The sequence below is a fragment of the Streptomyces sp. NPDC006435 genome, assembly GCF_040612315.1.
In the GTDB taxonomy this organism is placed as follows: Bacteria; Actinomycetota; Actinomycetes; order Streptomycetales; family Streptomycetaceae; genus Streptomyces.
In genome coordinates, this window is the sequence record NZ_JBEXPY010000039.1 from 1 (window position 1) to 56,760 (window position 56,760).

The 56,760-nt window shown below is 72.7% G+C and carries 50 protein-coding genes and 1 pseudogene (1 of these 51 only partly in view); 20 read left to right on the plus strand and 31 right to left on the minus strand.

Going from position 1 to position 56,760, the window contains the following annotated elements; translation table 11 throughout:
* Nucleotides 1-374: 374 nt before the first annotated feature.
* The gene (locus tag ABZZ04_RS29930) at nt 375-1,382 is read right to left on the minus strand and encodes a helix-turn-helix domain-containing protein (protein ID WP_356935348.1); all 1,008 of its coding nucleotides are present in this window, start codon (nt 1,380-1,382) and stop codon (nt 375-377) included.
* 74 nt (nt 1,383-1,456) lie between these two features.
* On the opposite strand from ABZZ04_RS29930, the gene ABZZ04_RS29935 reads away from it, so the two are divergent.
* On the plus strand, nt 1,457-2,053 hold the full coding sequence (locus ABZZ04_RS29935) for a cysteine hydrolase family protein (protein WP_356935349.1): 597 nt from the start codon (nt 1,457-1,459) through the stop codon (nt 2,051-2,053).
* A gap of 4 nt (nt 2,054-2,057) precedes the next feature.
* Here ABZZ04_RS29935 and proC read toward each other — a convergent pair whose 3' ends face one another.
* The 5 genes from proC to ABZZ04_RS29960 all read right to left on the minus strand — a co-directional run bounded on the left by proC (nt 2,058) and on the right by ABZZ04_RS29960 (nt 5,590).
* Nucleotides 2,058-2,867, minus strand: a complete 810-nt coding sequence (gene proC, locus ABZZ04_RS29940; RefSeq protein WP_356935350.1) for a pyrroline-5-carboxylate reductase — start codon at nt 2,865-2,867, stop codon at nt 2,058-2,060.
* 131 nt (nt 2,868-2,998) lie between these two features.
* Nucleotides 2,999-3,736: an ABC transporter permease gene (locus tag ABZZ04_RS29945; RefSeq protein WP_356935351.1), complete on the minus strand. Its 738-nt coding sequence runs from the start codon at nt 3,734-3,736 to the stop codon at nt 2,999-3,001.
* The gene (locus tag ABZZ04_RS29950; RefSeq protein WP_356935352.1) at nt 3,733-4,500 is read right to left on the minus strand and encodes an ABC transporter ATP-binding protein; all 768 of its coding nucleotides are present in this window, start codon (nt 4,498-4,500) and stop codon (nt 3,733-3,735) included. Before ABZZ04_RS29950 ends, ABZZ04_RS29945 begins: the two co-directional genes overlap by 4 nt.
* A gap of 112 nt (nt 4,501-4,612) precedes the next feature.
* Nucleotides 4,613-5,164 (minus strand): hypothetical protein, encoded by a 552-nt coding sequence (locus ABZZ04_RS29955; protein ID WP_356935353.1) that lies wholly within the window; start codon nt 5,162-5,164, stop codon nt 4,613-4,615.
* 90 nt (nt 5,165-5,254) lie between these two features.
* The gene (locus ABZZ04_RS29960; RefSeq protein ID WP_356935354.1) at nt 5,255-5,590 is read right to left on the minus strand and encodes an SH3 domain-containing protein; all 336 of its coding nucleotides are present in this window, start codon (nt 5,588-5,590) and stop codon (nt 5,255-5,257) included.
* A gap of 122 nt (nt 5,591-5,712) precedes the next feature.
* Here ABZZ04_RS29960 and ABZZ04_RS29965 point away from each other — a divergent pair, with 122 nt between their 5' ends.
* The gene (locus tag ABZZ04_RS29965; RefSeq protein ID WP_356935355.1) at nt 5,713-8,139 is read left to right on the plus strand and encodes a serine/threonine-protein kinase; all 2,427 of its coding nucleotides are present in this window, start codon (nt 5,713-5,715) and stop codon (nt 8,137-8,139) included.
* A 143-nt stretch (nt 8,140-8,282) separates the two neighbouring features.
* Here the strand turns inward: ABZZ04_RS29965 and ilvD are convergent, their stop codons facing one another.
* From ilvD to ABZZ04_RS29985, 4 genes are all read right to left on the minus strand, one after another.
* The gene (gene ilvD / locus ABZZ04_RS29970) at nt 8,283-10,133 is read right to left on the minus strand and encodes a dihydroxy-acid dehydratase (protein WP_356935356.1); all 1,851 of its coding nucleotides are present in this window, start codon (nt 10,131-10,133) and stop codon (nt 8,283-8,285) included.
* A gap of 188 nt (nt 10,134-10,321) precedes the next feature.
* On the minus strand, nt 10,322-10,930 hold the full coding sequence (locus ABZZ04_RS29975) for a TetR family transcriptional regulator (RefSeq protein WP_356935357.1): 609 nt from the start codon (nt 10,928-10,930) through the stop codon (nt 10,322-10,324).
* The gene (locus ABZZ04_RS29980; protein ID WP_356935358.1) at nt 10,927-11,754 is read right to left on the minus strand and encodes a sugar phosphate isomerase/epimerase; all 828 of its coding nucleotides are present in this window, start codon (nt 11,752-11,754) and stop codon (nt 10,927-10,929) included. The genes ABZZ04_RS29975 and ABZZ04_RS29980 overlap by 4 nt, the downstream gene beginning before the upstream one ends.
* A gap of 253 nt (nt 11,755-12,007) precedes the next feature.
* On the minus strand, nt 12,008-12,955 hold the full coding sequence (locus ABZZ04_RS29985; RefSeq protein WP_356935359.1) for a Ppx/GppA phosphatase family protein: 948 nt from the start codon (nt 12,953-12,955) through the stop codon (nt 12,008-12,010).
* A gap of 40 nt (nt 12,956-12,995) precedes the next feature.
* Here ABZZ04_RS29985 and ABZZ04_RS29990 point away from each other — a divergent pair, with 40 nt between their 5' ends.
* On the plus strand, nt 12,996-13,844 hold the full coding sequence (locus tag ABZZ04_RS29990) for a hypothetical protein (RefSeq protein ID WP_356935360.1): 849 nt from the start codon (nt 12,996-12,998) through the stop codon (nt 13,842-13,844).
* Between the two features lie 123 nt (nt 13,845-13,967).
* Here the strand turns inward: ABZZ04_RS29990 and ABZZ04_RS29995 are convergent, their stop codons facing one another.
* Nucleotides 13,968-15,860, minus strand: a complete 1,893-nt coding sequence (locus ABZZ04_RS29995) for a hypothetical protein (RefSeq protein ID WP_356935361.1) — start codon at nt 15,858-15,860, stop codon at nt 13,968-13,970.
* A 281-nt stretch (nt 15,861-16,141) separates the two neighbouring features.
* Here ABZZ04_RS29995 and radA point away from each other — a divergent pair, with 281 nt between their 5' ends.
* Nucleotides 16,142-17,554, plus strand: coding sequence for a DNA repair protein RadA (gene radA, locus ABZZ04_RS30000; protein ID WP_356935362.1), 1,413 nt, complete (start codon nt 16,142-16,144; stop codon nt 17,552-17,554).
* Between the two features lie 80 nt (nt 17,555-17,634).
* Nucleotides 17,635-18,759 (plus strand): DNA integrity scanning diadenylate cyclase DisA, encoded by a 1,125-nt coding sequence (gene disA, locus ABZZ04_RS30005; RefSeq protein WP_148840724.1) that lies wholly within the window; start codon nt 17,635-17,637, stop codon nt 18,757-18,759.
* Between the two features lie 231 nt (nt 18,760-18,990).
* Here the strand turns inward: disA and ABZZ04_RS30010 are convergent, their stop codons facing one another.
* Nucleotides 18,991-19,812, minus strand: a complete 822-nt coding sequence (locus tag ABZZ04_RS30010) for a hypothetical protein (protein ID WP_356935363.1) — start codon at nt 19,810-19,812, stop codon at nt 18,991-18,993.
* Nucleotides 19,813-20,119: 307 nt separating this feature from the next.
* Here ABZZ04_RS30010 and ABZZ04_RS30015 point away from each other — a divergent pair, with 307 nt between their 5' ends.
* The 6 genes and pseudogenes from ABZZ04_RS30015 to cseC all read left to right on the plus strand — a co-directional run.
* Nucleotides 20,120-20,779, plus strand: a complete 660-nt coding sequence (locus ABZZ04_RS30015) for a phosphatase PAP2 family protein (RefSeq protein ID WP_356935364.1) — start codon at nt 20,120-20,122, stop codon at nt 20,777-20,779.
* A gap of 247 nt (nt 20,780-21,026) precedes the next feature.
* Entirely contained in the window at nt 21,027-21,929 is a 903-nt protein-coding gene (locus ABZZ04_RS30020; protein WP_356935365.1) for an A/G-specific adenine glycosylase, read from the plus strand.
* Nucleotides 21,930-22,150: 221 nt separating this feature from the next.
* The gene (locus tag ABZZ04_RS30025) at nt 22,151-22,798 is read left to right on the plus strand and encodes a SigE family RNA polymerase sigma factor (RefSeq protein ID WP_356935366.1); all 648 of its coding nucleotides are present in this window, start codon (nt 22,151-22,153) and stop codon (nt 22,796-22,798) included.
* An 89-nt stretch (nt 22,799-22,887) separates the two neighbouring features.
* Nucleotides 22,888-23,520, plus strand: a complete 633-nt coding sequence (locus ABZZ04_RS30030; RefSeq protein WP_356935404.1) for a hypothetical protein — start codon at nt 22,888-22,890, stop codon at nt 23,518-23,520.
* A gap of 10 nt (nt 23,521-23,530) precedes the next feature.
* Nucleotides 23,531-24,235 (plus strand): two-component system response regulator CseB, encoded by a 705-nt coding sequence (gene cseB, locus ABZZ04_RS30035; protein WP_356935367.1) that lies wholly within the window; start codon nt 23,531-23,533, stop codon nt 24,233-24,235.
* A pseudogene (cseC, locus tag ABZZ04_RS30040) lies at nt 24,232-25,563 on the plus strand (two-component system sensor histidine kinase CseC); the annotation flags it as partial. The gene cseB and the pseudogene cseC, both read left to right, overlap by 4 nt.
* 238 nt (nt 25,564-25,801) lie before the next feature.
* Here the strand turns inward: cseC and ABZZ04_RS30045 are convergent.
* Nucleotides 25,802-27,406 carry an MDR family MFS transporter gene (locus ABZZ04_RS30045; protein WP_356935368.1) on the minus strand — a complete coding sequence of 535 codons (1,605 nt, stop codon included), beginning with the start codon at nt 27,404-27,406 and terminating at the stop codon, nt 25,802-25,804.
* A gap of 129 nt (nt 27,407-27,535) precedes the next feature.
* Here ABZZ04_RS30045 and ABZZ04_RS30050 point away from each other — a divergent pair, with 129 nt between their 5' ends.
* The gene (locus ABZZ04_RS30050) at nt 27,536-28,126 is read left to right on the plus strand and encodes a TetR/AcrR family transcriptional regulator (RefSeq protein ID WP_356935369.1); all 591 of its coding nucleotides are present in this window, start codon (nt 27,536-27,538) and stop codon (nt 28,124-28,126) included.
* A 191-nt stretch (nt 28,127-28,317) separates the two neighbouring features.
* Here ABZZ04_RS30050 and ABZZ04_RS30055 read toward each other — a convergent pair whose 3' ends face one another.
* Nucleotides 28,318-29,034, minus strand: a complete 717-nt coding sequence (locus ABZZ04_RS30055) for a M23 family metallopeptidase (protein ID WP_356935370.1) — start codon at nt 29,032-29,034, stop codon at nt 28,318-28,320.
* Between the two features lie 458 nt (nt 29,035-29,492).
* On the opposite strand from ABZZ04_RS30055, the gene ABZZ04_RS30060 reads away from it, so the two are divergent.
* Both ABZZ04_RS30060 and ABZZ04_RS30065 read left to right on the plus strand, forming a co-directional pair.
* Complete coding sequence (locus ABZZ04_RS30060) at nt 29,493-29,855, plus strand: trypco2 family protein (RefSeq protein ID WP_356935371.1); 363 nt, start codon at nt 29,493-29,495, stop codon at nt 29,853-29,855.
* Nucleotides 29,852-33,076: an NACHT domain-containing protein gene (locus tag ABZZ04_RS30065; protein ID WP_356935372.1), complete on the plus strand. Its 3,225-nt coding sequence runs from the start codon at nt 29,852-29,854 to the stop codon at nt 33,074-33,076. The genes ABZZ04_RS30060 and ABZZ04_RS30065 overlap by 4 nt, the downstream gene beginning before the upstream one ends.
* A gap of 107 nt (nt 33,077-33,183) precedes the next feature.
* Here ABZZ04_RS30065 and ABZZ04_RS30070 read toward each other — a convergent pair whose 3' ends face one another.
* Nucleotides 33,184-35,712, minus strand: a complete 2,529-nt coding sequence (locus ABZZ04_RS30070; RefSeq protein ID WP_283852288.1) for an ATP-dependent Clp protease ATP-binding subunit — start codon at nt 35,710-35,712, stop codon at nt 33,184-33,186.
* A 428-nt stretch (nt 35,713-36,140) separates the two neighbouring features.
* Here ABZZ04_RS30070 and ABZZ04_RS30075 point away from each other — a divergent pair, with 428 nt between their 5' ends.
* Nucleotides 36,141-36,749, plus strand: a complete 609-nt coding sequence (locus ABZZ04_RS30075; protein WP_356935373.1) for an SCO3374 family protein — start codon at nt 36,141-36,143, stop codon at nt 36,747-36,749.
* Here the strand turns inward: ABZZ04_RS30075 and ABZZ04_RS30080 are convergent.
* The 10 genes from ABZZ04_RS30080 to ABZZ04_RS30125 all read right to left on the minus strand — a co-directional run bounded on the left by ABZZ04_RS30080 (nt 36,728) and on the right by ABZZ04_RS30125 (nt 45,108).
* Nucleotides 36,728-37,063 carry an Lsr2 family protein gene (locus tag ABZZ04_RS30080; RefSeq protein WP_093894032.1) on the minus strand — a complete coding sequence of 112 codons (336 nt, stop codon included), beginning with the start codon at nt 37,061-37,063 and terminating at the stop codon, nt 36,728-36,730. The two genes, ABZZ04_RS30075 and ABZZ04_RS30080, sit on opposite strands and share 22 nt — an antisense overlap.
* 157 nt (nt 37,064-37,220) lie before the next feature.
* A complete protein-coding gene (locus ABZZ04_RS30085) occupies nt 37,221-37,778 on the minus strand; it encodes an amino-acid N-acetyltransferase (protein ID WP_356935374.1) in 558 nt (185 codons plus the stop codon).
* Between the two features lie 9 nt (nt 37,779-37,787).
* Nucleotides 37,788-38,378: a BlaI/MecI/CopY family transcriptional regulator gene (locus ABZZ04_RS30090; RefSeq protein WP_356935375.1), complete on the minus strand. Its 591-nt coding sequence runs from the start codon at nt 38,376-38,378 to the stop codon at nt 37,788-37,790.
* Nucleotides 38,379-38,496: 118 nt separating this feature from the next.
* Nucleotides 38,497-38,670, minus strand: a complete 174-nt coding sequence (locus tag ABZZ04_RS30095; protein ID WP_356935376.1) for a hypothetical protein — start codon at nt 38,668-38,670, stop codon at nt 38,497-38,499.
* Between the two features lie 61 nt (nt 38,671-38,731).
* Entirely contained in the window at nt 38,732-39,316 is a 585-nt protein-coding gene (locus ABZZ04_RS30100) for a hypothetical protein (RefSeq protein WP_356935405.1), read from the minus strand.
* 138 nt (nt 39,317-39,454) lie between these two features.
* Nucleotides 39,455-40,252, minus strand: coding sequence for a type III pantothenate kinase (locus ABZZ04_RS30105; protein WP_283852294.1), 798 nt, complete (start codon nt 40,250-40,252; stop codon nt 39,455-39,457).
* Nucleotides 40,252-41,304: a carboxylating nicotinate-nucleotide diphosphorylase gene (gene nadC / locus ABZZ04_RS30110; RefSeq protein WP_356935377.1), complete on the minus strand. Its 1,053-nt coding sequence runs from the start codon at nt 41,302-41,304 to the stop codon at nt 40,252-40,254. The genes ABZZ04_RS30105 and nadC overlap by 1 nt, the downstream gene beginning before the upstream one ends.
* 2 nt (nt 41,305-41,306) lie before the next feature.
* On the minus strand, nt 41,307-43,049 hold the full coding sequence (locus tag ABZZ04_RS30115; RefSeq protein WP_356935378.1) for an L-aspartate oxidase: 1,743 nt from the start codon (nt 43,047-43,049) through the stop codon (nt 41,307-41,309).
* Nucleotides 43,046-44,167, minus strand: coding sequence for a pantoate--beta-alanine ligase (gene panC / locus ABZZ04_RS30120; protein WP_356935379.1), 1,122 nt, complete (start codon nt 44,165-44,167; stop codon nt 43,046-43,048). The genes ABZZ04_RS30115 and panC overlap by 4 nt, the downstream gene beginning before the upstream one ends.
* A complete protein-coding gene (locus ABZZ04_RS30125) occupies nt 44,164-45,108 on the minus strand; it encodes a DUF2520 domain-containing protein (protein ID WP_356935380.1) in 945 nt (314 codons plus the stop codon). Before ABZZ04_RS30125 ends, panC begins: the two co-directional genes overlap by 4 nt.
* A 193-nt stretch (nt 45,109-45,301) precedes the next feature.
* On the opposite strand from ABZZ04_RS30125, the gene ABZZ04_RS30130 reads away from it, so the two are divergent.
* Nucleotides 45,302-46,576 carry a beta-eliminating lyase-related protein gene (locus ABZZ04_RS30130; RefSeq protein WP_356935381.1) on the plus strand — a complete coding sequence of 425 codons (1,275 nt, stop codon included), beginning with the start codon at nt 45,302-45,304 and terminating at the stop codon, nt 46,574-46,576.
* Between the two features lie 362 nt (nt 46,577-46,938).
* Nucleotides 46,939-48,051, plus strand: a complete 1,113-nt coding sequence (locus ABZZ04_RS30135) for a DUF5937 family protein (protein WP_356935406.1) — start codon at nt 46,939-46,941, stop codon at nt 48,049-48,051.
* A 66-nt stretch (nt 48,052-48,117) separates the two neighbouring features.
* Here ABZZ04_RS30135 and ABZZ04_RS30140 read toward each other — a convergent pair whose 3' ends face one another.
* Nucleotides 48,118-48,792 (minus strand): response regulator transcription factor, encoded by a 675-nt coding sequence (locus ABZZ04_RS30140; protein ID WP_356935382.1) that lies wholly within the window; start codon nt 48,790-48,792, stop codon nt 48,118-48,120.
* Between the two features lie 119 nt (nt 48,793-48,911).
* A complete protein-coding gene (locus ABZZ04_RS30145) occupies nt 48,912-50,114 on the minus strand; it encodes a sensor histidine kinase (RefSeq protein ID WP_356935383.1) in 1,203 nt (400 codons plus the stop codon).
* Between the two features lie 96 nt (nt 50,115-50,210).
* Between ABZZ04_RS30145 and ABZZ04_RS30150 the strand changes: the two genes are divergently transcribed.
* Both ABZZ04_RS30150 and ABZZ04_RS30155 read left to right on the plus strand, forming a co-directional pair.
* Nucleotides 50,211-51,194, plus strand: a complete 984-nt coding sequence (locus tag ABZZ04_RS30150; RefSeq protein WP_356935384.1) for an SAM-dependent methyltransferase — start codon at nt 50,211-50,213, stop codon at nt 51,192-51,194.
* Nucleotides 51,195-51,246: 52 nt separating this feature from the next.
* Entirely contained in the window at nt 51,247-52,389 is a 1,143-nt protein-coding gene (locus ABZZ04_RS30155) for an NADH-quinone oxidoreductase subunit D (protein ID WP_356935385.1), read from the plus strand.
* Between the two features lie 41 nt (nt 52,390-52,430).
* On the opposite strand, the gene ABZZ04_RS30160 is transcribed toward ABZZ04_RS30155, so the two are convergent.
* The 4 genes from ABZZ04_RS30160 to ABZZ04_RS30175 form a co-directional block, all read right to left on the minus strand.
* Nucleotides 52,431-53,522: a hypothetical protein gene (locus ABZZ04_RS30160; protein WP_356935386.1), complete on the minus strand. Its 1,092-nt coding sequence runs from the start codon at nt 53,520-53,522 to the stop codon at nt 52,431-52,433.
* Nucleotides 53,523-53,650: 128 nt separating this feature from the next.
* Nucleotides 53,651-54,637 (minus strand): ABC transporter substrate-binding protein, encoded by a 987-nt coding sequence (locus ABZZ04_RS30165; protein ID WP_356935387.1) that lies wholly within the window; start codon nt 54,635-54,637, stop codon nt 53,651-53,653.
* 174 nt (nt 54,638-54,811) lie between these two features.
* Complete coding sequence (locus ABZZ04_RS30170; protein WP_356935388.1) at nt 54,812-55,486, minus strand: ABC transporter permease; 675 nt, start codon at nt 55,484-55,486, stop codon at nt 54,812-54,814.
* A 4-nt stretch (nt 55,487-55,490) separates the two neighbouring features.
* On the minus strand, nt 55,491-56,201 hold the full coding sequence (locus tag ABZZ04_RS30175) for an ABC transporter permease (RefSeq protein WP_356935389.1): 711 nt from the start codon (nt 56,199-56,201) through the stop codon (nt 55,491-55,493).
* Nucleotides 56,202-56,330: 129 nt separating this feature from the next.
* Between ABZZ04_RS30175 and ABZZ04_RS30180 the strand changes: the two genes are divergently transcribed.
* Nucleotides 56,331-56,760, plus strand: the beginning of a protein-coding gene (locus tag ABZZ04_RS30180) for a betaine/proline/choline family ABC transporter ATP-binding protein (protein ID WP_356935390.1). It continues 749 nt past the right edge of the window; only the first 430 of its 1,179 coding nucleotides appear in the window; it begins with the start codon at nt 56,331-56,333; its stop codon lies beyond the right edge, outside the window.

Sequence of the window (56,760 nt, forward strand, 5' to 3'; positions counted from 1 at the left end):
CTATCAGATCCTTCCGGACCCGATTCCCAGTCAGCGGGATTCGCCTTCCAGGTCCTCCGCTTCCGCGTTTTCCCTTTCCGGCCCTTCCGACTCTATCAGATCCTTTCGGGCCTGATTCCCAGTCAGCGGGATTTGTCTTCCCGGCCGTTGGGCCGTTCCGACTGGTGAGACTTTAGCGGAATCCAGGGCCCCGACACCAATCGGGGCTGCGTTCCTTCGAACGCGGTTTCCTCATTCCACAAATGCACACGGAAAACCGGGCGACAGATGTCGCCGACTCGATGTGAATACTGCGGAATGGTCGTCCGGGGCCGACCGGAGTCGGTTCTCACGTCGGACAACTCGGAGCACACTACGGATCGGGGCAAGCAGTGTCAACCCCGGGATCGCGTCGTGTCCTGGTGGAAGGCCAGGCGGTAGGCACGGGGGCTGGTGGAGAGGTGGGTCGCGAAGTGCTGGCGCATGGTGACCTCGCTGCCGAAGCCGGTGCGCCGGGCGACCTCGGGGAGGGGGAGGTCGGTGCGTTCCAGGAGCTTCTGGGCCGCTGCGACGCGTTGGGTGATCAGCCAGCGCAGAGGGGTCGTCCCGGTGCCGGCCTGGAAGTGGCGGGCGAAGGAACGGGGGGACATCCCGGCGCGGGCGGCGAGGCCGGCGACCGTGTGGGGCTCGGACAGGTGGGCCAGGGCGAAGGCCCGTACCGAGGCGAGGGCGTCGGCGTCCCGGTCGGCCCGGGGTGTGGGGTGCTCGATGAACTGGGCCTGGGTGCCGGTGCGGAACGGGGCGGTGACCATGGCGCGCGCGACGGCCGCGGCGGCCTCCGCGCCGTGGACGGTACGGACGAGGTGGAGGCAGAGGTCGATGCCGGCGGCGACGCCCGCGGAGGTCCAGATGCCGGTGTCCTCGACGAAGAGGGCGTCCGGTTCGACGCGTACGTGGGGGTGCCGGGCGCTCAGGCGGTCGGCGAGGTACCAGTGGGTGACCGCGCGGCGGCCGTCGAGGAGGCCGGCCCGGGCGAGGACGAAGGCCCCTGCGCAGAGCGCGGCGAGCGGGGTGCCGGCGGCATGGGCGCGGCGCAGGGCGTCGAGTACGGGCTCGGGGACGTCGGCGTCCGGGTCCTCGACACCGGGGACGACGACGAGGTCCGCGCGGTCCAGCCAGTCGAGGCCGCGGTCGGCGGTGAGGGAGAGGAAGCCGCCCAGGGGGACGGGCACGGCGGGGTCGGCGGCGACACGGCGGAGTTCGAAGGGCGGTACGCCGCGGGGGGCGCGGTCACGGCCCCAGACCTCCTGGACGACGGAGACGTCGAAGGCCCGGACGCCGGGGAAGGCGAGGAGGGCGATGCGCTGAGGCGCTGGCCCCGGTGTCGGTGTCGGTGTCGGCACCTTGGCAGTAAACCATCGATCGCCGTCTTTTCTGCCTCTGGGACCCCGGCCCGCGGGTCAGCAGGATCGAGGACATGGAGAACACGGAGATCAACAACAACGCGGCCCTGATCGTCATCGATGTGCAGAAGGGCTTCGAGCACGAGTTCTGGGGACGGCGGAACAACCCCGACGCGGAGCGGAACATCGCGGCGCTGATCGATGCCTGGCAGGAGACGGGGCGTCCGGTGGTGTTCGTACGGCACGACTCGTTGCACCCCGGGTCGCCGCTGGAGCCGGGCACCGGGGGGAACGAGTTCAAGGACTTCGTCGAGGAGCGGCGCGGGAAGGGTTCCGGGCCGGAGGTGCTGGTCCGGAAGACCGTGAACTCGGCGTTCTACGGGGAGCCGGATCTGGACGCCTGGCTGAAGGGTGCGGGCGTCTCGCAGTTCGTGGTCGTGGGCATCCAGACGAACATGTGCAACGAGACCACCGCGCGGATGGGCGGGAACCTCGGGTACGACGTGCTGTTCCCGCTGGATGCGATGCACACCTTCGACCTGGCCGGGCCCTTCGGCTGGACGCAGACCGCGGAGGAGCTGACCCGGGCGACGGCGGTGTCGCTGCACGGCGGGCGGTTCGCCCGGGTCGTGACCACGGAGGACGTGCTGAGGGGCGCGTCCGCCCGGTAGGGGCTCAGCCGTTGCCGGAGGCGAGTTCGCGGCTGCGGTCGCGGGCGGCTTCGAGGGCGGCGATGAGCGCGGCGCGCACGCCGTGGTTCTCCAGCTCGCGGATGGCGCTGATGGTGGTGCCGGCCGGGCTGGTGACGGCCTCGCGGAGCTTGACCGGGTGCTCGCCGCTGTCGCGGAGCATGACGGCGGCGCCGATGGCGGCCTGGACGATCAGCTCGTGGGCCTGGGCGCGGGGCAGGCCGAGCAGGATGCCCGCGTCGGTCATCGCCTCGACGAGGAAGTAGAAGTAGGCGGGGCCGGAGCCGGAGAGGGCGGTCGCCGCGTCCTGCTGGGACTCGGGGACACGGAGGGTCTTGCCGACGCCGCCGAAGATCGCCTCGGCGGCGTCGAGGTGGCCGGTGGTGGCGTGGCTGCCCGCGGAGATGACGGACATGCCCTCGTCGACGAGGACGGGGGTGTTCGGCATGACGCGCACGACCGGGGTCCCCTCGGCGAGGCGGTCCTCGATGAAGGCGGTCGTGATGCCCGCGGCGGCGCTGATGACCAGGCGGTCGGCGGTGACATGCGGGGCGAGTTCGTCGAGCAGCCGGCCCATGTCCTGGGGCTTGACCGCGAGGATGAGGATGTCGGCGCGGGCGGCGGCATCGGCGTTGGTGACGGACTCGACGCCGTAGCGGTTGTGGAGTTCCTCGGCGCGCTCGGAGCGGCGGGTGGTGACCAGCAGGTTCCCCGGGCGCCAGCCTGCCCGGATCATGCCGCTGAGCAGGGCCTCGCCGATCTTTCCGGTGCCGAGGACTGCAACTGTCTGGGTCATGTGGTTCACCCTCCGGGCGGTGCTCGCGGATCTCGGTGCGTCGTGCCGACGGCGCGTCGTGGTGACGGTGTGTCGTGGTGACGGTGTGTCGTGGCGTCGTGCCGACGCCGTCATCCTCGCACCGGGGCGGCTCAGGCCGTGCGGCGGCGGAGGGTGGCGGCGCCGAGGGCGAGGACCAGGACGGCGCAGCCCGCGACGACCACGACGTCGCGGACGAAGTCGCCGGTGACGTCGGGATGGTGGAGGACCTCGTTCATGCCGTCGACCGCGTACGACATGGGCAGGACGTTCGAGAGTGCTTCGAGGGCGGGGGCCATCCGGTCGCGGGGGACGAAGAGTCCGCAGAGCAGGAGCTGCGGGAAGATCACGGCGGGCATGAACTGGACGGCCTGGAACTCGGACGCGGCGAAGGCCGAGACGAACAGGCCCAGGGCCGTGCCGAGCAGCGCGTCGAGCAGGGCGACGAGGAGCAGCAGCCACGGGGAGCCGATGACGTCCAGGCCGAGCGCCCACACCGAGACCGCGGTGGCCAGCAGGGACTGGAGGATCGCGACGGCGCCGAACGCGAGGGCGTAGCCGGCGATCAGGTCGCCCTTGCCGAGCGGCATCGCAAGGAGGCGTTCGAGGGTGCCGGAGGTGCGTTCGCGCAGGGTGGCGATCGAGGTCACCAGGAACATCGTGATCAGCGGGAAGATGCCGAGGAGCGAGGCGCCGATGGCGTCGAAGGTGCTGGGGCTGCCGTCGAACACGTACCGGAGCAGCGTGATCATCAGGACCGGGATCAGGAGCAGCAGGGCGACGGTGCGGGGGTCGTGGGCCAGTTGGCGCAGGACCCGGGCGGCGGTGGCGAGGACGCGGGCCGGGCTCATTCGGCGGTCTCCTGACGGGTGGCGGCGCGGTCGACCAGGTGGAGGAAGGCCGCTTCGACGGTGTCGGCGCGGGCGGCGGTGCGCAGTGCCCCGGGGGTGCCGTCGGCGAGGATCGCGCCCTCGCGCATGAGGAGCAGCCGGTGGCAGCGTTCGGCCTCGTCCATGACGTGGGAGGAGACGAGGAGGGTGGTGCCGTGCTCGTCGGCGAGGCGGTGGAAGAGGTTCCACAGGTCGCGGCGGAGCACGGGGTCCAGGCCCACGGTCGGTTCGTCGAGGACCAGGAGTTCCGGGGCGCCGAGCAGGGCCACGGCCAGGGAGACCCGGGCGAGCTGGCCGCCGGAGAGGGCTCCGGCGAGGGCGTCGGCGCGGTCGGCCAGGTCGACCTCGGCGAGGACGCGCGCGACGTCGGCGCGGCGGGCGTCCCGGTGCCGGCGCCCCGGTCGGAGGATCGCCGCGAAGTAGTCGAGGTTCTGCCGGACGGTCAGGTCGGTGTAGACCGACGGGTCCTGGGTGACGTAGCCGACGCGCGGGCGGAGGGTGGGATGGCCCGCGGGGCTGCCCAGCACGAGGAGGGTGCCGGCGACCTTGGCCTGGGTGCCCACGACGGCACGCATCAGGGTGGACTTGCCGCAGCCGGAGGGGCCGAGGAGGCCGGTGATCCTGCCGGGCCGGACGGTGAAGTCGAGGCCGCGGAGGACGGTGCGGTTGCCTCGTACGACGGTGAGGCCGCGGGCCTCGACGGCGACGCCCGAAGAATTCATCATGCGATGAATATTTCTCCGGGCTCATCCGCCCGTCAAGGAAGCCGACAGGACGGAGCGCGGGGCGGGACGGGGCGAGCGCGAGCGGAGTACGGGGGCGGGGCGGGAGTGCGGGTTACTTGCGCTTGGGGCGCTTGCCCTTGGTGTTCTTGCGGGCCGCCGGGTTCCCGGTGCGGGCCGAGCGGCGCTTCTCGTAACGGGCCAGGGCCGTCTCGTACTCCGTGCGGTGCAGTCGCTCGCCCGGCGCCTCCCGGAACGTACGGAGGAAGTACGCGACCAGCGAGCCGACGAAGCCGATCGTCTTGAGGCCGCGCAGATTGGCCTCGCGCACCGGGTCGGCGGGGCGGCGGCCGAACCCCTCCCACGTCTTGCGGAAGGCGATGGCGCTGCAGATGGCGAACATCAGGACCACCAGCATGCCGACGAAACCGCCCACGTCGGCGATCTCCAGCCCCTGGTAGGCGAAGCGGAGCACGAATCCGGCGGCGACCGCGGCGGCCAGGGAGCCGATCGAGACCCCGACGCGGCGCAGCCCGTAGCCCCCGCTGTGGTCGACCCAGGTCGTACCGAAGAAGCGCAGGGGCTCGGGCTGCGGGCCGGGGGCGGTACCGGGCGCGGTGCTGCCGGGCGTGGTACCGGAACCGGGGGCTTCGCTGTTCTCGCTCACGGGGTCGATTATCCCCGTGCCGTCGCCGCCCCGGCCGCGATCCCCGTCACGCCCGCGCCCTCCCCCGCGCCCCGTGCCCGCCGGGCGTCGTCAGTCGCAGCGCGGGGCGATGTAGCCGTCGCTGCCGGTGTGGACGTAGGCGTCCGCCACGAACTGGCCGTTGGCGATGTTGTCCCAGAGGTTCGAGGTGCCGTACGGGCCGGTGACCCGCTCCCCCGGCTTCTGGCAGTAGACCGGGACCCGCATCCCGTACGGGAGGGTCCTGACGATCCCGTACTTGGTGCCCGGTCCCCGGCGGACGTTGACGCGGTAGCCGGGTGCGATCGGGTACCTGGTGACGTCGTCGGAGCCGGCCGTCGCCAGGTCCTCGGTGTCGTCGGCGGCGGTTTCGGCGACGTGCTCTTCCATGCGTTCTTCCGTGGCCATGCGGCCCTCCCCCGTTGAGAGACGGTGTACGACGCGCAGGCTACATAGCTCCACCCGGATCGCACGCACCATCGACTAGGCTCCGTGCGTCGCGCTTGCGGACGAACACACGGGGGTGGGCGATGCCGCCGCTGCGAGGTACCGGGGCCAATCCGGAAGCGGAGCATCCGGAGTACGCCGGGCAGTACTGCCTTGAGGCGCGTCTCGGCGCGGGCGGCATGGGCGTGGTGCATCTGGCGCGCTCCGCCTCCGGCCTTCAGCTCGCCGTCAAGGTGGTGCACCAGCAGTACGCGTCGGATCCCGAGTTCAGGGCGCGTTTCCGGCAGGAGGTCGGGGCCGCCCGGCGGGTCAGCGGCGCCTTCACCGCGCCGGTGGTCGACGCCGATCCGGACGCGGTGCTGCCCTGGATGGCCACCCTGTACGTACCCGGCCCCACCCTCGCCGACCAGGTGAAGCGGAACGGACCGATGGCCCCCGCGGAACTGCGCAGGCTGACGGCCGGACTCGCCGAGGCGCTGCGCGACATCCACCGGGCCGGGGTGATCCACCGCGACCTCAAGCCGAGCAACGTACTGCTCTCCGACTCCGGCCCCAAGGTCATCGACTTCGGGATCTCCCGGCCCTACGACAGCGATCTGCGCACCGAGACGGGCAAGTTGATCGGCTCGCCGCCGTACATGGCGCCCGAGCAGTTCCAGCGACCGCGCGAGGTCGGGCCCGCCGCCGACGTGTTCGCCCTGGGGGGCGTGCTCGTCCACGCGGCGACCGGCCGGGGGCCCTTCGACTCGGACAGCCCGTACATCGTGGCCTACCAGGTGGTGCACGACGAGGCCGATCTGGCGGGCGTGCCGGAGGACCTGGCCCCGCTGATCGGGCAGTGCCTGGCGAAGGACCCCGCCGGGCGGCCCACCCCGGACGAGATCATGAAGGCGCTGCGGCCCCCGTCGTACGAGGCCGCCGCGTTCATACCGTCGCAGCGGCGACCGGCTGCGGCCTTCGAGCCGACGGCGGCGGTGTCGGCGCTGGTGCCGGGGAGCGACGCGGACGCCGGCCCGGACACCGACACGCATGTGGGCGCGGGCGCGCCGGGCGGCGGGAAGGCGGACGGGGGCGACCGGACCGGCGGGGCGGTCGGCAGGACGACGGGCAGGGGGGCCGGCAAGGGGCCCGGGCGGCGGTGGCTGGCGGCCACCGCGGCTCTGCTGGTCGTGGGTGCCGGTGGGGTGTGGGCGGCCGGTGCGGTGGGTGGTTCCGGAGGTTCGGGCGGTACCGGTGAGTCGGGTGGGGCCGGCGGGGCCAAGGGTGTGGCGGACTCGTTCGCGCCGTGGCGGACGTCGCTGCGTACCGCCGGAAGCTCCACGCCGGTCTGCTCCCCGGCAGGAGGGGCCGACGGGACCGACGGGGCGGAGGCGTCGGACGGTGCCGGTTCGGGCGGTGCCGGCGGGCAGGACTCCTCGGGCGGCTCCGAGGCATCGGACGGCGGATCCGGAGGGACGGACGACGACGGCCCCGTCGCGCTGTACTGCGCGGCGGGCGGTGTCGGTGTCGCCCGGCTGGACCCCTCGGACGGCCGGGTGCTGTGGTCCCGTACCGCCTCGGCGACCGACGGCGATTCCGGTCCCGGGGCCGACTCCGGCACCGGGGCCGACGACGCCTCGGCGGTCGGTGTCGTGTCGGTATCCGGCGGCCTGGTGCACACGGCGGTGCCGGGCGGGAAGCTCCGGGCGTACGACCCCGCCCGGGGCGAGCAGGTCTGGGACGCGGATCTCTCCGCGTACCTGGGCACGCCGTTCGCCGCGGGCGACTCGCTGCTGCTCGTCGCCGAGGACGGCACGACCGAGGCGCTCGACGCGGCGACCGGGGTGTCCCTGTGGCGGCATCCGCTCACCGGCCACCAGCGCCCGGACTACGCGCTGTACGACGGGGCGACGGGGCTGGCCTACGCGTTCGAGCACTCGGCCTACGGTTCCACCACGCTGATCACGGCCGTGGACGCGAAGACGGGGCGCTCGACGTGGCAGCGGCGGCTGGACGGGATGCTGACCCCGGTGGGATCAGCGGCCGGAACGCTCGTCCTGACCGCCATGAACGGGGACGCCCAGACGGTCGGGCTGGTCCGCTACGACCCCGGGCGGCGGCACGTCGAACGGGTGGCGCTGCCGTTCCGGATGAACGAGCCGGAGGTCGTGGTGGGCGGCGACACCGCTTATCTGCTGGCGCACGGCGGGACCCTGGTCGCCGTCGACACCCGCCCCGGGGACGAGGAGAAGGCGGTGCGCTGGCAGCTGGAGACCGCTGCCGGACGGACCTCGGCCCCCGTGCTCGCCGCCGGGAACCGGCTGTACTTCTCCGCGGCGGACGGGCGGCTGCTCGCCGTGGACACCGAGCGCGGCACGTTGCTGGGCCAGACGGGTCCGCGGCTGCGGGGCGGGAGGCTCACGTACTCCTCGGCGCTGCCCGCGCCCGTGGCCGCCGAGCGGACCGTCTTCGGGACGGCGCCCGACGGGTCGGTGTTCGCCGTGGACGGGAAGGACCCCGCCGGCTGGTGAACGCGGGGCGGGGCCGCCGGGGCGGTGGCCCCGGGACCCGGGACCGTTCGTGGGAGAGGCCCGGTCCCCGGGTGGAAGCGGGGGCCGGGCCTTCCCGGTCGGCGGGCCGACGGGCCCTCGGGCTCGGGGCCGTCGTCGGATCGTCAGCCGAGCCTGGTCACGTCCCGCACCGCGCCCCGGTCCGCGCTCGTGGCCATCGCGGCGTACGCGCGCAGCGCCACCGAGACCTTGCGCTCGCGGTTCTTCGGCGCGTACACGCCGTTCAGCGCCTCGCGGCGACCGGCCAGCTCGGCCTCGGGGACCAGCAGCTCGATCGAGCGGTTCGGGATGTCGATCCTGATCCGGTCGCCGTCCTCGACCAGCGCGATCGTGCCGCCCGACGCGGCCTCCGGCGACGCGTGGCCGATGGACAGGCCCGACGTGCCGCCGGAGAAGCGGCCGTCGGTCACCAGGGCGCAGCTCTTGCCGAGGCCGCGGCCCTTGAGGAAGGAGGTGGGGTAGAGCATCTCCTGCATGCCGGGGCCGCCGCGCGGGCCCTCGTAACGGATGACGACGACGTCGCCCTCCTTGATCTCCTTGCGGAGGATCTTGTCGACGGCCTCGTCCTGCGACTCGCAGACGACCGCCGGGCCCTCGAAGGTCCAGATCGACTCGTCGACGCCCGCCGTCTTCACGACGCAGCCGTCCACCGCGAGGTTCCCCTTGAGGACCGCCAGGCCGCCGTCCTCGGAGTACGCGTGCGCCAGGTCGCGGATGCAGCCGCCGGCGGCGTCGAGGTCGAGGGAGTCCCAGCGCTCGGACTGCGAGAAGGCGGTGGCGGAACGGACGCATCCGGGGGCCGCGTGCCACAGCTCGACGGCCTCGGGGGACGGGGAGCCGCCGCGGACGTCCCAGTTCTTCAGCCACTCGGCGAGGGAGCCGGAGTGGACCGAGTGCACGTTCTCGTCGAGCAGTCCGCCGCGGTGCAGCTCGCCGAGGATGGCGGGGATGCCGCCGGCCCGGTGCACGTCCTCCATGTAGTACGTGCCGCCGGGGGCCACGTTGGGCGCGACCTTCGCCAGGCAGGGGACTCGGCGCGAGACCGCGTCGATGTCGGCGAGGTCGTAGTCCAGCTCGGCCTCCTGCGCGGCGGCCAGCAGGTGCAGGATCGTGTTGGTGGAGCCGCCCATCGCGATGTCGAGCGCCATCGCGTTGTCGAACGCGGCCCGGGTGCCGATGGAGCGGGGCAGGACCGTCGCGTCGTCCTGCTCGTAGTAGCGCCTGGTGATCTCGACGACCGTGCGGCCGGCCTCCTCGTACAGCGCCCGGCGGGCGGTGTGCGTGGCGAGGACCGAGCCGTTGCCCGGCAGGGACAGGCCCAGGGCCTCGGTCAGGCAGTTCATCGAGTTGGCGGTGAACATGCCGGAACAGCTGCCGCAGGTGGGACAGGCGTTCTCCTCGATGCGGAGGATGTCCTCGTCCGAGATGCTCTCGTCCACGGCGTCGCTGATCGCGTTGACCAGGTCGAGCTTGCGGACCGTGCCGTCGACGAGGGTGGCCTTGCCGGCCTCCATCGGGCCGCCGGAGACGAAGACCGTCGGGATGTCGAGGCGCATCGCGGCCATCAGCATGCCGGGGGTGATCTTGTCGCAGTTGGAGATGCAGATCAGCGCGTCCGCGCAGTGCGCCTCGACCATGTACTCGACGGAGTCGGCGATCAGGTCGCGGGAGGGGAGGCTGTAGAGCATCCCGCCGTGGCCCATCGCGATGCCGTCGTCGACGGCGATGGTGTTGAACTCGCGCGGCACGGCGCCCGCGGCCGTGATGGCCTCGGAGACGATCCGGCCGACCGGCGCCAGGTGGGTGTGGCCGGGGACGAACTCGGTGAAGGAGTTGGCGACCGCGATGATCGGCTTGCCGATGTCCTCGCTCGCTACGCCCGAGGCCCGCATAAGGGCGCGGGCGCCCGCCATGTTGCGGCCGTGGGTGACAGTGCGGGACCTCAGCTGGGGCATCGTCTCTCGCTCCTTCGACATCAAAGACTGCCTCCGAGCGTACGCCCCCGGCTCCAAGATCTGGACACGTCGTCCGCCATGCGGGACGGGTTGCTCGATGGGTGGGCGGGACGGAAACGCTACGGGACCGGGGGCGGGACGGGCGACCGGGCGGGTCACGAAGTGCCGTGCCCGCCGTGCCGCGGGGCTCAGGTCTCCGTCAGATAGCGCTGGAGCGTCGGCGCGACCAGCTCGACGATCCTCTCGGGCGGCGCCGACGCCAGCGGCTCGGTCCGGAGCACGTAACGCAGCATCACGATCCCGATCATGTGCGAGGCCGCCAGCTCCGCGCGGAACGTGGCGTCCGGTACGTCCAGTGCCTCCGCCACGCGTTCCAGGAGCCGGCGCAGCACGAAGCCCCGCAGCACCTTCGCCGCCGCCTCGTGCGTCAGCGCGGACCGCATGATCGCCAGCAGCGGGGCCCTGGACGCCGGGTTCTCCCACACGGAGAGGAAGTAGCGGGCCAGCCGTTCCCCCAGGCCGTCCGTGCCCTCGCCCAGGACGGCCGGGATCACCAGGGCCGGTTCGAAGGAGAGCTCGACGGCGGCGGCGAAGACCTCGTCCTTCGTGCCGAAGTAGTGGTGGACCAGGGCGGAATCCACGCCCGCCGCCCTGGCCACGCCTCGGATCGACGTCCTGTCGTAGCCGCGCTCCGCGAATTCGGCGCGGGCCGCGTCGAGGATGCGGGTGCGCGCGTCGGGGCCGCCGGGAGCGGTGGTGCGGGAGGGGCGGCCGCGGCGCTTGGGGCCGTCGGTCACGGGCGCGGCGCCCGGTCCGGGGACGACGCCAGGTGGAGCCGGGTGAAGGCGAGGGCCTCCGCCAGGTCGGCCTCGCGTTCGGCGGTGGACATGGCGCGGCGGGTGTTGACCTCGATGACGACGTGGCCGTCGAAGCCGGTGCGGGCCAGGTGCTCCAGGAGTTCGGCGCAGGGCTGGTCGCCGCGGCCGGGCACGAGGTGCTCGTCCTTGTTGGAGCCCTTGCCGTCGGCGAGGTGGATGTGGGCGAGGCGGTCGCCCATCCGTTCGACCATGGCCATGCCGTCGGTGCGGGCCGTCGCGGTGTGCGAGAGGTCCACGGTGAAGTGGCGGTAGTCGTTGTTGGTGACGTCCCAGTCGGGGGCGTACGCGAGCATCTCGCGGTCCCGGTAGCGCCACGGGTACATGTTCTCGACGGCGAACCGCACGTCGGTCTCGTCGGCCATGCGCCAGATCCCGTTGACGAAGTCGCGCGCGTAGTTGCGCTGCCAACGGAACGGCGGGTGGACGACCACGGTCGTCGCCCCCAGCTTCTCCGCGGCGTTCCGGGCCCGCTGGAGCTTCACCCACGGATCGGTGGACCAGACGCGCTGGGTGATCAGCAGACAGGGCGCGTGGACGGCGAGGATCGGTACCCGGTGGTGGTCCGAGAGCCTGCGCAGCGCCTCGATGTCCTGGCTGACCGGATCGGTCCACACCATGACCTCGACGCCGTCGTAACCGAGACGCGCGGCGATCTCGAAGGCCGTCGCCGTCGACTCCGGGTAGACGGAGGCCGTCGACAGGGCGACCTTCGCATCCGGGATGCGCACCACTGGTTCTGCCACTGGAACAGCGTACGGGCAGCCGTACGCCGGACCGAGGGCTCCGGGCGGAAAGTGAGAAGGGCCATGTGACGGATTCCGGCCGCCGCACGGCCCCCGGAACCGCCTCCCGCACGGGCCCGGCCGGACCCCCGTACAGTCCCCGGACCAGGCTTCCGTACGGGCTCCGACCGGCCCTCCGTACGGGCTCGGCGCTTCCCGCACGACCCCTGCGCCCCCGGCCGGCGCGCCCCCGCCCAGCTCAGCGCATCCCCGCTCAGCTCAGCGCGGCCCGTTCCGCCGGCAGGTGGTCCAGGCGGCGCAGGATGACGCCCTCGCGCAGCGCCCAGGGACAGATCTCCAGCTCCTCGACCCCGAACAGGTCCATGGCCCCCTCGGCGACCAGCGCCCCGGCGAGCAGCTGTCCGGCCCGGCCCTCGGAGACGCCGGGCAGGGTGCTCCGCTGCTCGACGGTCATCGTCGCCAGCTTCGGCACCCAGTCCTCCAGCGCCTTGCGGGTGAGGCCGCGCTGCACGTACAGGCCCTCGGTGGAGCGCGCGGCGCCCGCGATCCTGGCGAGCTGCTTGAAGGTCTTGGACGTGGCCACGACATGGTCCGGGCGGCCGAGGCGGGTGAACTCCCCGACGCTGCGGGCGATGCCGGCCCGCACGTGGCGGCGCAGCGCCTTCACCTCCGCCGGGTCCGGCGGGTCGCCCGGCAGCCATCCGGCGGTGAGCCGGCCGGCCCCGAGCGGCAGCGACACCGCGGCGGTCGGCTCCTCGTCCATGCCGTAGGCGATCTCCAGCGAACCGCCCCCGATGTCCAGCACCAGCAGCCGCCCCGACGACCAGCCGTACCAGCGGCGGGCGGCGAGGAAGGTGAGCCGGGCCTCCTCCGCGCCGCTGAGGACGGTGAGTTCGACGCCCGTCTCGTCGCGCACCCGGGCCAGCACCTGGTCGACGTTGCTCGCCTCGCGCACCGCGGACGTGGCGAACGGCAGGACGTCCTCGCACCCCTTGTCCTCGGCGGCCTGGAGCGCGTCGGTGATCGTCGCGACCAGCCGGTCCACGCCCTCGGGACCGATCGCCCCGTCCCCGTCGAGGAGTTCGGCCAGGCGCAGTTCCGCCTTGTGCGAGTGCGCGGGCAGGGGGCGCGCACCGGGGTGCGCGTCCACCACCAGCAGGTGCACCGTGTTCGAACCCACGTCGAGGACTCCGAGTCTCATACCCGGAACGCTACCGGCCCCGCGGACTTACCCTTGGCGCGTGCCAAAGACGAAAAAGGCGAAGCCGGGCAAAAACACGAAGAAGCAGAGAACGAAGCAGGAGATGCGGCAGGAAGTGAACGGGCCGGACCGGGTCGAGGACGAGAAGGGGATCGATTTCGCGCGCGCCTGGGTCGAGTTCCCGGACCCCGCGGACGACGAGCAGATCTTCCGTTGCGACCTGACCTGGCTGACCTCCAGGTGGACCTGCATCTTCGGCAGCGGCTGCCAGGGCATCCAGGCGGGGCGCGCGGACGACGGGTGCTGCACGCTGGGCGCGCACTTCTCGGACGAGGGCGACGAGGAGCGGGTGGCGGGGCACGTCGCGCGGCTGACCCCCGAGCTGTGGCAGTTCCACGACGTCGGTACGGAGACGGGCTGGGTCGAGGTCGACGACGACGGGGAACGCCAGACGCGGCGCTGGAAGGGCTCCTGCATCTTCCAGAACCGCCCCGGCTTCGCGGCGGGCGCGGGCTGTTCGCTGCACATCCTGGCGCTGCGGGAGGGGCGGGAGCCCCTGGAGACCAAGCCGGACGTCTGCTGGCAGCTGCCGATCCGGCGCACGTACGACTGGATCGACCGGCCCGACGACACCCGGGTCCTCCAGGTGTCGATCGGCGAGTACGACCGCAGGGGCTGGGGTCCGGGCGGCCACGACCTGCACTGGTGGTGCACGTCGGCGACCTCGGCGCACGGGGCCGGGGAGCCGGTCTACGTGACCTACCGCCCCGAACTCGTCGAGCTGATGGGCAAGAAGGCGTACGCGCGCCTGGTCGAGCTGTGCGAGGAGCGCCTGTCCGCGCTCCTGCCGATGGCCCCGCACCCGGCGGACCCGGTCGATCCGGAATGACGGCCCGCGGGTGACCGTACGGGCGTGAGGACGTGACCGGGCCGGGTCGCCCCGGTCGTCCGGGCGGTCCGGGTCGTCCGGGTCGTCCCGGCGGTTCCGGCGGTCCGGGCGGTCCCGGCGTCCTCAGTCCGGTGGTGCGGAGCCGCCCGGGTCGGTGGGGGTCGGGGTGTGGGACGGGTCCGGGGACGACGGGTCGGTCGGGCCCGGGTCCGTCGGCGAAGGTGCGGTGTCGCTGGGGCCGGGGGTCGGCCCGGTCGACTGCGTGGGCCGCGGCGAGGACGCGGGCGGAACGGACGGGCCGGGGGTCACGGAGGGTTCGGCCGGGCCGGGTTCGCCGGGCGACGGCTCCGCCGCCCCGTGCCCCCGGATCACCACCGCGGCCCCCGACGGGGCGAGTTCGACGCGTGCGCTCCACGGGCCGGGCGGTTCCCGCCGGTGGTCCACGAGGACGCGGATCGTGACGCTCTCGCCCGCGGCGAGCGTGCCCGAGTAACGGCTCAGGCCCAGCCAGGACGCGTTGGCGCGGGCCGACCAGGCGACGGGGGCGCCGCCCGACGCGGTCAGCCGGATCAGGGTCGTGTTGCCGGACGAGCGGGCCTCGACGGTGAGTCCGCCGGCGCCGTCCCGGCCCGCGCTGACCACCTCCGCCGAGACGTCCGGGGCCCGGCCGTCCTCGAAACGGGCGTCGGGCCGGGGCCGGGCGTTGCCCGCGTTCTCGTACCGACCGCCCGAGGCGCCGTCGTGATCGTGCCGGGCGTCGGTCTCGGTGGCGGCGACCGACGAGCCGTCGCGGCCCCCGCCGGTCTGCGGCGCGCCCCGGTAGGCCGTCCACAGCGCGATCATCGGGGCCGCGACGACCGTCGCGACCACCGTCGTCGTGACGACCCCGGCCCGCAGCCGGTCCCGGCGCGCGGCGTGGTCCTTCGGGTCCATGGGGAAGCCCGCCCGGTCGAACCGCGGGCCGCCCGAGCGGTTCCGCCGGGCGTGCGCCAGCGCGACGTACGCGGAGGGCCGGGGCGCCTCGACGACCGGCAGCGTGGCGGCCTGGGCGACCGCGGCGCCCGGCCACGGCCCCCGGGCACCGGCCCGCTCGGCGGCCCCGCGGCAGCGGGGGCAGTCGTCGACGTGCCGGACGAGCTCGCGGCGCAGGGTGGCGGAGAGCAGGACGCGGCGGTCTCCGGTGAGCCGGGCGACGAGTGGGCAGTTGCCGGTCTCGGCGACGGCTAGGGCGGCGCGGGTGCGTTCCACCTCGCAGGCCGCGGCGGCCAGGAGCTCGCGGGCGGCCGCCGGGGCGAGGCCCAGGACGGAGGCGACGGCGCCCGGGGCGAGGCGGTGGCGCACCGCGAGTTCGAGCGCCTCGCGCTGCTCGGGGGTGGTGCCCGCGGCCTCGGGCCAGGCCAGCTGGGCGAGTTCGCGGCGGTGCGCCTCGGCAGCCGCCTCGGACTCGGGGGCGCGCCCGGGACCGCCCTGCGCACCGGCCGGTACGAGGGGGGCGGCGGGGGTCTTCGCGGCGGCGGCCGGGGGCGTACGGCGTCCGGTGCGCGACCCCGGGGCGGCCGTACCGCCCGGTTGCTTGGCCGGGGGACCGCCCGGGGAGCCGCCCGACTGCTTGCCGGGCGGGCCGCCCGCCCGCTTCGTCTCCTGCTGCGCCGGCAGCCTCCCCGGCCGCTTCCCGGCCTTGTGCCGGTGCGGCCTGCTGTCCTGCTTCTGCTCGGCGAGCCTGCGCATGCACATCCACCTGGCCAGGGCGTAGAGCCAGGATTTACGTTCCTCCTCGCCCGACGGACAACGGCCCTCCTGTCGCTCCGCGATCGCGAGCACCCCGCCGAGCGCCTCGACGGCGGCGTCGTGGTCGCAGAGCACGGAGAGGCAGTAGGTGAACAGGCCGTCGAGATGTGGTTCGTAACGAGCGGGCGGGCGGCACGGCGAGGAGTGCGTCGAGAGGTGGGGCGCACCGTGCCTCGCCCGGTGTGCGCCGGTGGTGTGCGTGGGTGGCTCCAGACTGCTGCTCGTCACCTTGCGACCGTAGGCAGCGCAAGGCACACCTTTGGCCACCCTTCGGCAGTTTTAACCCTTACGGGTGAACGTATCCCTCGAAAGGGGACAGGAATGCCTCATTCCGCCGAAGCCGAGCGGCTCCGGGCGCGCACCAGGACGCTCCGGCGCGGGCGGATGTGCGCTCCGGAGCGTCCCGGTGCGCGCCGGGCGACCTCCCCGAGGCCCTCCGGGCGGCTCCGGACCGGCGGCGCCCGGCGGCACCCGGCGGGACTGTCCGACCCCACCTATACGGTTGCGACATGGCTGCCCGTACGAAATCCGCGAAGGACCGGCCGTCCTACCGCTGCACCGAGTGCGGCTGGACGACCGCCAAATGGCTCGGCCGTTGCCCCGAATGCCAGGCGTGGGGGACGGTCGAGGAGTTCGGCGGCGCCCCCGCCGTGCGGACCACCGCGGCGGGCCGGGTCAGTGCCGCCGCGCTCCCCATCGGCCAGGTCGACAGCCGGCAGGCCACCGCCAGGTCGACCGGCGTCGGCGAGCTGGACCGGGTGCTCGGCGGCGGCCTCGTGCCCGGGGCCGTGGTGCTCCTGGCGGGCGAGCCGGGCGTCGGCAAGTCGACGCTGCTGCTGGACGTCGCCGCGAAGGCGGCGAGCGACGACCACCGCACGCTCTACGTCACGGCCGAGGAGTCCGCGAGCCAGGTGCGGCTGCGCGCCGACCGGATCAAGGCGATCAACGACCACCTCTACCTCGCCGCGGAGACGGACCTGTCCGCCGTCCTCGGCCACCTGGACGCGGTCAAGCCCTCGCTCCTCGTCCTCGACTCCGTGCAGACCGTCGCGTCGCCCGAGATCGACGGGGCGCCGGGCGGCATGGCGCAGGTCCGGGAGGTCGCCGGGGCCCTCATCCGGGCCTCCAAGGAGCGCGGCATGTCCACGCTGCTGGTCGGTCACGTCACCAAGGACGGGGCGATCGCGGGCCCCCGGCTGCTGGAGCACCTCGTGGACGTGGTGCTGTCCTTCGAGGGCGACCGCCACGCCCGTCTGCGGCTCGTGCGCGGCGTCAAGAACAGGTACGGCGCGACCGACGAGGTCGGCTGCTTCGAGCTGCACGACGAGGGCATCACCGGCCTCGCCGACCCCTCCGGCCTCTTCCTCACCCGGCGCGACGAGCCCGTGCCCGGCACCTGCCTCACCGTCACCCTGGAGGGCAAGCGCCCGCTGGTCGCCGAAGTGCAGGCGCTGACGGTCGATTCCCAGATCCCCTCACCCCGGCGCACCACCTCGGGCCTGGAGACGTCCCGGGTCTCGATGATGCTCGCCGTGCTGGAGCAGCGCGGCCGGATCAGCGCGCTCGGCAAGCGGGACATCTACAGCGCGACGGTCGGCGGCGTGAAGCTCTCCGAGCCCGCGGCGGACCTCGCGGTCGCGCTGGCACTGGCCAGCGCGGCGAGCGACACCCCCCTGCCCAAGAACCTCGTGGCGATCGGCGAAGTGGGCCTCGCGGGCGAGGTCAGACGGGTCACGGGCGTCCAGCGCAGGCTGGCCGAGGCACACCGGCTGGGCTTCACGCACGCACTGGTCCCGACCGACCCGGGCAAGGTCCCGGCCGGTATGAAGGTCACAGAAGTCGCCAACATGGGTGATGCGCTGAGGGTCCTCCCGCGCCGGTCCCGCGCACAGGCCCCGCAGGAGGAGAACGCGCGCCGGTAGACTTTGCCCTGGTCTCGACCGTCCGTACGAACGGAACGAGGGACGCAAGGGCACCGCGAACCTGTGACCGGAGGAGTGCAGTGGCAGCCAACGACCGGGCAGCAGCACCCGGAAAGTCCGGCCAAGGCACCGGTAACGAGGCGCTGATGCGCGCCTCGCTGAGCGCCGTCGCGCCCGGAATGGCGCTGCGGGACGGCCTGGAGCGCATCCTCCGCGGCAACACCGGCGGACTGATCGTGCTCGGCATGGACAAGACCGTCGAGTCGATGTGCACCGGCGGATTCGTGCTGGACGTGGAGTTCACCGCGACGCGCCTGCGCGAGCTGGCCAAGCTCGACGGAGCCCTGATCCTCGACAAGGACATGACCAAGATCCTGCGGGCCGGCGTGCAGCTGGTCCCGGACGCCTCCATCCCCACCGAGGAGACCGGCACCCGCCACCGCACGGCGGACCGGGTCTCCAAGCAGTGCAACTTCCCGGTCGTCTCGGTCTCGCAGTCGATGCGCCTGATCGCGCTCTACGTGGACGGGGAGCGCCGGGTCCTGGAGGAGTCCGCCGCGATCCTCTCCCGGGCCAACCAGGCGCTCGCCACCCTGGAGCGGTACAAGCTCCGGCTCGACGAGGTCGCGGGCACGCTCTCCGCGCTGGAGATCGAGGACCTGGTGACGGTCCGGGACGTCACGGCCGTCGCCCAACGCCTCGAAATGGTCCGCCGGATCGCGACCGAGATCGCGGAGTACGTGGTCGAGCTGGGCACCGACGGCCGGCTTCTCTCGCTCCAGCTCGACGAGTTGATCGCGGGCGTCGAGCCGGAGCGCGAGCTGGTCGTGCGCGATTACGTGCCGGAGCCGACCGCGAAGCGCTCCCGCACGGTCGCCGAGGCGCTGACCGAGCTCGACGCGCTCTCCCACACCGAGCTGCTCGAACTCCCGGTCGTGGCACGGGCGCTGGGCTACAGCGGCTCGCCCGAGACGCTGGACTCGGCGGTCTCGCCGCGCGGTTTCCGGCTGTTGGCGAAGGTGCCCCGGCTGCCCGGGGCGATCATCGACCGGCTGGTGGAGCACTTCGGCGGCCTGCAGAAGCTGCTCGCCGCCAGCGTGGACGACCTCCAGACCGTGGACGGCGTCGGCGAGGCGCGGGCCCGGAGCGTGCGCGAGGGCCTGTCCCGGCTGGCCGAGTCGTCGATCCTCGAACGGTACGTGTGACGGCGCGCGCGTACCCGTGCGCGCCGTGACCTCGTAGCCCCCGTACCGCGTACCCGTGAGCCCGTGGCTCCTCGTGTACCGCGTACCCGTGCGCGTCGTGAACCCGTAGTCCCCCGCGCCGTCCGGGAGTTCGTCCCGGCCCCGGACCAGGGCCGGCCCGGTCCGGGAAGGCCGTCGCCGGAATCCCGCCCGTCGACCCCGTCGGCCTGTCGGCTCCGGCGGCTTTGGCGGTCAGTCCTTCGCGAGGACGAACGACGCGCGCTGCACCGGCTCGCCCGGCGCCTTCGCCTCGACCAGGTACGTGCCCGGACCCGCCGTCGCCGCGGGCGGCGTCGCGCACTTCGGGGAGCTCTTCCGGCGGTCCCACTCCACGACGTGCACGACGGTCCGGCCCGCCGGCACCTCCAGCAGCAGGGTTCCCGCGTCGCGCGGGCAGTCCTCGGACGACCACACCTGGCTGTCGTCGCCACCGGCCTCGGTGACGGTCAGCACCGCGCTCTTCGGGCCGAGGTCGGCCTTGCAGGCGGTGGCCGAGGTGTTCTTGGCGATCAGCCGGAACTCCGGCTTCTCGCCGGGTCCGTAGTCGAGTTCGGTGCGCAGGCTCAACCGGAGCGCCGCGGGGGTGCAGTCGGGGAGCGGGGAGGACGCGGGAACGCGTCGGCCGACCGCCGCGCCGTCGCCGCCCGCACCGCCGGGCCCGACGTCCGTGCCGTCGCCGGTCCCGGTACCGCCGTTGCCGCCGGAACCCCCGGTCGCGCCGTCACCGGAACCCGCGGACGCACCGCCGTCGCTTCCGGCCGACTCGTCCGACTCGTCGCGCCCGCCAGGCTGTTGGGTGATGGCCGGGCCGGAACCGCCGGGTCCGGGCGTGATCGCATGCGCGGGACCCGAGCCGCCCGGCCGTGAGTCGTCCTTGTCCTCCTTGCCGCTGCCGGAGGTGACGACCCACGCGATCAGCAGGGCGAGGAGCGCGACCAGCGTCGCCGCCACCGCCCTCCGCCGCCAGTAGATGCTGGAGGGAAGCGGCCCGATCGGATTACGCAAAGATCCCACGGCTCAAACTGTACGAGAGATCGGCGCGCTCTCCCGCCCACCCGCCGCCCCGAACCCCAAGTTTTACGGATCATCATCCCGGGATGGCCGGTTCTCGCCCCTGACTTCGACCGGCCGGAGCCTCGAATTCCGCCGATCGGCACCGCTGCCTCCGCCGGCCGGGGCCCCTGCGCCCGTCGGCCGGAGTCTCTACGGCTGTCGGCCGGAGTCTCTACGCCTGTCGGCCGGAGCCCCGGATTCCATCACCCCGGTCCCCGATCGACGGCCCCCGTCGGTCTTCCGTTTCCACTCACTACCCTCTCTGTACATGGACAGTTCAGTTACCGCCCCGCTCTACCGGGACATCACCGACTTCGCGCATGACATGCCGTCATGGGTCCAGCACCTCGCCGAGATATGGACGGAGCTCGGGCTTCTGGTCTTCGGTGTCCTGTTCGTCACCGGGTGGTGGCGGGCCCGCCGTCAGGGGGACGCCGCCCTGGCGCTGGCGGTGCTCGCCCCCGTAGCGACGGCCTTCGGCTACGTCTGCAGCGAGGTGCTCAAGTCGGTGGTGGACGAGGAGCGCCCCTGCCGGACGGTCGCCGGGGCGGCGGCCTCACTGGTGACGTGCCCGCCGACGGGCGACTGGTCGTTCCCCAGCAACCACTCCGCGATCGCCGGTGCCGCGGCCGTCGCCATCGCCGTCGCCCGGCCCCGGCTGGCCTGGCTCACCGCGCCGCTGGCCCTGCTGATGGCCTTCTCCCGGGTCTTCGTCGGGGTGCACTACCCGCACGACGTGGCCGTCGGCCTGCTGCTGGGCGCCGCGGTGTCGGCCGCCACGATCGCCGTGCTGAACCGCCCGGCACGGGCACTCGCCCGGACCGTACGGGACAGCGCCGCACCGGTCGCCGCCTGGGCGTCGGGCCCCGGCACGGGCGGCACGGGCGGCACGGCCGGGCGTTCCCGGCGACGGCACGGACGGGGCTGACACCCCGGAGCGGGCGGACGGGGAGGCGGACGGCCGGAGGGAGGCGTCCGACGCGGAGCAGCCGACGCGGAGCGGCCGGAACGACCGGCGGGAGGGCGGCTGGGCCGGTTGGCCGGAGCCGTTTGGGCCGGTTGCCGGACTTCGGGGCGCGGATGGGTGGCGTTATCACCCCAAGGGCCCCCAGGAGGGGCGACACCACCGTACGCGGAACCGTCTTCCGTTCTTCCGTGCCAGGATCGGCAGTGCGATGACTGCCATGACTGCGACACAGACGCCCCCCACTTCCCTCCATTCCCCCGTGATCGGGTGGTTCGAACAGCACGCCCGCGATCTGCCCTGGCGCCGCCCCGAAGCGGGCGCCTGGGGTGTGATGGTGAGCGAGTTCATGCTGCAGCAGACCCCCGTCAACCGGGTCCTCCCGGTGTACGAGCAGTGGCTGGCCCGCTGGCCCCGCCCCGCCGACCTGGCCGCCGAACCGCCCGGCGAGGCGGTCCGCGCCTGGGGCCGGCTCGGCTACCCGCGCCGGGCGCTGCGGCTGCACGGGGCCGCGCAGGCCATAACGGAACGGCACGGCGGCGACGTACCGAGCGAGCACGGCCAGCTGCTCGCCCTGCCCGGCATCGGCGAGTACACCGCCGCCGCCGTGGCCTCGTTCGCGTACGGGCAGCGGCACGCCGTGCTCGACACGAACGTCCGCCGGGTGTTCGCACGGGCCGCGACCGGCATCCAGTACCCGCCGAACGCGACCACGGCCGCCGAGCGCAAGCTGGCCCGCGCGCTGCTGCCCGACGAGGACGAACGGGCGGCCCGCTGGGCCGCCGCGACGATGGAGCTCGGCGCCCTCGTCTGCACCGCCAGGAACGAGGACTGCACCCGGTGCCCGATCGCCGCGCAGTGCGCCTGGCGGCTGGCCGGGAAGCCCGCCCACCAGGGGCCCCCGCGGCGCGGCCAGACCTACGCCGGCACCGACCGGCAGGTGCGCGGACGGCTGCTCGCCGTGTTGCGCGAGGCCGTGACACCGGTGCCGCAGTCGGCGTTGGACGCGGTGTGGGACGAGCCGGTGCAGCGTGCCCGCGCGCTGGACGGCCTGGTCGCCGACGGCCTGGTGGAACCGCTGGCCGGCGGGCTGTACCGACTGCCGCTGACCTGAGCCCCGCCCCCGTGCGACCCGCGGTCCGCACCCCCTGCGGACCCTGATCCGTACCCCTTCCGGTCCAGCGCTGTTACACAACCGATGGACAGCCGTGCGTCGGCGTATGGCTGCTCCGCACAACCTCGTGACAACAGCTCCGTAGCGTCTTCGACGTCAGCCCGACCGAACGATGGCTGACGGCGGTTCTACGGGGATACACGGGGACGGAGGCGGTTGGAATGGCGCACGGCGAGGTGCTCGAATTCGAGGAGTACGTACGCACCCGGCAGGACGCGCTGCTGCGCAGCGCACGTCGGCTGGTGCCCGACCCCGTGGACGCGCAGGACCTGCTGCAGACCGCGCTGGCCCGCACGTACGGCCGCTGGGACGGCATCGCCGACAAGTCCCTCGCCGACGCCTACCTGCGCCGCGTCATGATCAACACCCGTACCGAGTGGTGGCGGGCCCGCAAGCTGGACGAGGTCCCCACCGAGCAGCTGCCCGACGCCAGCGTCGAGGACGGCACCGAGCAGCGCGCCGACCGCGCCCTGCTGATGGACGTGCTGGGCGTGCTGGCTCCCAAGCAGCGCAGTGTCGTCGTGCTGCGACACTGGGAGCAGATGAGCACGGAGGAGACCGCCGCGGCGCTCGGCATGTCGGCCGGTACGGTGAAGAGCACCCTGCACCGCGCGCTGGCACGGCTGCGCCAGGAGCTGGAGAGCCGTGAGGCGGCGAGCAGGGAGGACCGGCTCCGCGAGGAGCGGGCCACGACGGCCGACCGTGCTCCGGCCGCCGGCGCCCCGGCACGTGCGCGGGAGACCGCGCGGGTACGGGCGCAGGCGGGCAGGCGTATGGACGAACGGGGGCGGGAGCGGTGCGCGGCCTGACAGCCAGCGACGACAGCGGCCACGGCGGCGACCGTGGCGGCGAAAGAGACGACGGTGGCCGCACGGCCACCGTCAGACGGAGCCGGTCGCTGACCGGCCGGGCGGCGAGCGCCACGACCCTGGTCGGGCTCGCCGCCTTCGGGCTGTTCACCGCCGGCTGTTCCACCGGCGGGACCGGCACCCGGGACGAGGGCCCGGCCGGCACCCAGCCGATCGTGCAGGCCACCCCCAGCGCCGGCGGCTCGTCGCCGGCGCGGCCCCCGCGGGTCGACCCCGTGACGCTGCTCAAGGGCGATCCCAAGGTCAGCGAGCGGGTCCGGACGGACCTGAAGCCCTGTACCGGTTCCGAGTACCCGGTGGACACCTCGTACGGCACCCTGACCGGCGGCCCCTCGGCCGATGTCGTGGTGAACGTGATGACCTGCGGGGACTCGGTGGGCGTCGGCACGTACGTGTACCGCTCGCGGGGCAGCGGCTCGTACGAGAACGTCTTCGCCATCGAGCAGCCCGCGGTGTACGGCACCATCGACCGCGGCGACCTCGTGGTGACGACGCAGGTGTACGGGCAGAAGGACTCGGTCTCCTACCCCTCCGGCGAGGAAGTGATCACCTACCGCTGGACGACCAACCGCTTCACCGAACACGACCGGGTGCACAACGACTTCAACCGAGCCGTCGGCAACGGGGACGCAGGCCTCTCCGCCGAACCGGCGGAGAACTGAGAGCTGTTCGATGGCCGAGACCCACGTCCTGTTCGTCGAGGACGACGACGTCATCCGCGAGGCCACCCAGCTGGCGCTGGAGCGCGACGGCTTCGCGGTCACCGCGATGCCCGACGGACTGTCGGGCCTCGACGCGTTCCGGGCGAACCGCCCGGACATCGCCCTGCTCGACGTGATGGTGCCGGGGCTGGACGGGGTCAGCCTCTGCCGCCGCATCCGCGACGAGTCGACCGTCCCCGTGATCATGCTGTCGGCCCGGGCCGACTCGATCGACGTGGTCCTCGGCCTGGAGGCCGGCGCGGACGACTACGTCACCAAGCCCTTCGACGGGGCGGTCCTGGTCGCCCGCATCCGGGCCGTGCTGCGCCGCTTCGGCCACGCCTCGGGCGGGCAGCCGGGCAACGGGGAGCCGGAGTCGCAGACCGTGGGCGGGGTGCTGGTCTTCGGCGACCTGGAGGTCGACACCGAGGGCATGGCGGTGCACCGCGGCGGCGAGCGGGTCTCGTTGACGCCGACCGAGATGCGGCTGCTGCTGGAGTTCTCCGCGGCGCCCGGCACGGTGCTCTCCCGCGACAAGCTCCTGGAGCGGGTCTGGGACTACGGATGGGGCGGTGACACCCGGGTCGTGGACGTCCATGTGCAGCGGCTGCGCACCAAGATCGGCCAGGACCGGATCGAGACGGTCCGCGGCTTCGGCTACAAGCTGAGGCCATGAGGCTGCCGGCGCTGCGGACCGGGGTCCGCTGGAAGATCAGCATCGCGATCGCGGCGGTCGGCGCGCTGACCGCGGTCGCCCTCAGCTTCGTCGTCCACAACGCCGCCCGGGTCTCGATGCTGGAGAACGCCCGCGAGGTGCAGCTGGAGCGGCTGACGCACGCGCAGTTGCTGTACGAGGCGACGAAGCCCCGCAAGGCCGACCCCCGCTTCGGCGCCAAGCTCAACGACCCGACGATGCCGCGCAGCCTGCGCGCGGAGACCAGCCGGAACCGGCGCGCCACCCATGTCGAGGAGCTCGAGAACGGCACCCCCGACGTGTGGGCGGCCGTCCCCGTGGGCAACGGCAACGTGCTCTCGCTGCACACCCCGTTCGCGGACCGCAGCGCCACGATCATGGGCGACCTCGACCGGGCGCTGATCATCGGTTCGGTCTCGGTGGTGTTCGGCGGCTGCGCGCTGGGCGTGCTGATCGGCGGGCAGCTGTCGCGCCGGCTGCGCAAGGCGGCGGCAGCGGCGGGCCGGGTCGCGCAGGGCAACACGGACGTACGGGTCAGGGAGGCCGTCGGCGGGGTCGTCCAGGACGAGACCGATGAGCTGGCCGGTGCAGTGGACGCGCTGACCGACGCGCTGAACGAGCGGATCGAGGCGGAACGCCGGGTCACCGCGGACATCGCGCACGAGCTGCGCACCCCGGTGACGGGTCTGCTGACGGCTGCCGAGCTGCTGCCGCCGGGCCGCCCCACGGAGCTGGTGCGGGACCGGGCGCAGGCGATGCGGACGCTCGTCGAGGACGTGCTGGAGGTGGCCCGGCTGGACAGCGCGTCGGAGCGGGCCGAGCTCCAGGAGATCGCGCTGGGCGAGTTCGTCAGCCGGCGCATCGCGCTGCTGGACCCGGACGTGCGGGTGCGGGTCGTCCACGAGTCCTGGGTCAACACCGACCCGCGCAGGCTGGAGCGCATCCTCGGCAATCTGCTGGGCAACGCCGCCAAGCACGGCGCCACCCCGGTGGAGGTCACGGTCGAGGGCCGGGTGGTGCGGATCCGCGACCACGGCACCGGGTTCCCGGCGGCGCTGCTGCGCGAGGGGCCGAGCCGGTTCCGTACCGGGAGCAGCGACCGGGCCGGGCGCGGGCACGGCCTCGGGCTGACGATCGCCGCCGGTCAGGCGCGGGTCCTCGGGGCCCGGCTGACCTTCCGCAACGCGGCGCCCGAAGGGGCGGCGCAGGGCACGGGCGGGGCGATCGCCGTGCTGTGGCTGCCCGAGCACGCGCCGACGAACACCGGCAGCTTCCCGATGCTCCCGCTGGCCGAGCAGCGCAGGCCCGAGGAGGACGACGGGGCGGACGGGGACGGCGGGCCGAAGAGGACCGGCCGGGCGGGCAGGGCGGGAAAGTCGGTCAAGGCGGGCAGGGCGAGCAGGAGCGGCAAGGAGTCGGCCGGCCGGAAGCCGCGGTCCGGCGACTGATCCGAGGGTCCGAAGCCGGTCACCGAACGACGGGAGGCTCCCGGGGCGTGTGCCCCGGGAGCCTCCTCGTACGACCGTCACCGGTCCCCGCGCGGCGGGATCAGACGGACTCGGCCTGCCTGACTCCGGCGGGCGGGGCGTCCGACGGCGACTTGGCCTCCGGGCCCGCCCCGCGCAGCGGAACCTCCTTGACGAAGACCGAGGCGACCAGCGCGATCACACCGACCGAGGCGGCCACCAGGAACGCGATGTGCGTGCCGGACGAGACCGCGAACTGGTAGGCCTCGCGCATCGCCTCCGGCAGCTTCGCCAGGCTGTCCGCGTCCAGCTGCGCGGACTGCTGGGTGGCCGCGCCGCCACCGCGGGCCACCATCTCGTCCTGCACCCGGCCGGTGAACAGCGCACCCATGATCGCGACGCCGAAGGAGCTGCCGAGCGTGCGGAAGAGGGTGGTCGCGGAGGAGGCGACGCCCATGTCCCGCATCTCCACGCTGTTCTGCGCGACGAGCATCGTGATCTGCATCAGGAAGCCCATGCCCGCGCCGAGCACCGCCATGTAGACGCCGGAGGTGAGCCGCGTGGTCCCGACGTCCATCCGCGAGAGCAGGAACAGGCCGACCACCATCAGGGCGGAGCCCGCGATGGGGAACACCTTGTACTTGCCGGTGCTGGTGGTGATCCGCCCCGCGACCAGCGAGACGACCATCATCGCCAGCAGCATTGGCAGGAGCAGCAGGCCCGAGTTGGTCGCCGACGCGCCCTGGACGGACTGCTGGTACAGCGGCAGGAAGAGCACCGCGCCGAACATCACGAACCCCGAGATGAAGCCGAGGACGGACATCAGGCTGAAGTTGCGGTTGCGGAAGATGTGCAGCGGCATGATCGGTTCGGCCGCCTTCGTCTCGACGAAGAGGAAGCCGACGAGCGAGGCGACGCCGATCGCGATGAGCTCCATGATCACGGCGGAGTTCCAGTCGTACTCCGAACCGCCCCAGGTGGTGACCAGCACGATCGCGGTGATGCCGATGGTCAGCAGCGCCGCGCCGAGGTAGTCGACCTTCACCTCGGTGCGCTCCCGCTTCGGCAGGTGCAGCACGGCGGTGACCATCGCGAGGGCGACCGCGCCCAGCGGCAGGTTGATGTAGAAGCTCCAGCGCCAGCCGAGGTGGTCGGTGATGGTGCCGCCGACCAGCGGTCCGCCGATCATGGCGATGGCCATGACGCCGGCCATCATGCCCTGGTACTTGCCGCGCTCACGGGGCGGTACGAGGTCGCCGATGATCGCCATGACGCCGACCATCAGGCCGCCCGCGCCGAGCCCCTGGACCGCCCGGAAGCCGATCAGCTGGCCCATGTCCTGGGCCATCCCGCTCAGCACCGAGCCGATCAGGAAGATCACGATGGACGTGAGGAAGATGCCCTTGCGTCCGTACAGGTCGCCGAGCTTGCCCCAGATCGGGGTGGAGGCGGCGGTGGCCAGGGTGTACGCGGTGACGACCCAGGACAGGTGCTCCAGACCGCCGAGGTCGCCGACGATGGTCGGCATGGCCGTGCCGACGATCAGGTTGTCCAGCATGGCGAGCAGCATCGTGATCATCAGGGCGAGCATCACCACCCGGACGCTGCGTTGCGGCGCCCCGGGCTCCCCCGTCCGGCGGTCGGCGCCTGCCGCCTCCCCGCCGGCCGCCTTCTTCAGATCGGTCATTCGGTCCCCACTCCCCTGATCCCCTGCACCGGTCCGCAGACTTACTTGCCGCCCGGCTAGTTGACTACACTGGGGAAAGTAGACCCCCAACTAGCCGGGCGTCAAGTAAGTTTTTTGAGGGAGAGCTTCATGGGCAGCACGCCGCAGCCGCGCCGTGGCAACACGCGTCAGCGCATTCAGGACGTTGCCCTGGAACTCTTCGCCGAACAGGGCTACGAGAAGACCTCGCTCCGCGAGATCTCCGAGCGGCTGGATGTGACGAAGGCCGCACTGTATTACCACTTCAAGACCAAGGAAGACATCCTGATCAGCGTCTTCGAGGACCTCAACCGTCCGCTGGAGGAGCTGATCGTCTGGGGCAAGGAGCAGCCCCGCACCCTGGAGACGAAGAAGGAGATCCTCCGGCGCTACAGCGAGGCACTGAAGGACGCCGCCCCGCTCTTCCGGTTCGTGCAGGAGAACCAGGCGTCCGTGCGGGAGCTCAGCATCGGCCGGACGATCAAGGAACGCGTCATGAGCCTGATCGACCTGTTCATGGACCCCGGTACGTCACTGGCCGACCAGACGCGCTGCTTCACCGCGCTCCTGGCGATGCACTCCGGCATGTTCGCTCTCAGGGACGCCGAGGGCAGCGCCGAGGAGAAGCGCGCGGCCGTCCTCGAGGTCGCCTTCGAACTGATCACCCGGGCGCACGGCCCGGAACCGGAGTCCGGGAAGTAGCGCGGGTACGGGCACGGGGCACGGCCCGAGCGGGCCCAGGGGCGAGGCCCGGGCGGGCCCGGAGGTACGGGCCCGGAGGTACGGGCCCGGAGGCACGAGGACACGGTACGGGCCGAGCGGGCCCGGAGGTGCGGGCCCGGAGGCACGAGGACACGGTACGGGCCGAGCGGGCCCGGAGGTGCGGGCCCGGGTCAGACGCGCACGCCCTTCTTGTGCAGGAAGCCGACCGGGTTGACCGCGGAGCCGTAGTCGGCGGTGTGCCGGATCTCGAAGTGCAGGTGCGGGCCGCTGGAATTGCCGGTGTTGCCGGAGAGCGCGATCTTCTCGCCGGTCTTCACGGCCTCGCCGATGCGCACCTCGATCTTCGACAGGTGGGCGTACTGCGAGTACGTACCGTTGGCGTGCTTGATCACGACGGCGTTGCCGTACGCGGGACCGTCGCCGCCGCCGTTCGGGCCGGCCTTCACGACGGTGCCGCCGTGCGCGGCCTCGACCTCGGTGCCGACCGGCACGGCGAAGTCCTGGCCGGAGTGCTTGTGGGCCCAGCGGCTGCCGTCGTTGCCGAAGCTCGCGCTGAGCTCGTAGCGGTCCACCGGGGCCGACCAGCCGTGGGCCTTCTTCAAGGCGGCCTTCTTCGCCGCGGCCGCCTTCTTCGCCGCCTTCTTGGCCGCCGCGGCCTTCTCGGCCGCCACCTTGCCCTGCACGGCCGCCTGCTCGGCGACCGACTCGGCCGCGGTGGCGCCGGTCAGGTCCGCGAGGTTCAGGTCCGGGGCGCCCGTCGTACCGCCCGCGAACGCAGCGCCCGCGCCGAGGACCATCGACGTACCCAGACCGGCCGCCACGACGGCGCCACGGACACGGGACAGGGACGGGCGGCGGGAGTGCTGGAACGAGACACGCTTCGACATGGGCGGGAATCCTCCAAGAACGACTGATCCCGGCACTCCGGCCGGGCTGGCCATCCCTTGGTAACCCCCACCCCCACTTCCACTCAAACACCCCACCTACGAACAAAAGCCGTACATGGGGCACAAGGAATTCGCCCGTACCCACCGGGCGCACGCCCGGCTCGCACCCGTCGAAAGTCCTGCCGCGGAGAGGTTTGGGCCCAGTTCCGAACCGCTCGAAACGGACAGGTTCCAGCGATTCGGCCCCGTCTCTCCCCGAGGCCGAGCACCCCCGCCGCCCCGGGCCCGAATCCCTCCGCACCGGCCCCGGCACCGCCTACTGCCGCCGCTAGTAGGCCCCCGACGGGCTGTGCGCCTTGTCACCGCCGGCGGGCCGGAAGCCTGTCCGTTTCGGGACCTTCGGCCCGCGCCCTGGCTAGGGTGACGGGACCAGCTCGGCTCCAGGGGGGAACAAGACCATGACCAGTGACGCCGCAGGCACCAACGACCTGGACGGCATCGAGCTCGCCGATGCCGTCGAATCGATCCGCAACCAGCTCGTCGACGCCGCGGGCCGCGCCACCGACCGCCCCCTGGCCTTCGAGGTGGGCGACATCCAGATGGAGTTCACCCTCGAACTCCGCAAGGAGATCAAGGGCGGCGGCAAGGTCAAGGCATGGGTGGTCGAGGCGGGCGCCGACGCCTCCCGCGCGACCGGCCGCACGCACCGGGTCGCGTTCACCCTGAAGCCGCGCGACACCGCGACCGGCGGGGCCTGGCGGATCGGCAACGACGAGCAGGGCAGTACGGCGAACTTCGGCGGTGGGGCCGACCGGCCGTGAGCCCCGCACCGCCCGCCGCACCCGCGATCCGCACGATCGTCGTCCTCGGCGCCGGAACCGCCCAGGGCAGCGGCGTCCTGCTCACCGACCGGCTCGTGCTGACCTGCGCCCATGTGGTGAAGGGCGGTGGCCGGGCCATGATCGCCCACCCCCGGCGGGCCGACAGCACGACGGCGACGGTCGCCTGGGTGGACCACGACCTCGACGCCGCCCTCCTGCTCGCCGACGACCCGGTCTTCCCGGTCCTCCCGACCCGGCTGGGCCTCCTGCGCACCGGGCACGCGGTCCCCGGCTGCGAGATCACCGGCTTCCCCCACATCCAGCGGTACGGCCCCGAGGGGCACCTGGAATCCGACCAGTACACGGCCACCGCCCTGCCGACGGCCGGGCAGCCGCGCGGGCTGCTGGTCTGCGAGCTGGACGGCCCGCCCCCAACGAACGACACGCGGGCCCAGGCCCTGCGCGGCCTGTCCGGCGGCCCGGTCTTCGCCGGCGACGTCCTCATCGGCATCGCCCGGCAGGTCCCCCGGCAGCGCGACGGCCGGCGCGTGGAGTGCGTACCGCTCGCCCCGCTGCTCGCCTCGAAACCGTTCCGGCTGGTCCACGAACAGACCGGCACGCCCCTCTCCCGCCCCGAGCCGGTGCACGGCCACTTCCCCGGGGACGCGCGGTACGAGGAGGAGTACGCGGCGGCGCTCGGGGCCGCGTACCGCCGCACGAGGATCTTCGGCCTCGACGAGCTGGGCCGGCGCGAATCCGAATGGGACCTGGACACCGCGTACCTGAGCCTGGAGGCCCAGCAGACCTCCGGACACACGGGTCCGCCGCCCCGCCGGATCGACGCGCTGCTCCCCGACCGCCCCCGGGTCCTGCTGCGCGGCGACGCGGGCGCGGGCAAGACCACTCTGCTGTGGTGGCTGGCCGCGCACGCCTCGGCCTGCACGCTGAGCCCGGAGCTGGCCCCGCTCAACGGCCTGGTCCCCTTCGTCGTACCGCTGCGCACCCTGCGCGCCGAGGGCGGCACGTTCCCCTCCCCCACCCAGCTGCCCGACGCGGCCCGGCTGGTGGTCGACCGGGCCCCCGAGGGCTGGGTGGGCCGGGTCCTGGAGTCCGGCCGGGCCCTGCTGCTGGTCGACGGCCTGGACGAGGTCCCCGCCGAGGACCGCGAGCAGGCGCACCAGTGGCTCTCCCGCCTCCTGGACCGCTACCCGGACATCCGCTGCGTGGCCACCGTGCGCCCGCTGGCCGTCGAGCCGGGCTGGCTGGACTCCCAGGACTTCGAGGAACTGCGGCTGCTGCCGATGGGGGACCGGGACGTCGAGTCCTTCGTCGCCGCCTGGCACCGGGCCGCCCGGCTGGACGACGACGACCACGAGACGCTCGGCATGCTGGAACGGGACCTGGTCCAGCAGTTCGCCCAGAACCCGGCCCTGCGCGACCTGGCCCGCACCCCGCTGCTCTGCGCGGTGATCTGCGCCCTGCACCGGCGCCGCCAGGGCATCCTGCCGGAGACCCGCTGGAGCCTGTACGACTCGGCCCTCGGCATGCTGCTCGGCGACCGCGACAAGCAGCGCAGGATCGACGCCCCCGAGGGCATCACGATGAACGTGGAGGAACAGGCCCAGCTCCTCCAGCGCATCGCGGTCTGGCTGGTGCGGTGCGGCCAGTCCGAGCTGCAACGCCCGGCGGCGCTGCGCCAGTTGGAACGCGCCCTGCCCGGCATGGAACGGCTGCGCAACCAGGGCCCGCCCGACAAGGTCCTGACCCATCTGCTGAACCGCAGCGGGGTCCTCCAGGAACGCGCCGACGGCGTCTACCAGTTCGCCCACCGCACCTTCCAGGACTTCCTCGCCGCGAAGGAGTTCGTCGAGGGCGACCACCTGCACGAACTGCTCGGCCGGACAGGCGACCGGAACTGGTACGACGTCATCCTGCTCGCCGCCGGCCACTGCGACCGCCGGGACCACCCCGTACTGGTCAACGGCCTGCTGGACTTCGCTCCCGGCCCGGCCGACACCGTCACCCGCGACGAGATCGTCGTCCTGGCCGCCCTCTGCGCGCAGCACGCGACCTGGCTCGACGAGACGACCCGGGACAGGGTCCGCACGGCCGTCGCCGGACTCTTCCCGCCGAGGTCCGCCGAGAGCGTGCACCTGCTCGCCCGCCTCGGCCCGGCCGCCCTGACCCACCTGCCCGACCCGGAGGAGGTGGGCGACGGGGAAGAGTCCCGTCCGTTCGTCGACCTGATCAACGAGATCGGCCGGGCGGAAGGCCTGCCGCACGCCCGCCGCTGGGCACTCGCCCACCCGGAACACGACTACGCGTTCACGAGGCGCTGGGACAGATATCCGGTGCGGGCATACGCCCGGCAGGTCCTTGCCCTCTTCGACCTGAAACACGACGACCTGCGGATCGACACCCGGGAAAAGCTGGCGGCACTGCGCGACCTGCCGTCCGTCAGGAGCCTGGAGCTCGCCGGGGACTTCACCGCCGCCGAACTCCACTCCGCTCTGCACGACACCCCGTGGACCGGACTGTCCTTCTGGCGGAACTCCTGTCTGGCCGACCTCTCGTTCCTGACGCAATGCGCCACGCAACTCAAGTCCTTGTCACTGAGCGGCTGTCCCGGCGTACGGGACCTCGGACCGCTCACCGGGCTCCCCGCACTGAGACATGTCGAGCTGGACATGAGCTGTCTCCCCAACACCGCACTGACCGCCACGGCTTCGAAAGAACTGCGTTCCCTGTGGCTCACTCACCTGACCGCCGAACGGTTCTCCCAACTGCCCGCCCATCCCGAGCCGAACTCGCTGAACATCGAGCGGACGACTTCGCTGGAGATCGACTCGCTCGACGGCTGGACGAACCTGAGCCGGCTGCAGCTGAGCGGCCGCACCCCGGCCCGGCCGCTGCTCGCCGCTCTCCGGCGGGCTCCGCAGGTGACCCACCTCACCCTGTCCCTGCCGTCCGCGACGGAGTTCGCCGACGAACAGCCCGTACCTTCCATCGCAGGTCTCACCCTCTTCCTCGAAACCGACGTACTCGGGCTGGACCGGATCCCCCGGGTCTTCCCCGCTCTGAAGCGGCTGACGCTCGCCACGGCCTGGCAGATCGACCACATCGACCACATCGACATTTCTCCGGTCCGGGCAATCCCCGGCTGCAAGGTGAGAGTGCTGGGCTCCGCGACGGTCACGGGAAACGACGCCCCATCCCCCTGACCCCGCACCGCACCGCACCGCACCGCACCAAAAAGGGGCTGCCCCGGACCGTTCGCACGGTCCGGGGCAGCCCCTTCAGTCACTCAGCTCTGCTCGGCGGCGGAGCCTCACACGTCCTTCGACATGTTCGGGCCCGTGCCACCGGCGGCCTGCTCGATCGGCGGGACGTCGGGCAGGGCCGACTTCTCCTCGCCGCGGAAGGTGAACTTCTTCTCCTCACCCTCGCCCTCGGTGCCGACGACCACGATGTGGCCGGGACGCAGCTCGCCGAAGAGGATCTTCTCGGAGAGGACGTCCTCGATCTCGCGCTGGATCGTCCGGCGCAGCGGCCGGGCGCCCATCACGGGGTCGTAGCCCTTCTTGGCGAGGAGCGTCTTGGCCTCCGCGCTGAGCTCGATGCCCATGTCGCGGTCCTTCAGGCGCTCGTCCACCTTGGCGATCATCAGGTCGACGATCTGGATGATGTCTTCCTGGCTGAGCTGGTGGAAGACGACCGTGTCGTCGACACGGTTGAGGAACTCGGGGCGGAAGTGCTGCTTCAGCTCTTCGTTGACCTTGTTCTTCATCCGCTCGTAGCCGGTCTTGACGTCGCCCTGGGCGGCGAAGCCCAGGTTGAAGCCCTTCGAGATGTCCCGCGTCCCGAGGTTGGTCGTCATGATGATGACCGTGTTCTTGAAGTCCACGACCCGACCCTGGGAGTCGGTCAGGCGACCGTCCTCCAGAATCTGGAGCAGGGAATTGAAGATATCGGGGTGGGCCTTCTCGACCTCGTCGAAGAGGACGACGGAGAACGGCTTGCGGCGCACCTTCTCGGTGAGCTGCCCGCCCTCTTCGTAACCCACGTAACCGGGGGGAGAACCGAAGAGCCGGGAAACCGTGTGCTTCTCGCTGAATTCCGACATGTCGAGGGAGATCAGCGCGTCCTCGTCACCGAAGAGGAATTCGGCGAGCGTCTTGGAGAGCTCCGTCTTACCGACACCGGACGGGCCGGCGAAGATGAACGAGCCACCGGGGCGCTTCGGGTCCTTCAGACCGGCCCGCGTACGGCGGATCGCCTGCGAGAGGGCCTTGATGGCGTCCTTCTGCCCGATGACGCGCTTGTGGAGCTCGTCCTCCATGCGCAGCAGACGGGAGGACTCCTCCTCCGTCAGCTTGAAGACCGGGATGCCGGTGGCGGTGGCCAGGACCTCGGCGATCAGCTCGCCGTCGACCTCGGCCACGACGTCCATGTCGCCGGCCTTCCACTCCTTCTCGCGCTTGGCCTTCGCCGCCAGCAGCTGCTTCTCCTTGTCGCGGAGGGAAGCCGCCTTCTCGAAGTCCTGGGAGTCGATGGCCGACTCCTTGTCGCGGCGGACGCCCGCGATCTTCTCGTCGAACTCGCGGAGGTCCGGCGGCGCGGTCATCCGGCGGATGCGCATCCGGGAACCGGCCTCGTCGATCAGGTCGATCGCCTTGTCCGGCAGGAAGCGGTCCGAGATGTACCGGTCGGCCAGCGTCGCGGCCTGGACCAGCGCCTCGTCCGTGATGGAGACGCGGTGGTGGGCCTCGTAGCGGTCGCGCAGACCCTTGAGGATCTCGATGGTGTGCGGCAGCGAGGGCTCCGCGACCTGGATGGGCTGGAAGCGGCGCTCCAGCGCGGCGTCCTTCTCCAGGTGCTTGCGGTACTCGTCGAGCGTGGTGGCGCCGATGGTCTGCAGCTCGCCGCGGGCCAGCATGGGCTTCAGGATCGAGGCCGCGTCGATGGCGCCCTCGGCGGCACCCGCACCGACCAGCGTGTGGAGCTCGTCGATGAACAGGATGATGTCGCCGCGGGTGCGGATCTCCTTGAGGACCTTCTTCAGGCGCTCCTCGAAGTCACCGCGGTAGCGGGAGCCGGCGACCAGCGCGCCGAGGTCGAGGGTGTAGAGGTGCTTGTCCTTGAGGGTCTCGGGCACCTCGCCCTTGACGATGGCCTGCGCCAGGCCCTCGACGACCGCCGTCTTGCCGACGCCGGGCTCGCCGATGAGGACCGGGTTGTTCTTGGTACGGCGGGACAGCACCTGCATGACCCGCTCGATCTCCTTCTCGCGCCCGATGACCGGGTCGAGCTTGGATTCGCGGGCGGCCTGGGTGAGGTTCCGGCCGAACTGGTCGAGCACCAGGGACGTGGAGGGCGTGCCTTCCGCGGGGCCGCCCGCGGTCGCCGCCTCCTTGCTGCCCGAGTACCCGGAGAGCAGCTGGATGACCTGCTGCCGCACCCGGTTCAGGTCGGCGCCCAGCTTCACGAGGACCTGGGCGGCGACGCCCTCGCCCTCGCGGATCAGGCCGAGCAGGATGTGCTCGGTGCCGATGTAGTTGTGGCCGAGCTGGAGGGCCTCACGGAGCGAGAGCTCCAGGACCTTCTTGGCCCGGGGCGTGAAGGGGATGTGGCCGGACGGGGCCTGCTGGCCCTGGCCGATGATCTCCTCCACCTGCTGGCGGACCGCCTCGAGCGAAATCCCGAGGCTCTCCAGGGCCTTAGCGGCGACACCCTCACCCTCGTGGATAAGGCCCAGGAGGATGTGCTCGGTGCCGATGTAGTTGTGGTTGAGCATCCGGGCTTCTTCCTGAGCCAGGACGACAACCCGCCGCGCGCGGTCGGTGAACCTCTCGAACATCGTTAATCGCTCCTCAGAGCGGTCAGGCAGTTAGGGGTCGGTCCCCTCCCTGTCCTTCCGCAGCTTAGTCCCGCAAGCGGGGACCGCTCATTCCAACTGCCGACACCGTCCTTGGCCTCCTGCCCCGAACGCCGACAACTTCTCCAACCCGATGGTGCGAGACGATGTTCCCGCAGGCCAGGCAGATACCCCTTTCGCCAGTACGCCGATGGCGAACGTGAGATGCCCGAACCTGCGTGTCGCCCCTCCCCACTAGGGATGTCTTACCCGCAATTACAGACAGTCCATGCGGCGCGCGCCGGTTCCCTCCGCTACGGGCGAACATCTTCACGCTCCCGAATACGTCCCTACGCCCCCATCCCGGACACATTGCGCACCCGACGGTGGACCCTGCGTAACCCTTGGGGCGTCCGGGCCGTTCTTCCGGCATGGCCATCACCATCCCGTCTCCCCCGCCGTCGGTCAGCGGCGGGCGGGAGATCCATGGCGACCGCGCCCGATGGGCGCAGTGGTACGAACGAGAGCTCGGCTGGGCGACGGCGGGCACCGAGCCGGTGCGTCTGCTGACCGGGCTGCGGTTCGACGTGCTCCAGGTGCCTGCGGCCGTCGGCCACGCGGTGCTGCGGCGGGTCGACCGCACCGGACCCGTGGCGCTGTCGGGTGCGCGGATGAACCTGCTGGTGGCGGCGGGAAGCGCCGAGGAGCTGCCCGGACTGCTCGACTGGCTGGAGTGGGGAGGAGTCGCCCTCTCGCTGGCCGCCTTCGGCGCGGGCGGCCGGATCACCGCCCCCGCGCCGCCGGGACGGGCGGCGGGCCGGCCGGGGGCCGCCGTGTGGCTGCGGCCCCCCGGGCTGCGGCACGGGGAGGGGCCGGGGCTCCCGGCCCTCACCAATCTCGGGAGCAGGGGCGGGAGTGCTCCCGATCTCGTACGGCTGGTGGACTCGGTGGCGACGGAATGCCACCGCGCCCGGTTGATGCGTGCCCGAACGGGGCGGTCGACCGGTGGATCGACCGCTCAGCCGTTGGCCTTCTCGTAAGCTTCGCGGATCTCCGCGGGAACACGGCCCCGGTCATTCACATTGTGGCCGTTCTCGCGGGCCCACTTACGGATCTCCGCGGTGTCCTTGTTGCCACCCGTGACGGCGCGGCCCTTGCCGCGACCGGCCGCCGCACGGCCACCCGTCCGCCGGCCACCCTTGGTGTACGGCTCGAGAAGGCCACGGAGCTTGTCCGCGTTGCTGGTGGTGAGGTCAATCTCGTACGTCTTGCCGTCGAGCGCGAACGTGACCGTCTCGTCCGCCTCGCCGCCGTCGAGGTCATCGACAAGAAGGACCTGAACCTTCTGTGCCACTGGATTCCCTTTCATCGAAAATGCAGTACGCGGAAAGGAAACCGCTTTTCCTCGAAAAACACAAACCCCCGGGAGAGGTTCAGGATCCCGGGAGCACGGGAAACATGCGCGATTCGGACATAGGGTTCCGGCTTCTTGTGGTGCTCGCAGATGGCGCTCACAGATGCAGAAGCATCCGGCTGTTGCCCAAGGTGTTCGGCTTCACTCGTTCGAGACCCAGGAACTCTGCTACACCCTCGTCATAGGAACGCAGCAGCTCACTGTAGACATCTCCGTCGACCGGTGTCTCTCCGATCTCGACGAAGCCGTGCTTCGCGAAGAAGTCCACTTCGAAGGTGAGACAGAAAACCCTGCGCACACCCAGCCAGCGAGCGGTCTGCAACAACTTGTCGAGCACTTGATGTCCGACTCCGGCACCCCTGATGCTGTGATCCACGGCGAGAGTACGCACTTCGGCGAGGTCTTCCCACATCACGTGCAGTGCGCCGCAGCCGATGACACGGGCGTCCTCGTCGCGTTCCGCGATCCAGAACTCCTGGATGTCCTCGTAAAGCGTCACCGTCGCTTTGTCGAGCAGGATGCCTTCGCGTACGTACCCGTCGAGGAGACGACGGACCGATGCCACATCGCTGGTCCTGGCACGGCGGACCGTGATGGCTACGTTTATGGCGGACGGTTCGGTACGGGAATCGGCTGAGGGAAGCTCTGAGGACATACCCCGACGCTATCGCCCGGTCTCCGCGCCCGCCCCATCGGCCGGATCTCCGGCCGTCGTACCGGACGCTTCTCCGGGCGCCTCTCCGGCCGGGTCCCCGCCCCGCTCCCCGTCGTTCCCACCGGCCGGTCCGGCGGCCGTCGCGCCGTCGTGCTCCCCGGTCCGTCCGCCCTCGTCCGCCGGTTCGTCCGCGGGTGCGTCACCGGCCTCGCCGGCCGGTGCTCCGGAGGGTCCGGCGAGATCGGGAAGAATGATCCGCATGGCGTCCTGGAGGGCCTCGCGCTGCTCGGGGGACATCATGCCGAAGAAGGCGACAAGAGCGGCCGCCGGGTTGTCGCTGTGCGACCATGCTTCGTTCATCAGTGCGGCCGAGTAGGCGGCCCGGGTGGAGACCGCCGTATATCTATATGCGCGGCCGTCGACTTCCCTGCGCACCCAGCCCTTCTGATGGAGATTGTCCATTACCGTCATGACGGTGGTGTAGGCGATGGAGCGTTCCTGCTGAAGGTCCTCCAGGACTTCCCGCACGGTGACCGGACGGTTCCATTGCCAGACCCGCGTCATCACGGCGTCTTCGAGATCTCCCAATTGGCGGGGCACAATGTCACTTTAGTGCCATACGCCCGGAATGCCCGGTTATTCATGCGACAAAAGGGCGCACGGCTCAAGACGAGCCGTGCGCCCTTCGCATGCTGCGGGGTGCGGGACGACCGGACACTCAGTCGTCCGCCGAGGACTGCCGGGCCGGCCCGGAGCCCCCGATCACGATGTCCACGATCGCGTCCTCCTTCGCCTTGTTGGGACCGCCCTGGCTCTTGACGATCGTCACGACGAGGCCGATGAAGAAGGCGGCCATCACCACGGGGGGCACGAGCGCGGATACGTAGTCCATGCCGTCCAGGGTAGCGAGGCCGGTACGGGCCGCCCGCGCGCCCCCTCCCGCGTCGCGGCCCTCAGCCCGCGGCGCGCCGGCCCACCGGCGGGACCGGGCGGCGGCGCGGCGGGAAGACCTCCGAGGGCTTCGGCGCGGGACGTTCGGGCGGTACGGCGGGGCCGGGCGGCGCGGCCGGGGTCTTCGGCCGTTCGGGTTCGTCGTCCGCCGCGGCCCGGCCGCCCGGCAGGGCGAGCAGCCGCCCGCGCGAGGCGGGGACCGGCACCGGTGCGGCGCGGCCGACGAGGCGGGTCCGCACCGACCGTTCCGCGAGCGTCCGGCAGCGCTCCAGGAGCGCCTCGGCCACCGGCCGGTGACGCAGGGCGCGCAACGCGGCGAGGTCGTCGGGGACGGGGTCGTACCCGCCGGCCAGGGCGTCCTGGAGCAGTTCCAGGTAGCCGGCGGCGGAGCCGGGGAGGGCGCCCCGGTAGCGGGCGAGGTCGGCGAGGAGGAAGGCGCGCATCCGTCCCGCCTCGCCGACCGCCTCGTCCACGGCGCCGGCCAGTCGCAGGCAGTCCTGGACGTCCTCGTCGGGCAGGGGCATGGGGTGGAGGACGGTGGCGAGGGCGCGTCGGAGCACACGCAGCTCGTCCGCGCCGAACGCCATGCCGCCCCGTGTTCCGTAAGGCGTGGGCATGACGCGACAATACGTGCTAAATGGACAAAATCGGCTTAACGGGTCGTCGGCGGCGCGGCGGCTCCACCCCGCGCCGCGCCGCGTTCCCGCAGGTACGACCCGTTTCCGCTACAGCCGGGAGGCGTTGCGCTCGTACACCAGGCGCAGGCCGATGAGGGTCAGCCAGGGCTCGTGCTCGTCGATCACGGAGGACTCGCCCAACACCATCGGAGCAAGGCCCCCGGTCGCGATGACCGTGACGTCCTCGGGGTCGGCCGCCAGCTCCTTCTTCATCCGGGTGACGACGCCGTCGACCTGGCCGGCGAAGCCGTGGATGATGCCCGACTGCATCGCCTCGACCGTGTTCTTGCCGATCACGCTGCGCGGCCGGGCCAGCTCGATCTTGCGGAGCTGGGCGCCCCGGACGCCGAGCGCCTCGACGGAGATCTCGATGCCGGGAGCGATGACGCCGCCGGTGTACTCGCCCCGGGCGGAGACCGCGTCGAAGGTGGTGGCCGTGCCGAAGTCGACGACGATCGCCGGACCGCCGTACAGGTCGACGGCGGCGACCGCGTTGACGATGCGGTCCGCGCCGACCTCCTTCGGGTTGTCCATCAGGATCGGCACCCCGGTCTTGATGCCGGGCTCGACGAGGACCGCGGGGACGTCGCCGTAGTAACGGCGGGTCACCTCGCGCAACTCGTGCAGCACGGTCGGGACCGTGGAGCAGATCGCGATGCCCTCGATGCCGTCGCCCAGCTCCATGCCCAGCAGCGGGTGCATGCCCATCAGGCCCTGGAGGAGGACGGCGAGCTCGTCGGCGGTGCGGCGGGCGTCGGTGGAGATCCGCCAGTGCTCGACGATCTCCTCGCCGTCGAACAGGCCGAGGACGGTGTGGGTGTTGCCGACGTCGATGGTGAGCAGCATCAGGCGTCGGCCCCGTCGGTGTCGTCGTCCGCGGCGTCGCGGAAGTCCAGGCCGATGTCGAGGATCGGCGAGGAGTGGGTGAGCGCGCCGACGGCCAGGTAGTCGACGCCCGCCTCGGCGTAGGCGCGGGCGTTGTCGAGGGAGAGCCGCCCGGAGGACTCCAGGACCGCGCGCCCGGCGACCAGGGCGACCGCCTCGGCCGTCTGCAGCGGGGTGAAGTTGTCCAGCAGGATCAGGTCGGCGCCCGCGTCGAGGACCTCGCGGACCTGCTGGAGCGTGTCGACCTCGACCTCGATCGGTACGTCGGGGAACTCGTCCCGCACCCGCTTGAACGCCTCGGCCACGCCGCCCGCGGCGACGACGTGGTTGTCCTTGACCAGCGCCGCGTCCGCGAGGGACATGCGGTGGTTGACGCCGCCGCCGCAGCGGACCGCGTACTTCTCCAGGGCGCGCAGGCCCGGGGTGGTCTTGCGGGTGTCGCGGACCTCGGCCCCGGTGCCTTCGAGCGCGTCGGCCCAGGCGCGGGTGGCGGTCGCGATGCCGGAGAGCCGGCAGAGCAGGTTGAGCGCGCTGCGCTCGCCGGTGAGCAGGTCGCGGGTGCGGGTGGTGACCGTCAGCAGCTTCTGGCCGGGGGCGACCCGGTCGCCGTCCTCGACGTGGCGCTCGACCTCGAACTCCTCGGTGCAGACGATGGACAGGACGGCCTCGGCGACGCGCAGCCCGGCCACCACGCCCGCCTCGCGGGCGGTGAAGTCGCCGGTGGCCCTGGCGTCCTCGGAGACCGTGGCGACGGTGGTGACGTCCACCCCGCCGTCCAGGTCCTCCTCGATCGCGACGTGCGCGATGTCCTCGACCTGCACCGGGTCCAGGCCCGCGTCGGCCAGCAGCCCGGCGAGGGCCGGGTCCAGGCCGCACTCCATGGCGTCGGGCCCGTAGGACTCGCCGCAGCCGCAGCCGTCCCCGCAGCCGCCCTCGGAGGCTGCGGGCGCGCCGATCTGGATCAGCGGTACGTCCACGGGGGTGGGGTGCGGGTTCTCTTCGGGCGTGCTCACGGTTACGGCTCCTCGGTGACGTCGGCGGGGTGGGTCTGGGGTGCGGCCGCGCGGTCCGGTTCCCGCGCGGGGTCCACGGGGCCGAATGCCTCGGTCCGTGTCGTGGTGAGGACCGGCCGGCGCCCCGGGGCGATCCGGACGACGACGTGGCGGCGCCAGTTCTCGTCGTCGCGCTCGGGCAGGTCCTCGCGCCAGTGGCAGCCGCGGGTCTCCTCGCGCCGCAGCGCGGCGGCGACCAGGACGCGCGAGACGAGCAGCAGGTTGGTGGCCTCCCACGCCTCGACGCCGGGCACCGCGACCTTGGGCTCGGCCGTCTCCACCGCCGAGGCGGCGCCCTCGTGCAGGGCCTCCAGCTCGGCCGCGGCGGTGGTCAGGCTCGCGGCGGAGCGCAGCACCCCGGCGCCCCGGGTCATGGTCCGCTGGATCGCGGTCCGCGACTCGGGGGCGATCAGCGGGGTGGGGGCGGAGCCGGGCTCCGTGACCGGGGCGCCCGCGCGGGGCCGGTCCGCGACGATGTCCGCCGCGATGCGCTCGGCGAAGACGAGCCCCTCCAGGAGGGAGTTGGACGCCAGCCGGTTCGCGCCGTGCACACCGGTGCAGGCGACCTCGCCGCAGGCGTACAGGCCGGGCACCGTCGTACGGCCCCGCAGGTCGGTGCGGACGCCGCCGGAGGCGTAGTGCGCGGCGGGGGCGACCGGGATCGGTTCGGTGACCGGGTCGATGCCGTGGGCGCGGCAGGCGGCCAGGATCGTGGGGAAGCGGCGCTCCCACATCCCGGCGCCGAAGTGGCGGGCGTCGAGGTACATGTGCTCGGTGCCGTGCAGTTCCATCCGGCGGGTGATGGCCTTGGCGACGATGTCGCGCGGCGCCAGCTCCGCCAGTTCGTGCTGCCCGAGCATGAAGCGCGTGCCGGACGCGTCGACGAGATGGGCGCCCTCGCCCCGTACCGCCTCCGACACCAGGGGCTGCTGGCCCTCGGAGTCGGCGCCGAGGAAGAGGACCGTGGGGTGGAACTGGACGAATTCGAGGTCGGAGACCTCCGCGCCGGCCCGCAGCGCCAGGGCCACGCCGTCGCCGGTGGAGACCGCCGGATTGGTCGTGGCGGAGAAGACCTGGCCCATGCCGCCGGTGGCGAGGACCACCGCGGGGGCCCGGACCGCGCCGACGCCGTCGTGCTGGCCCTCGCCCATGACATGCAGCGTGACGCCCGCGGTACGGCCCTCGGCGTCGGTGAGGAGGTCCAGGACGAGCGCGTTCTCGACGGTGTGCAGGGCGGCCGCGCGGACCGCGTCGACCAGGGCGCGGGAGATCTCGGCGCCCGTCGCGTCGCCGCCCGCGTGGGCGATGCGGCTGCGGTGGTGGCCGCCCTCGCGGGTCAGCGCGATGTCGCCGCCGTCCGTGGTGTCGAAGCGGGCGCCCGTCGCGATCAGCCGGCGCACCGCGTCGGGGCCCTCGGTGACCAGGGTGCGCACCGCGTCCTCGTCGCACAGCCCGGCACCCGCGACCAGGGTGTCGTCCAGGTGCTGCCGGGGGGTGTCGCCCTCGCCGAGGGCCGCCGCGATGCCGCCCTGCGCCCAGCGGGTGGAGCCGTCGTCGAGGCGGGCCTTGGTGACGACGACGGTGGCGAGGCCTGCGGCGGCGCAGCGCAGTGCGGCGGTGAGACCGGCCACGCCGGAGCCGACCACCACGACGTCGGCGTCGATGGACCAGCCGGGGGCGGGGGCGGTCAGCCGTATTCCGGTCACGGGGTGGCTCCGAAGGTCAGCGGGATGTTGTCGATCAGGCGGGTGCGGCCCACCCGTGCGGCGACCGCGAGGATCGCGTCGCCGGTGGTGCGGTCGTCGGGGATCTCGGTGAAGTCGGCCGGGTCCACGAGCGCCAGGTAGTCCAGGGCGAGCGGCGGCTGCGCGGCCGCCGCGTCGTCGAGGATCAGGGACGCCGCGGCGCGCACCGCCGACGGCCCGTCGACCGGGCGGGCCAGGGCCACCGCCTGGGTGTCGGCGGCGGCGCGGGCCTCGCCGAGCGCGGTGAGCGCGGCGGCCCGGCCGGTGGTGGCCGTGGTGATCTGCGCACGGGCGTGCAGCGCCTGCTGGGCGGCGAGCCGGTCGCGGGCCGCGAACAGGGCCCGGGACAGGGCGAGGGCGGTGCGCCGCTCCGCCGCGTCCAGGAAGCGGTTGCGGCTGGAGAGCGCGAGGCCGTCCGGCTCGCGGACCGTCGCCACGCCGACGATCTCCACGGGGAAGTTCAGGTCGCGCACCATGCGGCGGATCAGCGCCAGCTGCTGGGCGTCCTTCTGTCCGTAGAACGCGAGGTCGGGGCGGGTCAGGTGGAGGAGCTTGGCGACGACGGTGAGCATCCCGTCGAAGTGGCCGGGGCGCGAGGCCCCTTCGAGCCGCTCGCCCATGGGGCCCGCGGAGATCCGGACCTGTGGTTCGCCGCCGGGGTAGACCTCGTCGACGGACGGCGCGAAGACCGCGTCGGCCCCGGCGGCGCCCGCCACGGCGAGGTCCGCGTCCAGGGTGCGGGGGTAGCGGTCCAGGTCGGCGGCCTCACCGAACTGGAGCGGGTTGACGAAGACCGTGACGACGACCTGGCCGTCCGGGCCCGCGGCCCGTCGGGCGGCACGGATCAGCGTGGCGTGCCCCTCGTGCAGGGCGCCCATGGTCATGACGACGGCCCGCGGCCCCCGCAGGGGGGCGAAGGCGCCGAGCTCGGCGGCGGTGCGGAGCAGGGCGGGCGCGGGGGCGCCGGGCCCGGTGGTCGCGGGGGTCGCGCCGGTCGTGGTGGTCACGTCGTTCGTGGTGGTCACGTCGTTCGTGGTGGTCACGTCGGCTGCGTCGGTTGCTTCGGTCGCGTCGGTCATCGGGACTCCTGGGGGCCGGTACCGGTGCCCGTGCCGTCGGCCAGGACCCCGAGCAGGGCCTCGGCCGGCTCCGGCTTGAGCATGCCGTGGGCGAGTGCGCGGTCGGCGGTGGCGCGGGCCATCGCCACGTACCCGGCGACGGTCTGCGGCGCGTGCCTGCGCAGCTCGTCGAGGTGCGCGGCGACCGTGCCGGCGTCGCCGCGGGCCACCGGGCCCGTCAGGGCGTCGTCGCCGGAGCGCAGGGCGTTGTCGAGCGCGGCGCCCAGGAGCGGGCCGAGCATCCGGTCGGGGGCCGACACACCCGCCGTGCGCAGCAGCTCCATCGCCTGGGCGACCAGGGTGACCAGGTGGTTCGCGCCGAGGGCGAGCGCCGCGTGGTAGAGCGGACGGGACTCCTCCGCGATCCATTCGGGCTCGCCGCCCATCTCGATGACCAGCGCCTCGGCGGCGAGCCGCAGCTCCTCGGGGGCGGTCACGCCGAAGGAGCAGCCGGCCAGCCGCTGGACGTCGACGGGGCTGCCGGTGAACGTCATCGCCGGGTGCAGGGCCAGCGGCAGGGCACCGGCCCGCAGCGCCGGGTCCAGGACCCGGGTGCCGTACCGCCCCGACGTGTGGACGATCAGCTGGCCCGGCCGTACCGCACCGGTTTCGGCGAGGCCCTCGACCAGGCCGGGCAGGGTGTCGTCGGGGACGGTGAGCAGGACCAGCTCGGCGCGCGCGAGGACCTCGGCGGGCGGCACCAGGGGGACGTCGGGGAGCAGGGCGGCGGCCCTGCGCCGGGAGGCGTCCGAGACGCCCGACACGGCGACCGGCCGGTGCCCGGCGAGCTGCAGGGACGCGGCGAGGGCGGGCCCCACCCGGCCCGCGCCCACGACGCCGACGGTCAGACGGGCTGGGCGGTCCCTCGCGTCGAGGGGTTCCTTGGGAACTGTTGCGTTCACGCGGCGATGGCCTTCCGTTCCAGTCCGCAGGGGGTACCGGACGATTTCTTTGCATGCTACGCCAGCGTTTTCGCCCGGTCCCCGGCCGTCCACAGCCTGTGGGAAACTCCGGGTCGCCCGCCGCCGCGGAGCCGACGGCCGGCGGCCACGAAAACGAGGTGGCTTCCGCCGGGCCCTGCGTGATGATCGTCCCATGACCGAGACGGATGAGCAGGCACGGCAACGGCGGGAGCAGGGTGCGGAACAGGGGCCGGAACGGGGTTCCGGACCGGGACGGGAGCGGAGTCCGGAGCAGGGGCGGGAACAGGGGACGGGGCCGGAGACCGCACAGGACCCGGAGGACGCCCAGTGGCTGCGCAGGCTGACCGCCTGGCGGACGGCCGAGCGGTCCCTGGCCCGGCCGTCCTCGGACCTTCCGCTCGGTGAGCGGCTGGCCGGGCTGGCGGCCGGGGCCGGTACGGTCACCGCGCTCGACCGGTCCACGGACTTCTACGGCAACGGCGTCGTCGCCGACCTGGAGGAACGCATCGCCGGCCTGCTGGGCACGGAGGCCGCCGCGTTCTTCCCGACCGGGACGATGGCGCAGCAGGTCGCGCTGCGCTGCTGGGCGGGGCGGACCGGCAACCCCACGGTGGCGCTGCACCCGCTCGCCCACCCCGAGGTGCACGAACGCGGGGCGCTGGAGTCGCTGAGCGGGCTGCGCACCGTCCACCCGACGCACGAGCCCCGGCTGCCCACGGCGCAGGAGGTCCGCGACTTCGCCGAGCCGTTCGGCACCCTGATGCTGGAACTGCCGTTGCGCGACGCCGGTTTCGTGCTGCCCACCTGGGACGAGCTGGAGACCGTGGTGGCGGCCGCGCGGGAACGCGACGCGGTGGTGCACTTCGACGGCGCGCGGCTGTGGGAGTGCGCCCCCCACTTCGGGCGGGAGCTGCCGGAGATCGCGGCGCTCGCGGACAGCGTGTACGTGTCGTTCTACAAGACCCTCGGCGGGATCTCCGGGGCCGCGCTGGCAGGCACCGCGTCCCTGGTCGAGGAGGCCCGTACCTGGCGCCACCGGTACGGCGGCCAGATCTTCCAGCAGTTCCCGGCTGCGATCGCCGCGCTGATCGGACTGGACCAGGAGCTTCCGCGCCTGCCGTCGTACGTGGCGCAGGCCCGGATGGTGGCCGGGGCGCTGGCCGAGGGCTTCGCGGCGGCCGGCGCCGGATGGTTCCGGGTGCATCCGGAGCCGCCGCACACCCACCAGTTCCAGGTGTGGCTGCCGTACGGGGCGGACGCCCTGACGGAGGCGGCGGTGCGGATGGCGGAGGAGACGGGCGTGGCGCTCTTCCGCTCGTGGCACCCCGCGCCCTCCGGCCCGCCCGGCCTGTCCTTCACCGAGGTCACGGTGGGGCGGGCGGGGCTGGAGTGGACGGCGCGGGACGTGCGGGACACGGTGGGGGAGTTCATGGAGCGGCTGGCCTAGCGGGCGCCCCGGGCCCGGTCGGTACGTCACCGGGGCGGCCGGGGGCTCCGGCCCGGGCCGTCCCGGGCCGCAGCGCCGCCCGCAGTGCCGCCCGGAGCCGGCCGCGTGCCGGGCGGCCCGCGATCACCGCCCCGAAGCGGCGGTGGTCCCGGATCCCGCGCACCACCGCCCAGTCGTGCCGTCCCGGTTCCGGCGGCGGCACCTCCCCCAGTCGGGCCGCGCGGTAGCTGTCGAGCATGTGCTGCTGAATGGCGTCCATGGCCTCAGCGTCGTCCGGGCCGGTCCGGTCGGCCCGTCACTTGACGAGCCCCGTCAAACGACCGGGCGCTTCCCCGGGCACCCCGCACCATGGAGGGGTGAGCGTGCACATCGACATCGCCGGGCTGGCGCCCGAGCACATCGTCTTCCGGACCTCTCCCCTGGCCGAACTGGGGCTGGCCCTGCACGCCCTCGCCGAGCCCGGCCACCACCCGGGGCTGCACGGCTGGGCGACGGCGACCGCCAGCGCGCTGGAACCCGACCTCGCCGACCGGCTCCACGAGGCCGAATTCCTGTGGCGCAACACCTTCTCGGACGTCTTCATGGCGTTCGCCGGGGTCCCCGACAGCGGTGGCAGGACGGGCGCGACCCTCGCCGAGGACCTGGACGTCCTCGACCGGATGGACGACGAGCGGTTCGCCTCCGCCGCCCTGGAGTTCACCTGCTCCCGGCGGTACGGGGAGGGCGCGCCCTCCCCGCTCAGCGACGCGACGATGCGCGCCCGCGCCCTGGACATGGCGGCGGCGCGCGGCCCCAGGCAGGTGGAGTTCACCCAGCAGCTGCTGGCCGACCCCGCCCCCGTGCGCCGCTGGGTCCGGCGCCTCTTCGAGGACTGCGACCAGGCGTTCTTCGCCGACACCTGGCAGCGGGTGCGGGTCCAGCTGGTCGCCGACGCCCGGCACAAGACGGACCTGCTGCGGCGCAAGGGCATCGGCGAGGCGATGGCGGCGGTCTCCCCGGCGCTGTCGCTCGACGAGACCGGGACCCGGATCAACGCCGACAAGCTGATCGAGGGCCGGACCAGCGCGGTCGACCCGGACACCGGCCCCGGGCTCACCCTCATCCCGTCCACCTTCGGCTGGCCGCACCTGAACCTGCTGCACGCGCCGGGCTGGCGGCCGGTGATCCACTACCCGGTGCACCAGCCCGAGCTGCCCTCCCCCGCCTCCGTGGAACTGCTCCAGCTGCGCATGGAGGCGCTGGCCCACCCGATGCGGATGCGTCTGTGCCGCCACCTCGCCCGTTCCCCGTACACGACCGGGGAGCTCGCCGACACGCACGGCATCACCGCGCCCGAGGTCTCCCGGCACCTCGCGGTGCTGAAGAGGGCCGGTCTGGTCACCACCCGGCGGCGCGGCTGGTACGTGCTGCACCAGCTGGACCTGACCTCGGTGGCGCGGCTCGGCAGCGACTTCCTGGAGGGCATCCTGCGCTGACGCCCGACGGCGCGGACCCGGCCCCAGGTCCTTGTCCGGGCCCGAAACCGCCGGACGGCCCGCGGTTCAGCCCGCCCCGCCCCCGGCCCGGACCATCCCCGTCTCGTACGCGAGGACCACGACCTGCACCCGGTCGCGCAGGCCCAGCTTGGTGAGGATGCGGCCGACGTGCGTCTTCACGGTCGCCTCGGAGAGCACCAGGCGCGCCGCGATCTCGCCGTTCGACAGGCCCTGGGCGACCAGCAGCATCACCTCGCGCTCGCGCTCGGTGAGCCGGGCGATGTCCTTGTGCTGCGGCTCGCTGCTGCCGGTCGGCAGCAGCGCGGAGAACCGGTCGAGCAGCCGGCGGGTGGTGGACGGGGCGACGACCGCGTCGCCGCTGTGCACGGAACGGATGGCGGCGAGCAGTTCGGCGGGCGGCACGTCCTTGAGCATGAAGCCGCTCGCCCCGGCCTTCAGCCCGGAGAACGCGTACTCGTCGAGGTCGAAGGTGGTCAGGATGAGCACCTTGGGGGCGTTCGGCTGCGCGCAGATGCGGCGGGTGGCCTCGACGCCGTCCAGCCTCGGCATCCGCACGTCCATCAGCACCACGTCGACGGCGGTGGCCCGGAGGATCTCGATCGCCTCCGCGCCGTCACCGGCCTCGGCCACGACCTCCATGTCCGGCTGGGCCGCGAGCACCATCCGGAAGCCGGTGCGCAGCAGCACCTGGTCGTCGACGAGCATCACGCGGATCGCCATGGGTGTCCTGTCTCCTGTCTGTCCCGCGGCCCGGGGATCGGGCTCGCGGTTCGGGCGCACGGTCCGGGCCGGCCGTGCGGACCCGTGGTCCGGGCCCGGGGTCGTCGGGACCGGACCGCCTAGTGGGCCGGTTTCAGCGGCAGCAGCGCGCTGATCCGGAAGCCGCCGCCCGGTCGTGGCCCGGCGTCCAGTGTGCCGCCGACCATGCCGACCCGCTCCCGCATGCCGATCATGCCGTGCCCCGCGCCGTCGGCGCCGCCGTCCTCGTACAGCTCGTGCGCCGCACCCCGCCCGTCGTCCTCGACGAGCAGTCCGAGACCGTCGTCGAAGTAGACCAGCCGCACGCTGGCCCCGGCGTCCGGGCCGCCGTGCTTGCGGGTGTTGGTCAGGGCCTCCTGCACGATGCGGTACGCGGTCAGCTCGACGCCGCTGGGCAGCGGGCGCGGGGTCCCCTCGACCCTGAAGTCGACGGGCAGGCCGGTCTGCCGGACCTGCTCGATCAGGTCCTCGATCTGCTCCACGTCGGGCTGCGGGACGTACTCCCCGCTCTCCTGGGCGTCACCGGTCCGCAGTACCCCGAGCAGCCGCCGCATCTCGGCGAGCGCCTGCCGGCCGGTGCCGGAGATCGTCTCCAGGGCCTGCTTGGCCTGGTCCGGGGCCGTGTCCATGACGTATGCGGCACCGTCGGCCTGCACCACCATCACCGACACGTTGTGCGCCACGACGTCGTGGAGCTCGCGGGCGATCCGGGCCCGCTCGGCCGCCACCGCGACCTTCGCCTGCGCCTCGCGCTCCCGCTCCAGCCGGGCCGCGCGCTCCTCCAGCTGACTGAAGTAGGCGCGCCGGGTCCGCATCGAGTCGCCGAGCACCCAGGCGAGCACGAACGGCACGGTCAGCACGATGACGACGAAGACCGCCTCGGCCCAGCTGTTCTGCTGCACCTCGTCCCGCCAGCGCAGCTTGGCCAGGCCCGCCGCGCACAGGCTGCAGACCAGCGCGAGCCGGGACGCCCAGCGCTCCCCCACGGTGGCCACGGTGAAGACGATGACCAGCATGGCGAAGTTGTGGAGGCCCGGCCCGAACCCCGTGACCAGCTGTGCCACCCCCATCGCGATGGCGAGCAGCAGCATCTTCTCCGGCATGCGCCGGCGCAGCGCGACCACGACGCAGAGGCCGAGGATGATCGGGAAGGCAGCGGCCCGTGCCGTACCGCGCTCCGGCATGCCCGCCAAGGACACGCCGGAGGCCCCGAAGAGGACGACGGCCCAGAAGCAGTCGACGCCCAGCGGGTGTCTGCGGAGAAAATCGTAGAGACGCTGCACGTGACCCAGCGTAGGGACAGGCGACGGGTGCCGGGGTCAGTCGAAGGGTCGATCCGGTTTCCGGGACCGTACTCCCCAAGGTGGAGACTTGGCCCCGTGACGGATGAGTGGCGTGGGTGGCGTGCGGCGGCGGAGACCGCCCTGTACGGGGACGGGGGGTTCTACCGGAGCCCCGAGGGGCCCGCGGGCCACTTCCGCACCTCCGTCCACACGGGCCCGCTCTTCGCCTCGGCCGTGGCCGCGCTGCTGGTCCGGACGGCGCGGGAACTGGGCACCGGCGAGGTCGACCTGGTGGATCTGGGGGCCGGGCGGGGCGAGCTGCTGACCGGGGTGCTGGCGGCGCTGCCGGCCGCGGGCGCCGGGGACCTCGTCGTACGGGCGTACGCCGTGGAGCTGGCCGACCGGCCGCCCGGCCTGGATCCCCGGATCGAGTGGCGCGCCGCGCCGCCGCCGGGCACCCGCGGCCTGCTGTTCGCCAACGAGTGGCTGGACAACGTCCCGACAGAGGTGGCCGAGACCGACGCGGACGGCGTCGAGCGGTACGTCCTCGTGCGGACGGCGGACGGCGCGGAGCGGCTGGGCGCACCGGTGGCCGGGGCGGACGCCGAGTGGCTGCGCCGCTGGTGGCCGTCGTCCGGTCCGGGCGGCCGGGCGGAGATCGGCCGCCCCCGCGACGAGGCGTGGGCGGCGGCGGTGTCCACGCTGGCCGCGGGGCTCGCGGTGGCGGTGGACTACGCGCACCGGCGGGAGACCCGGCCCCCCTTCGGCACGCTCACCGGCTTCCGGGCCGGGCGCGAGGTCCGGCCGGTGCCGGACGGCCGCTGCGACCTCACCTCGCACGTGGCCCTGGACGCGTGCGCGGCGGCGGGCGGGGCGGCGGCCGGCGTACCGCCCGACATCCTGACCCAGCGCGAGGCGCTGCGCGGGCTCGGCGTCGACGGCGGGCGCCCGCCCCTGGCCCTGGCGTCGAGCGACCCGGCCGGTTACGTGCGGGCCCTCGCCTCGGCGGGCGAGGCGGCGGAGCTGACGGCCCGGGGCGGCCTGGGCGACTTCGGCTGGCTGATGCAGCGCAGGGGCTGAGAACCGACGCCCCGGGCCCGGAGTCCGGGCCCTTTCACGCGATACTGGCCGCATGACGGAGACGACAGTCGGCATCGGCGGCGCGGCGGAGAGCACCGACATGGTGCTCAACATCGGCCCCCAGCACCCTTCCACCCACGGCGTGCTCCGTCTGCGCATCGTCCTCGACGGCGAACGCGTCCAGCACGCCGAACCGGTCGTCGGCTACATGCACCGGGGTGCGGAGAAGCTGTTCGAGGCCCGTGACTACCGGCAGATCGTGATGCTCGCCAACCGCCACGACTGGCTGTCGGCGTTCTCCAACGAGCTGGGCGTCGTGATGGCCGTGGAGCGGATGCTCGGCATGGAGGTCCCCGAGCGCGCGGTCTGGACCCGCACCCTGCTCGCCGAGCTGAACCGGGTCCTGAACCACCTGATGTTCCTCGGCTCGTACCCGCTCGAACTCGGCGGCATCACCCCGATGTTCCACGCGTTCCGGGAGCGCGAGGACCTCCAGGCCGTGATGGAGGAGATCTCCGGCGGCCGGATGCACTACATGTTCAACCGCGTCGGCGGCCTCAAGGAGGACCTCCCGGCGGGGTGGACCGGCCGGGTGCGGGACGCCGTCGCCGCGGTCCGGTCCCGGATGGGCGTGTACGACGACCTGGTGCTCGGCAACGAGATCTTCCGGGGCCGCACCCGCGGCGTGGGCGTGCTGTCCGCCGCGGCCGTGCACGCGTACGGGGTGTCCGGGCCGATCGCCCGCGCCTCGGGCGTCGACTTCGACCTGCGGCGCGACGAGCCGTACCTCGCGTACGGGGAGCTCCGGGACACCCTGAAGGTGGTCACCCGCGACGCGGGCGACTGCCTGGCCCGCTTCGAGTGCCTGCTGGAGCAGACGCACAACTCCCTGCACCTGGCGGACGCCTGCCTGGACCGGATGGCGGACCTGCCGCCCGGCCCGATCAACCAGCGGCTGCCCAAGGTGCTGAAGGCCCCCGAGGGCCACACCTACGCCTGGACCGAGAACCCGCTCGGCATCAACGGCTACTACCTGGTGTCGAAGGGCGAGAAGACCCCGTACCGGCTGAAGCTCCGCTCCGCCTCGTACAACAACATCCAGGCGCTCACCGAACTGCTGCCGGGCACGCTGGTCGCCGACATGGTGGCGATCCTGGGCTCGCTCTTCTTCGTCGTCGGCGACATCGACAAGTAGCCGACGCCCACCGGGGCCGGTGGCCCGGCGCCCGGTGGGCGCTACGAGATCGCGCTGCGCAGCTCCACCACGTCCAGCTGCTCGGTCTCGTCGTGCGCGGTGAGGTCGATGACCTTGCCGACGGCCCGGTTCGCGGCCGTGCCCGTGCGGTGCGCGGCCAGGGCCTCCTCGCCGACCACGTCCGCGAGGTCCTCGTCCTGCACGGACTCGATCGCGGCCCGCGCCGCCTTCTGCGTGCCGAAGAAGTCGAAGCTGCCCTGCGGCACCGGCTGGCGGCGGGCGGCCGCCTGCGGGGCCACGGGGCTCGCGGCCGGCACGGCGCGCGCCGCGGGGAGCGCGGCGGACGGCCGGGAGGCGGGCGGCAGCGGGGCCGCCTGCCGGGCGGCGGGCAGCGCGGCGGTCGGACGCAGGTGCTGGGCGCCCGTCGCGTCCTGGTCCGCCGGTTCCCGGTCGGCCGCGTCCCGGCCGGTCGTGTCCTGGTCCGCCGCGTGCCTGCCGCGCCGCTCCTCGGTGTCCCGGGCGCGCTCGGCGAGATCGCGCTCCCTGGCCTGCTCGGCGGTGCGGCGCGCCTCCTGGAGCGCCCGGTTGCGCGAGAGGTCGTCCAGCGCCTGGGCGGCCCGCAGATAGGCGCCCGGCGTCGGCGTGCTGCGCGCGGCCGGGAGCTCCCGGGGCGCGGAGGCGGCCTCGATGGCGAGCCGACGGCGGCCTTCGAGCGCGCTGGCCCGCTCGGTCTCGGCGTTGGCGTACCGGCGCAGCAGCGCGGCGTGCTCCCCGCGCAGGTTGGCGAGCTCCACGCGCTTGCGGCGCAGCTTCGTCTCCAGCCGGGCCCGCAGCTCCCGCGACTCCTCCAGGTCGGACTCCAGCTCGGCCAGCCGCTCCTCGGCCCGCCACTCGTCACCGGCACGGGCCCGGGTCAGCTCCGCGACCCGACGCCCCGCCTCCCGGTCCCAGCTGCGCATCAGATACGCACCGGTCACGGCGGAAGCCGCCGCGACGCCCACCAGCGCGCGCAGGACCAGGGGCTCGGCGAAAAACCAGGCGCCCCCGGCGCTCAGGACCGAGACCCCGACGACCACCGAAGGCGGAAGGATTCTGTGCAGAGGTGGCGAATGACGATGACGTCCACGTGGCATGGCCTGAAATTTACCGTGTGTACGGGGCACTTGGGGGGCCGCCCGGCAATCTGTTCTTGGTTGGTTACCTGACGGCCCCGGTCCTCTCGCCCGACGGCCCCCGTTCTCCCCGATTCCCGCTTCCGTTCCTACTTACCGACAAGGCCCTTCGACCGCAGATAGTCCCCGGCCACATCGGCGGGTTTTGCGCGCTCCGCGTCGACCTTGCGGTTCAGTTCCGCGAGATCCTCCGTGGTGAGCGCCTCGGTGAGCTTGCCGAGGGCGTCGGCGACGTCCTGTGCGCCCGCGTCCTTCGCATTGACCACCGGCAGTACGTTGTCCGCGTTCTGGAGCTTCTTGTCGTCCTCCAGGAACACCAGGTCGTAAGTGTCCAGCACCGCGTCCGTGGTCGTGGTGAGGACCAACTGGTCCTTGCCGTCCTTGACCGCCTGCTTGGCCTGCGGCGTACCGACTCCCTTGGGATCGATACCGGTGACGTCGATGCCGTAGGTCTTCTTCAGACCCGGTGCGCAGAACGGCCGCACCTCGCACTCGTCGCCCGCCGCGATCTTCACCCCGATCTTCGCCCGGCCGAGGTCGGAAAGGGTCTTGAGCTTGTTCTTCGCGGCGAATTCCCGCGTCACCGCGAAGGCGTTCTGGTCGACGGCCCGACCGGCCGGGAGCACCTTCAGTCCGCGCGGTCCCGCGAGCTTCTCCAGGGCCGCGACCGTGGCCGCCGGGTCACCGGAGGCGACCGGCTTCTTCTCCGCCTCCTTCGCGCCGTTCACCTTGGCATTGAGGAATTCGGCGATCGTCGCGGCGTATTCCGGGACGATGTCGATCTCGCCCTTCTCCAGGGACGGTTCGTACAGTTCCCGGTTGGCCACCGTGGTGACGGAGGTGCGGTATCCGGTGTCGCGCAGGATCTGCGCGTACAGCTCCGCGAGCACCTTGGACTCGGTGAAGGAGGCCGCGCCGACGACGAGCGACCCCTTCTCGCCGGAGCCCGCGGAGCCGCCGGAGGAGCCCTGGCCGCTCTTCTCCTTCTCCAGGCTGTCGCCGCCGCAGGCGGCGAGCGACCCGGCCAGCGCGACCATGCCGATGACCGCACCGGCTATGCGCGAGGTCTTGCTCATCGTTGTTGTTCTCCGTCCACAGCGACAGGGCTGTACGAGATGTGATCCGGGCAGGTCGGTACGAGGCTTGCGGGGAGTACGAGGTGCGCAGGGCACGCGGGGCGTGCGAGGAACGGCGGGGAGCCGGGGCGCACGGGGCACGGGTGCGGGCGGCGGAGGGCTGTCATGCGGCCGTCACGCCGTCCGGCGGCGGCGCAGCGGCGACAGCAGCCGGTCCAGGCCGATCAGCACCGCCTCCACCAGCAGCGCGAGCACGGCGACCAGCAGCGCCCCGGCGACCACCTGGGGCGTGTCGTAGGTGTTGAACCCGGCGGTGATGATCCGGCCCAGGCCGCCCAGACCGGCCAGCGCGGCGATCGTGGCCGTGGCCACCACCTGGACCGCGGCGGACCGCACCCCGGTCATGATCATCGGGTAGGCCAGCGGGAGCTCGACCCGTACGAAGAGCTGCCGGCCGGACATCCCCATGCCGCGCGCCGCCTCGGTCACCGACCGGTCCACCTCCGTCATCCCGACGTAGGCGTTGGTCAGCAGGGGCGGCACGGCGAACAGCACCAGCGCGATGATCGTCGGCGCGTATCCGGCGTTGCGCAGCGGCGAGACCATGAAGAGGGACAGCACCGCGAAGACCGGGATCGCCCGCCCCACGTTGGAGATGTTGACGGCCAGCGCACCGCCCTTCCCGATGTGCCCGAGGTACAGCGCCGTCGGCAGCGCGATCGCGCACGCCAGGACGAGCGCGACGCCACTGACGTACAGGTGCTCACCGAGCCGGTGGGACACGCCGCTCTCCCCCGACCAGTTGGCGCCGGTGGTGAGCCAGGTCCAGGCCCCGCCGAGAACTCCCATGGATTCAGACCGCCTCGGCCGCGGCGGCGGTGTCCGCCCGCGGGGTGCGTATTCGGGTCCAGGGGGTCAACAGCCGCTGCACACCGAGCAGCAGCAGGTCCGCGGCCACCGCGAGCAGCACGCACAGCACCGAGGCCGTGAGCACCTGGGCCTTGAAGAAGCTGGGCAGCGCGTCCCCGATGAGATTGCCGAGGCCGCCCTTGCCGATGATCGATCCGACCGTCGTCAGCGCGATCGTCGAGACCGTGGCGATCCGCACCCCGGCCATCAACGCGGGCAGCGCCAGCGGGACTTCCACCTCCCACAGCAGCCGCACCGGCCCGTACCCCATGCCCTTCGCGGCTTCCTTCGCCTCCGGCGGAACGGCCTCCAGGCCCGCCAGGATGTTCCGCACCAGGACGGTCAGCGAATACAGCACCAGCCCGGTGACCACCAGCGCGGCGGAGAGCCCGAACAGCGGCAGCAGCAACGAGAACATGGCGAGCGAGGGCACCGTGTAGAGCACCGTCGTCAGCCCGAGCACGGGACCGGCGAACCGGCGGCCGCGGCGCGCGAGCAGCGCCAGCGGAAAGGCCACCACGAGTCCGATCAGCACCGACACCGCCGTGATCCAGATGTGCTGGACCGTCGCATCGGTCAACTCCTGGCTCCGGGAACGGAGATACTCCCCGCAGATCCAGTCGTTCGTCACCAGGCAGTTCTGTCCCGCGGCCATCGGTCCCCCTCCCGCATTGCCCACTCGCACCGAACTCCGGCGAGCCTATCCTCGACCACTGACAATCACCGAGGCCCGTTGTATTTCAGCAACACGTCCTTCACAGAACACGCGCCACAATGGGGAACCATGATCCGATTCGAGCACGTCACCAAGCGGTACGCGGACGGCACCACCGCCGTCGACGACCTTTCCTTCGAGGTCGCCGAGGGTGAACTGGTCACGCTCGTCGGACCGTCGGGATGCGGCAAGACGACCACCATGAAGATGGTGAACCGGCTGACCGAACCGACCGAGGGACGGATATTCCTCGACGGGGACGACATATCCGCCATCGATCCCGTCCGGCTGCGTCGCCGTATCGGCTATGTGATCCAGCAGGTGGGACTCTTCCCGCACCGCACGATCCTGGAGAACACCGCGACCGTCCCCCATCTCCTGGGCTGGAAACGGGGAAAGGGACGGGAGCGCGCCGCGGAACTCCTCGACCTTGTCGGACTCGATCCTTCCGTTTATGGCGACCGCTATCCGGAACAGCTCTCCGGCGGTCAGCGCCAAC

What these genes read in the sequence shown, in the direction of transcription:
- ABZZ04_RS29935 (WP_356935349.1), top strand. Translation starts at nt 1,457, where the DNA reads ATGGAGAACACGGAGATCAACAACAACGCGGCCCTGATCGTCATCGAT.
- proC (WP_356935350.1), bottom strand. Translation starts at nt 2,867, where the DNA reads ATGACCCAGACAGTTGCAGTCCTCGGCACCGGAAAGATCGGCGAGGCC.
- ABZZ04_RS29945 (WP_356935351.1), bottom strand. Translation starts at nt 3,736, where the DNA reads ATGAGCCCGGCCCGCGTCCTCGCCACCGCCGCCCGGGTCCTGCGCCAA.
- ABZZ04_RS29950 (WP_356935352.1), bottom strand. Translation starts at nt 4,500, where the DNA reads ATGATGAATTCTTCGGGCGTCGCCGTCGAGGCCCGCGGCCTCACCGTC.
- ABZZ04_RS29960 (WP_356935354.1), bottom strand. Translation starts at nt 5,590, where the DNA reads ATGGCCACGGAAGAACGCATGGAAGAGCACGTCGCCGAAACCGCCGCC.
- ABZZ04_RS29965 (WP_356935355.1), top strand. Translation starts at nt 5,713, where the DNA reads ATGCCGCCGCTGCGAGGTACCGGGGCCAATCCGGAAGCGGAGCATCCG.
- ilvD (WP_356935356.1), bottom strand. Translation starts at nt 10,133, where the DNA reads ATGCCCCAGCTGAGGTCCCGCACTGTCACCCACGGCCGCAACATGGCG.
- ABZZ04_RS29985 (WP_356935359.1), bottom strand. Translation starts at nt 12,955, where the DNA reads ATGAGACTCGGAGTCCTCGACGTGGGTTCGAACACGGTGCACCTGCTG.
- radA (WP_356935362.1), top strand. Translation starts at nt 16,142, where the DNA reads ATGGCTGCCCGTACGAAATCCGCGAAGGACCGGCCGTCCTACCGCTGC.
- ABZZ04_RS30015 (WP_356935364.1), top strand. Translation starts at nt 20,120, where the DNA reads ATGGACAGTTCAGTTACCGCCCCGCTCTACCGGGACATCACCGACTTC.
- ABZZ04_RS30020 (WP_356935365.1), top strand. Translation starts at nt 21,027, where the DNA reads ATGACTGCCATGACTGCGACACAGACGCCCCCCACTTCCCTCCATTCC.
- ABZZ04_RS30025 (WP_356935366.1), top strand. Translation starts at nt 22,151, where the DNA reads ATGGCGCACGGCGAGGTGCTCGAATTCGAGGAGTACGTACGCACCCGG.
- cseB (WP_356935367.1), top strand. Translation starts at nt 23,531, where the DNA reads ATGGCCGAGACCCACGTCCTGTTCGTCGAGGACGACGACGTCATCCGC.
- ABZZ04_RS30045 (WP_356935368.1), bottom strand. Translation starts at nt 27,406, where the DNA reads ATGACCGATCTGAAGAAGGCGGCCGGCGGGGAGGCGGCAGGCGCCGAC.
- ABZZ04_RS30050 (WP_356935369.1), top strand. Translation starts at nt 27,536, where the DNA reads ATGGGCAGCACGCCGCAGCCGCGCCGTGGCAACACGCGTCAGCGCATT.
- ABZZ04_RS30055 (WP_356935370.1), bottom strand. Translation starts at nt 29,034, where the DNA reads ATGTCGAAGCGTGTCTCGTTCCAGCACTCCCGCCGCCCGTCCCTGTCC.
- ABZZ04_RS30060 (WP_356935371.1), top strand. Translation starts at nt 29,493, where the DNA reads ATGACCAGTGACGCCGCAGGCACCAACGACCTGGACGGCATCGAGCTC.
- ABZZ04_RS30070 (WP_283852288.1), bottom strand. Translation starts at nt 35,712, where the DNA reads ATGTTCGAGAGGTTCACCGACCGCGCGCGGCGGGTTGTCGTCCTGGCT.
- ABZZ04_RS30075 (WP_356935373.1), top strand. Translation starts at nt 36,141, where the DNA reads ATGGCCATCACCATCCCGTCTCCCCCGCCGTCGGTCAGCGGCGGGCGG.
- ABZZ04_RS30085 (WP_356935374.1), bottom strand. Translation starts at nt 37,778, where the DNA reads ATGTCCTCAGAGCTTCCCTCAGCCGATTCCCGTACCGAACCGTCCGCC.
- ABZZ04_RS30095 (WP_356935376.1), bottom strand. Translation starts at nt 38,670, where the DNA reads ATGGACTACGTATCCGCGCTCGTGCCCCCCGTGGTGATGGCCGCCTTC.
- ABZZ04_RS30100 (WP_356935405.1), bottom strand. Translation starts at nt 39,316, where the DNA reads ATGGCGTTCGGCGCGGACGAGCTGCGTGTGCTCCGACGCGCCCTCGCC.
- ABZZ04_RS30105 (WP_283852294.1), bottom strand. Translation starts at nt 40,252, where the DNA reads ATGCTGCTCACCATCGACGTCGGCAACACCCACACCGTCCTCGGCCTG.
- panC (WP_356935379.1), bottom strand. Translation starts at nt 44,167, where the DNA reads ATGACCGACGCGACCGAAGCAACCGACGCAGCCGACGTGACCACCACG.
- ABZZ04_RS30130 (WP_356935381.1), top strand. Translation starts at nt 45,302, where the DNA reads ATGACCGAGACGGATGAGCAGGCACGGCAACGGCGGGAGCAGGGTGCG.
- ABZZ04_RS30140 (WP_356935382.1), bottom strand. Translation starts at nt 48,792, where the DNA reads ATGGCGATCCGCGTGATGCTCGTCGACGACCAGGTGCTGCTGCGCACC.
- ABZZ04_RS30155 (WP_356935385.1), top strand. Translation starts at nt 51,247, where the DNA reads ATGACGGAGACGACAGTCGGCATCGGCGGCGCGGCGGAGAGCACCGAC.
- ABZZ04_RS30160 (WP_356935386.1), bottom strand. Translation starts at nt 53,522, where the DNA reads ATGCCACGTGGACGTCATCGTCATTCGCCACCTCTGCACAGAATCCTT.
- ABZZ04_RS30165 (WP_356935387.1), bottom strand. Translation starts at nt 54,637, where the DNA reads ATGAGCAAGACCTCGCGCATAGCCGGTGCGGTCATCGGCATGGTCGCG.
- ABZZ04_RS30170 (WP_356935388.1), bottom strand. Translation starts at nt 55,486, where the DNA reads ATGGGAGTTCTCGGCGGGGCCTGGACCTGGCTCACCACCGGCGCCAAC.
- ABZZ04_RS30175 (WP_356935389.1), bottom strand. Translation starts at nt 56,201, where the DNA reads ATGGCCGCGGGACAGAACTGCCTGGTGACGAACGACTGGATCTGCGGG.